Source organism: Streptomyces atratus (assembly GCF_900119365.1).
Classification (GTDB): Bacteria; Actinomycetota; Actinomycetes; order Streptomycetales; family Streptomycetaceae; genus Streptomyces; species Streptomyces atratus_B.
Map to the genome: position 1 here is coordinate 1 of NZ_FPJO01000015.1, position 57,164 is coordinate 57,164.

General features: G+C 70.3%; 50 protein-coding genes and 3 pseudogenes (1 of these 53 running past the window's edge). 11 read left to right on the top strand and 42 right to left on the bottom strand.

The features are described from left to right. The 7 genes from ispG to BT364_RS23330 all read right to left on the bottom strand — a co-directional run. On the bottom strand, positions 1 to 1,033 hold a 1,033-nt coding region (gene ispG / locus BT364_RS23300; RefSeq protein ID WP_072487186.1), incomplete at its 3' end, for a flavodoxin-dependent (E)-4-hydroxy-3-methylbut-2-enyl-diphosphate synthase. Between the two features lie 178 nt (positions 1,034 to 1,211). Further along, positions 1,212 to 2,522 carry a M50 family metallopeptidase gene (locus tag BT364_RS23305; protein ID WP_072487187.1) on the bottom strand — a complete coding sequence of 437 codons (1,311 nt, stop codon included), beginning with the start codon at positions 2,520 to 2,522 and terminating at the stop codon, positions 1,212 to 1,214. Continuing rightward, entirely contained in the window at positions 2,519 to 3,781 is a 1,263-nt protein-coding gene (gene dxr / locus BT364_RS23310; RefSeq protein WP_072487188.1) for a 1-deoxy-D-xylulose-5-phosphate reductoisomerase, read from the bottom strand. Before dxr ends, BT364_RS23305 begins: the two co-directional genes overlap by 4 nt. Before the next feature lie 153 nt (positions 3,782 to 3,934). Further along, positions 3,935 to 5,881: an acyl-CoA dehydrogenase family protein gene (locus BT364_RS23315; RefSeq protein WP_072487189.1), complete on the bottom strand. Its 1,947-nt coding sequence runs from the start codon at positions 5,879 to 5,881 to the stop codon at positions 3,935 to 3,937. A gap of 305 nt (positions 5,882 to 6,186) precedes the next feature. Beyond that, entirely contained in the window at positions 6,187 to 7,632 is a 1,446-nt protein-coding gene (locus BT364_RS23320) for an aldehyde dehydrogenase family protein (protein WP_072487190.1), read from the bottom strand. Positions 7,633 to 7,783: 151 nt separating this feature from the next. Further along, complete coding sequence (locus BT364_RS23325) at positions 7,784 to 9,361, bottom strand: PucR family transcriptional regulator (protein WP_072487191.1); 1,578 nt, start codon at positions 9,359 to 9,361, stop codon at positions 7,784 to 7,786. A 124-nt stretch (positions 9,362 to 9,485) separates the two neighbouring features. Further along, positions 9,486 to 11,840, bottom strand: a complete 2,355-nt coding sequence (locus tag BT364_RS23330) for a type IV secretory system conjugative DNA transfer family protein (protein ID WP_072487192.1) — start codon at positions 11,838 to 11,840, stop codon at positions 9,486 to 9,488. Between the two features lie 265 nt (positions 11,841 to 12,105). On the opposite strand from BT364_RS23330, the gene gabT reads away from it, so the two are divergent. Both gabT and BT364_RS23340 read left to right on the top strand, forming a co-directional pair. Then, entirely contained in the window at positions 12,106 to 13,446 is a 1,341-nt protein-coding gene (gene gabT / locus BT364_RS23335) for a 4-aminobutyrate--2-oxoglutarate transaminase (RefSeq protein WP_072487193.1), read from the top strand. Positions 13,447 to 13,594: 148 nt separating this feature from the next. Beyond that, positions 13,595 to 14,407 (top strand): phosphatase PAP2 family protein, encoded by an 813-nt coding sequence (locus BT364_RS23340; protein ID WP_072487194.1) that lies wholly within the window; start codon positions 13,595 to 13,597, stop codon positions 14,405 to 14,407. Here BT364_RS23340 and BT364_RS43205 read toward each other — a convergent pair. The 8 genes and pseudogenes from BT364_RS43205 to BT364_RS23380 form a co-directional block, all read right to left on the bottom strand. Further along, positions 14,361 to 14,540 (bottom strand): annotated as a pseudogene (locus BT364_RS43205) (hypothetical protein); the annotation flags it as partial. The gene BT364_RS23340 and the pseudogene BT364_RS43205 sit on opposite strands and share 47 nt — an antisense overlap. A gap of 255 nt (positions 14,541 to 14,795) precedes the next feature. After that, entirely contained in the window at positions 14,796 to 15,257 is a 462-nt protein-coding gene (locus tag BT364_RS23350; protein WP_072487195.1) for a bifunctional DNA primase/polymerase, read from the bottom strand. Between the two features lie 149 nt (positions 15,258 to 15,406). Then, a complete protein-coding gene (locus tag BT364_RS23355; RefSeq protein WP_072487196.1) occupies positions 15,407 to 16,822 on the bottom strand; it encodes an NAD(P)/FAD-dependent oxidoreductase in 1,416 nt (471 codons plus the stop codon). 24 nt (positions 16,823 to 16,846) lie between these two features. Next, positions 16,847 to 17,647 (bottom strand): ABC transporter permease, encoded by an 801-nt coding sequence (locus tag BT364_RS23360; protein WP_072487197.1) that lies wholly within the window; start codon positions 17,645 to 17,647, stop codon positions 16,847 to 16,849. After that, positions 17,647 to 18,576 (bottom strand): ABC transporter permease, encoded by a 930-nt coding sequence (locus BT364_RS23365; RefSeq protein ID WP_072487198.1) that lies wholly within the window; start codon positions 18,574 to 18,576, stop codon positions 17,647 to 17,649. The genes BT364_RS23360 and BT364_RS23365 overlap by 1 nt, the downstream gene beginning before the upstream one ends. After that, on the bottom strand, positions 18,573 to 19,721 hold the full coding sequence (locus BT364_RS23370) for an ABC transporter ATP-binding protein (RefSeq protein ID WP_072487199.1): 1,149 nt from the start codon (positions 19,719 to 19,721) through the stop codon (positions 18,573 to 18,575). The genes BT364_RS23365 and BT364_RS23370 overlap by 4 nt, the downstream gene beginning before the upstream one ends. Before the next feature lie 68 nt (positions 19,722 to 19,789). After that, positions 19,790 to 21,040: an ABC transporter substrate-binding protein gene (locus BT364_RS23375; RefSeq protein WP_072487200.1), complete on the bottom strand. Its 1,251-nt coding sequence runs from the start codon at positions 21,038 to 21,040 to the stop codon at positions 19,790 to 19,792. 42 nt (positions 21,041 to 21,082) lie between these two features. Then, on the bottom strand, positions 21,083 to 22,597 hold the full coding sequence (locus BT364_RS23380) for a gamma-aminobutyraldehyde dehydrogenase (protein WP_072487201.1): 1,515 nt from the start codon (positions 22,595 to 22,597) through the stop codon (positions 21,083 to 21,085). Positions 22,598 to 22,813: 216 nt separating this feature from the next. On the opposite strand from BT364_RS23380, the gene BT364_RS23385 reads away from it, so the two are divergent. After that, positions 22,814 to 23,353, top strand: coding sequence for an NADAR family protein (locus tag BT364_RS23385; protein WP_072487328.1), 540 nt, complete (start codon positions 22,814 to 22,816; stop codon positions 23,351 to 23,353). A 114-nt stretch (positions 23,354 to 23,467) separates the two neighbouring features. Here the strand turns inward: BT364_RS23385 and BT364_RS23390 are convergent, their stop codons facing one another. Next, positions 23,468 to 24,202 (bottom strand): DUF4190 domain-containing protein, encoded by a 735-nt coding sequence (locus BT364_RS23390; RefSeq protein WP_072487202.1) that lies wholly within the window; start codon positions 24,200 to 24,202, stop codon positions 23,468 to 23,470. Between the two features lie 49 nt (positions 24,203 to 24,251). Here BT364_RS23390 and BT364_RS23395 point away from each other — a divergent pair, with 49 nt between their 5' ends. The 3 genes and pseudogenes from BT364_RS23395 to BT364_RS23405 all read left to right on the top strand — a co-directional run. Then, the gene (locus BT364_RS23395; RefSeq protein WP_371268638.1) at positions 24,252 to 25,370 is read left to right on the top strand and encodes an adenosine deaminase; all 1,119 of its coding nucleotides are present in this window, start codon (positions 24,252 to 24,254) and stop codon (positions 25,368 to 25,370) included. A 22-nt stretch (positions 25,371 to 25,392) separates the two neighbouring features. Then, entirely contained in the window at positions 25,393 to 26,097 is a 705-nt protein-coding gene (locus BT364_RS23400) for a glycerophosphodiester phosphodiesterase (protein ID WP_072487204.1), read from the top strand. A 70-nt stretch (positions 26,098 to 26,167) separates the two neighbouring features. After that, positions 26,168 to 26,314, top strand: a pseudogene (locus BT364_RS23405) (SAM-dependent methyltransferase); the annotation flags it as partial. Between the two features lie 177 nt (positions 26,315 to 26,491). On the opposite strand, the gene BT364_RS23410 reads toward BT364_RS23405, so the two are convergent. The 3 genes from BT364_RS23410 to BT364_RS23420 all read right to left on the bottom strand — a co-directional run bounded on the left by BT364_RS23410 (position 26,492) and on the right by BT364_RS23420 (position 29,895). Next, positions 26,492 to 27,049, bottom strand: a complete 558-nt coding sequence (locus BT364_RS23410) for a hypothetical protein (RefSeq protein WP_177328210.1) — start codon at positions 27,047 to 27,049, stop codon at positions 26,492 to 26,494. Positions 27,050 to 27,102: 53 nt separating this feature from the next. Further along, a complete protein-coding gene (locus BT364_RS23415; protein WP_072487206.1) occupies positions 27,103 to 28,266 on the bottom strand; it encodes an ABC transporter substrate-binding protein in 1,164 nt (387 codons plus the stop codon). Between the two features lie 189 nt (positions 28,267 to 28,455). After that, entirely contained in the window at positions 28,456 to 29,895 is a 1,440-nt protein-coding gene (locus tag BT364_RS23420) for a gamma-aminobutyraldehyde dehydrogenase (RefSeq protein ID WP_072487207.1), read from the bottom strand. 178 nt (positions 29,896 to 30,073) lie between these two features. On the opposite strand from BT364_RS23420, the gene BT364_RS23425 reads away from it, so the two are divergent. The 4 genes from BT364_RS23425 (at position 30,074) to BT364_RS23440 (ending at position 34,112) form a co-directional block, all read left to right on the top strand. Beyond that, complete coding sequence (locus tag BT364_RS23425; RefSeq protein ID WP_176729251.1) at positions 30,074 to 30,565, top strand: Lrp/AsnC family transcriptional regulator; 492 nt, start codon at positions 30,074 to 30,076, stop codon at positions 30,563 to 30,565. Further along, positions 30,550 to 31,929, top strand: coding sequence for an aspartate aminotransferase family protein (locus BT364_RS23430; RefSeq protein ID WP_072487209.1), 1,380 nt, complete (start codon positions 30,550 to 30,552; stop codon positions 31,927 to 31,929). Before BT364_RS23425 ends, BT364_RS23430 begins: the two co-directional genes overlap by 16 nt. Before the next feature lie 279 nt (positions 31,930 to 32,208). Then, positions 32,209 to 32,946: an ABC transporter ATP-binding protein gene (locus BT364_RS23435; protein ID WP_072487210.1), complete on the top strand. Its 738-nt coding sequence runs from the start codon at positions 32,209 to 32,211 to the stop codon at positions 32,944 to 32,946. Continuing rightward, positions 32,928 to 34,112, top strand: coding sequence for a hypothetical protein (locus BT364_RS23440; protein WP_072487211.1), 1,185 nt, complete (start codon positions 32,928 to 32,930; stop codon positions 34,110 to 34,112). The genes BT364_RS23435 and BT364_RS23440 overlap by 19 nt, the downstream gene beginning before the upstream one ends. 299 nt (positions 34,113 to 34,411) lie before the next feature. Here the strand turns inward: BT364_RS23440 and BT364_RS23445 are convergent, their stop codons facing one another. The 10 genes from BT364_RS23445 to rpsB all read right to left on the bottom strand — a co-directional run bounded on the left by BT364_RS23445 (position 34,412) and on the right by rpsB (position 44,998). Beyond that, positions 34,412 to 34,864, bottom strand: coding sequence for an SRPBCC family protein (locus BT364_RS23445; protein WP_072487212.1), 453 nt, complete (start codon positions 34,862 to 34,864; stop codon positions 34,412 to 34,414). A 187-nt stretch (positions 34,865 to 35,051) separates the two neighbouring features. Further along, entirely contained in the window at positions 35,052 to 36,077 is a 1,026-nt protein-coding gene (locus BT364_RS23450) for an ABC transporter ATP-binding protein (RefSeq protein WP_072487213.1), read from the bottom strand. Between the two features lie 2 nt (positions 36,078 to 36,079). Beyond that, entirely contained in the window at positions 36,080 to 37,693 is a 1,614-nt protein-coding gene (locus tag BT364_RS23455; protein ID WP_072487329.1) for an ABC transporter permease, read from the bottom strand. Between the two features lie 125 nt (positions 37,694 to 37,818). Beyond that, on the bottom strand, positions 37,819 to 38,931 hold the full coding sequence (locus BT364_RS23460) for a thiamine ABC transporter substrate-binding protein (RefSeq protein ID WP_072487214.1): 1,113 nt from the start codon (positions 38,929 to 38,931) through the stop codon (positions 37,819 to 37,821). Between the two features lie 246 nt (positions 38,932 to 39,177). Beyond that, entirely contained in the window at positions 39,178 to 40,284 is a 1,107-nt protein-coding gene (rlmN, locus tag BT364_RS23465; protein WP_072487215.1) for a dual-specificity RNA methyltransferase RlmN, read from the bottom strand. Between the two features lie 93 nt (positions 40,285 to 40,377). After that, the gene (locus BT364_RS23470) at positions 40,378 to 41,463 is read right to left on the bottom strand and encodes a phosphatidate cytidylyltransferase (protein WP_072487216.1); all 1,086 of its coding nucleotides are present in this window, start codon (positions 41,461 to 41,463) and stop codon (positions 40,378 to 40,380) included. After that, on the bottom strand, positions 41,463 to 42,020 hold the full coding sequence (gene frr, locus BT364_RS23475; protein WP_072487217.1) for a ribosome recycling factor: 558 nt from the start codon (positions 42,018 to 42,020) through the stop codon (positions 41,463 to 41,465). Before frr ends, BT364_RS23470 begins: the two co-directional genes overlap by 1 nt. Positions 42,021 to 42,199: 179 nt before the next feature. After that, the gene (pyrH, locus tag BT364_RS23480) at positions 42,200 to 42,976 is read right to left on the bottom strand and encodes a UMP kinase (protein WP_072487218.1); all 777 of its coding nucleotides are present in this window, start codon (positions 42,974 to 42,976) and stop codon (positions 42,200 to 42,202) included. 159 nt (positions 42,977 to 43,135) lie between these two features. Further along, the gene (gene tsf / locus BT364_RS23485) at positions 43,136 to 43,972 is read right to left on the bottom strand and encodes a translation elongation factor Ts (protein WP_072487219.1); all 837 of its coding nucleotides are present in this window, start codon (positions 43,970 to 43,972) and stop codon (positions 43,136 to 43,138) included. Between the two features lie 99 nt (positions 43,973 to 44,071). After that, positions 44,072 to 44,998 carry a 30S ribosomal protein S2 gene (gene rpsB, locus BT364_RS23490; RefSeq protein ID WP_072487220.1) on the bottom strand — a complete coding sequence of 309 codons (927 nt, stop codon included), beginning with the start codon at positions 44,996 to 44,998 and terminating at the stop codon, positions 44,072 to 44,074. Positions 44,999 to 45,275: 277 nt separating this feature from the next. On the opposite strand from rpsB, the pseudogene BT364_RS23495 reads away from it, so the two are divergent. Further along, a pseudogene (locus BT364_RS23495) lies at positions 45,276 to 45,914 on the top strand (murein hydrolase activator EnvC family protein); the annotation flags it as partial. Between the two features lie 86 nt (positions 45,915 to 46,000). On the opposite strand, the gene BT364_RS23500 reads toward BT364_RS23495, so the two are convergent. From BT364_RS23500 to rplS, 13 genes are all read right to left on the bottom strand, one after another. Continuing rightward, complete coding sequence (locus BT364_RS23500; protein WP_072487221.1) at positions 46,001 to 46,567, bottom strand: TetR/AcrR family transcriptional regulator; 567 nt, start codon at positions 46,565 to 46,567, stop codon at positions 46,001 to 46,003. 118 nt (positions 46,568 to 46,685) lie between these two features. After that, entirely contained in the window at positions 46,686 to 47,522 is an 837-nt protein-coding gene (whiG, locus tag BT364_RS23505; RefSeq protein WP_072487222.1) for an RNA polymerase sigma factor WhiG, read from the bottom strand. Between the two features lie 240 nt (positions 47,523 to 47,762). Continuing rightward, entirely contained in the window at positions 47,763 to 48,923 is a 1,161-nt protein-coding gene (dprA, locus tag BT364_RS23510) for a DNA-processing protein DprA (RefSeq protein WP_072487223.1), read from the bottom strand. Beyond that, a complete protein-coding gene (locus BT364_RS23515) occupies positions 48,920 to 50,545 on the bottom strand; it encodes a YifB family Mg chelatase-like AAA ATPase (RefSeq protein WP_072487224.1) in 1,626 nt (541 codons plus the stop codon). Before BT364_RS23515 ends, dprA begins: the two co-directional genes overlap by 4 nt. Beyond that, a complete protein-coding gene (locus tag BT364_RS23520; RefSeq protein WP_072487225.1) occupies positions 50,545 to 50,904 on the bottom strand; it encodes a YraN family protein in 360 nt (119 codons plus the stop codon). The genes BT364_RS23515 and BT364_RS23520 overlap by 1 nt, the downstream gene beginning before the upstream one ends. A 127-nt stretch (positions 50,905 to 51,031) precedes the next feature. Continuing rightward, the gene (locus BT364_RS23525; protein WP_003965949.1) at positions 51,032 to 51,340 is read right to left on the bottom strand and encodes a DUF2469 domain-containing protein; all 309 of its coding nucleotides are present in this window, start codon (positions 51,338 to 51,340) and stop codon (positions 51,032 to 51,034) included. A gap of 63 nt (positions 51,341 to 51,403) precedes the next feature. After that, positions 51,404 to 51,892 (bottom strand): NUDIX hydrolase, encoded by a 489-nt coding sequence (locus tag BT364_RS23530; RefSeq protein ID WP_072487226.1) that lies wholly within the window; start codon positions 51,890 to 51,892, stop codon positions 51,404 to 51,406. Continuing rightward, positions 51,882 to 52,625, bottom strand: a complete 744-nt coding sequence (gene lepB / locus BT364_RS23535; protein ID WP_072487227.1) for a signal peptidase I — start codon at positions 52,623 to 52,625, stop codon at positions 51,882 to 51,884. Before lepB (BT364_RS23535) ends, BT364_RS23530 begins: the two co-directional genes overlap by 11 nt. Positions 52,626 to 52,677: 52 nt before the next feature. Beyond that, on the bottom strand, positions 52,678 to 53,574 hold the full coding sequence (lepB, locus tag BT364_RS23540; protein ID WP_107408295.1) for a signal peptidase I: 897 nt from the start codon (positions 53,572 to 53,574) through the stop codon (positions 52,678 to 52,680). A gap of 663 nt (positions 53,575 to 54,237) precedes the next feature. Next, positions 54,238 to 55,137: a signal peptidase I gene (gene lepB / locus BT364_RS23545; protein WP_072487229.1), complete on the bottom strand. Its 900-nt coding sequence runs from the start codon at positions 55,135 to 55,137 to the stop codon at positions 54,238 to 54,240. Continuing rightward, positions 55,037 to 56,113 (bottom strand): signal peptidase I, encoded by a 1,077-nt coding sequence (gene lepB / locus BT364_RS23550; RefSeq protein ID WP_072487330.1) that lies wholly within the window; start codon positions 56,111 to 56,113, stop codon positions 55,037 to 55,039. The genes lepB (BT364_RS23545) and lepB (BT364_RS23550) overlap by 101 nt, the downstream gene beginning before the upstream one ends. Next, a complete protein-coding gene (gene lepB / locus BT364_RS23555) occupies positions 56,106 to 56,876 on the bottom strand; it encodes a signal peptidase I (RefSeq protein WP_072487230.1) in 771 nt (256 codons plus the stop codon). The genes lepB (BT364_RS23550) and lepB (BT364_RS23555) overlap by 8 nt, the downstream gene beginning before the upstream one ends. 45 nt (positions 56,877 to 56,921) lie before the next feature. Next, on the bottom strand, positions 56,922 to 57,164 hold the 3' portion of the coding sequence (gene rplS / locus BT364_RS23560) for a 50S ribosomal protein L19 (RefSeq protein ID WP_072487231.1). The gene runs 108 nt beyond the window's last position; the window shows 243 of its 351 coding nt (coding positions 109-351); the start codon falls outside the window, past its right edge — the gene reads right to left on this strand; it ends in the stop codon at positions 56,922 to 56,924.

A 57,164-nucleotide genomic window follows, 5' to 3' on the forward strand; every position in this document is an offset into this window, starting at 1 on the left:
CCTCGCCCTTCACGAAGATCTGCCCCTTGCCGTTGCCGGACGCCACACCCAGGTCCGCCTCACGGGCCTCGCCCGGACCATTGACGACACAGCCCATCACGGCCACCCGCAGCGGAACCTCCATGCCCTCAAGACCCGCCGACACCTGGTCCGCCAGCTTGTACACATCCACCTGCGCCCGCCCGCACGACGGACACGACACGATCTCCAGCCGCCGCTGACGCAGATTCAGCGACTCCAGGATCTGGATCCCGACCTTGACCTCCTCGGCCGGCGGCGCCGACAACGACACCCGGATCGTGTCCCCGATCCCCTCCGACAGCAACGCACCGAACGCCACCGCCGACTTGATCGTCCCCTGGAACGCCGGACCCGCCTCCGTCACCCCCAGATGCAACGGATAGTCACAACGAGCCGCCAGCTGACGGTACGCATTCACCATCACCACCGGATCGTTGTGCTTCACCGAGATCTTGATGTCCCGGAAACCGTGCTCCTCGAAGAGCGACGCCTCCCACAACGCCGACTCCACCAACGCCTCGGGCGTCGCCTTCCCGTACTTCGCCAGCAAACGCGCATCCAGCGAACCCGCGTTCACACCGATCCGGATCGGCGTACCCGCGTCGTTCGCCGCCCGCGCGATCTCCTTCACCTTGTCGTCGAACTGCTTGATGTTCCCCGGATTCACCCGCACCGCCGCACAGCCCGCATCGATCGCCGCGAACACATACTTCGGCTGGAAATGAATATCCGCGATCACCGGGATCTGCGACTTCCTCGCGATCACCGCCAACGCGTCCGCATCGTCCTGCGTCGGACACGCCACCCGCACGATCTGACAGCCCGACGCCGTCAGCTCCGCGATCTGCTGCAACGTCGCACCCACGTCCGACGTACGCGTCGTCGTCATCGACTGCACCGACACCGGCGCATCCCCGCCCACCGCAACCGACCCGACCTGGATCTTGCGGCTGACCCTCCGGTCGGCGAGCTTGGTCGGAACGGACGGAATTCCGAGAGAAATCGCAGTCATGCGCTGAGCATCCCCAAGGTGTGGATCAAGGTCCCGAGATCGGCGGGCTCCGGCCTTCGAGGTTACGGCACCGGCGGCGGCCCCGAGCACACCGCATCCGGGAGCGCCACAGAAATGCGACGGCCCGGCACACACTGTGTGCCGGGCCGTCACTCGTGGTGCACGGGTGGCCGTCGGGTCAGGAGATCTTGACCGGATTCACGATGTCGGCGACCAGCACCAGCAGCGTGAAGCAGATGAAGACACCGGCGACGACATAGGCGACCGGCATCAGCTTGGCCACGTCGAAGGGGCCCGGGTCGGGGCGCCGGAAGACCCGTGCCAGATTGCGGCGCAGCGCCTCCCAGAGCGCTCCGGCGATGTGCCCGCCGTCGAGCGGCAGCAGCGGGAGCATGTTGAAGAGGAACAGCGACAGGTTGAAGCCGGCCAGCAGGAACAGCATCATCGCGATCTGGTTCGTCGCCGGGACATCGAGTGTCATCACCTCGCCGCCGATCCTGGCCGCGCCGACCACGCCGACCGGGGAGTCGGCCGCCCGCTCGCCGTCGCCGAAGGCGGCGTCCCACAGGCCCGGGATCTTGGACGGGAGGGCGATGATCGAGTCGACTCCGTTCTCGATCATGTCTCCCATGCGGACGACCGAGTCACCGAAGGAGAGCGGGACGATCTCGGTCTGGGCGGCGAAGCCGAGGTAGCCGGCCTTCACGAAATCGCCAGGGACCACCTCACCCTTGGAGTCCTTCTTCGCCACCAGGTTCTTCTGGAGCACGGCGTGGAGGGTCTTCTCCTGGCCGTCGCGCCGGACCGTGATGGTGGCGGGTCCGATGGTGTCGCGGATCTTGTCGGAGAGCGTGGCCCAGTCGTCGACCTTCTGGCCGTCGAAGGCCACGATCCGGTCGCCCTTCTTGAGCCCCGCCTCCTTGGCGGGCGAGACCGGGTCGGACTTCTTGCAGGTGTCGCGGTTCTCGCTCTGCTCGATCACGCACTTCTGGACGCCCGCCACCTCGGTGGTCTGGGTCTGGAAGCCGAAGGTCATCGCCACACCAAGGAAGATCGCGACGGCGAGGACCAGGTTCATGAACGGTCCGGCGAACATCACGATGACGCGCTTCCAGGGCTTGCGCGTGTAGAAGAGGCGCTTCTCGTCACCTGGTTCGAGCTCTTCGAAGGCGGCGGACCTGGCGTCCTCGATCATGCCGCGCCACGGGGAGGTGGACCGCGCCTCCAGGCGTCCGTCCTCTCCCGGCGGGAACATGCCGATCATGCGGATGTAGCCGCCGGCCGGGATGGCCTTGATCCCGTACTCGGTGTCGCCCTTCTTCCGCGACCAGACCGTCGGCCCGAATCCGACCATGTACTGGGGGACGCGGATGCCGAAGAGCTTGGCCGTCGACAGGTGCCCGAGCTCGTGCCAGGCGATCGAGAACAGCAGACCGATGGCGAAGACGACGATGCCCAGAATCGTCAACAGGACCGTCGTAATACTCATGCGCGCGCCTCCGCTGTCGCTTTCGCCGAGAGTTCACGGGCCCGGGCGCGTGCCCAGGTCTCCGCTTCCAGGACGTCTGCGACCGTGAGCGAAGTTCCCGTGGCGGGGGTGCCGTGTTCGGTCACCACCGCGGTGACCGTATCCATGATTCCGTTGAACGGCAGCCGTCCGGCGAGGAATGCGTCGACGCATTCCTCGTTGGCGGCGTTGAAGACGGCCGGTGCGGTGGCGCCGAGCGTGCCGACGTGCCTGGCCAGTCCGACGGACGGGAAGGCCTCGTTGTCGAGGGGGAAGAACTCCCAGCTGGACGCCTTCGACCAGTCGAAGGCGGGTGCGGCGTCCGGGATGCGGGCGGGCCAGCCGAGGCCGATGGCGATCGGGCCCCTCATGTCCGGGGGCGTGGCCTGGGCGAGGGTGGAGCCGTCGGTGAACTCCACCATGGAGTGAACGTACGACTGGGGGTGGACCACGACCTCGATCCGGTCGAACGGGATGTCGTAGAGGAGATGCGCCTCGATGACCTCCAGTCCCTTGTTGACCAGGGTGGCGGAGTTGATCGTGATGACCGGCCCCATGGCCCAGGTCGGGTGGGCGAGGGCCTGCTCGCGTGTGACATCCGCCAGCTCGCTCTTCGTCCGTCCCCGGAAGGGGCCGCCGGAGGCGGTGACGACGAGCTTGCGTACGTCGGCGCGGGTGCCGGCGCCCAGCGCCTGGAAGAGCGCGGCGTGTTCGGAGTCGACCGGAATGATCTGGCCGGGCTTCGCCAGCGCCTTGACCAGCGGTCCGCCGACGATCAGCGACTCCTTGTTGGCGAGGGCGAGCGTGCGGCCCGCCTCCAGCGCGGCGAGCGTGGGGGCGAGTCCGATCGAGCCGGTGATTCCGTTGAGCACGGTGTGGCAGTCGCTCGCCGCCAGTTGTGCGGCGGCGTCGGGCCCTGCCAGGATCTCGGGGAGCGGCTCCCCCGCCCCGTACTGCTCGCGCAGCGCCTCGCGCAGGGCCGGTACGGCGTCCGGTGCGGCGACGGCCACGGTGCGCACCCGCAGCCGGCGCGCCTGCTCGGCGAGGAGGCCGACCCGTCCGCCGGCGGCGGAGAGCGCGGTGACGCGGAAGCGGTCGGGGTTGCGCAGCACCAGGTCGATGGCCTGGGTGCCGATGGATCCGGTGGAGCCGAGGATGACGAGATCCCGGCGGCCTTCCGCTGCATCGAAGACGAGGTGCGGGTCGGCGAGGGGGGCAGGGCTGTCGCTCATGCCCCCCATTGTTGCCGCATCTCCTGTGGGCGTGGACAGTGCGTCCCGTACGCCGGAGCGGACGGGACGCTCGGGCCGGTGGCGGCGCGGGTCCGGTGCCGTACCGCGCGCGGCCGGGCGGGGCGCGTCCGGTGAGTGGACGCACCCCGCCCGGCCGGTGGTTCAGCGCACGGTCCGGCGGACGTTCTCCCGGGCGGACGGCCCCGGGGTCGCGTCGGCGATCCACGGCCCTTCGCCGCTCGGGTCGATGACGCCCTCCTCCAGCCAGGTGTACGCACCGGACAGGACGCCGTCGACCAGGCGCCGGTCCAGGTCGTCGGTGTTGGACCACAGGCGGGTGAAGAGCTCCTCGACCCGGACGCGGGACTGGTGGCAGAACACGTCGGCGAGCCGGTAGGCCTCGCGTCCGTGGTCGCCGGAGGAGCGCAGCAGTTCGGCGCGTACGCAGGCGGCGCTCATCGCGAAGAGTTCCGCGCCGATGTCGACGATCCGTCCGAGGAAGCCCTGCTTGGTCTCCATCCGGCCCTGCCAGCGCGACATGGCGTAGAAGGTGGAGCGTGCGAGCTTGCGGGAGGCGCGCTCGACGTAACGCAGATGGGCGGACAGGTCGGGGTGGCCGGACGGGTTGAACTCCCCGTACGTAAGCGGGAGTTGTCCCGGTCCCGCGACGAGCCTGGGCAGCCAGCGGGCGTAGAAGCCGGCGGCGTTCGCGCCCGCCTTCGCCTTGGCGGAGAGGGGTTTGTCGGGGTCGATGATGTCCCCGGCGACCTTCAGATGGGCGTCGACGGCCTCGCGGGCGATCAGCAGATGCATGATCTCGGTCGAGCCCTCGAAGATCCGGTTGATCCGCAGGTCGCGCAGGAGCTGTTCGGCGGGGACGGCCCGCTCGCCGCGGGCGGCGAGCGACTCGGCGGTCTCGAAGCCGCGTCCGCCCCGGATCTGGACGAGTTCGTCGGCCATCAGGCAGCCCATCTCGGAGCCGTACAGTTTGGCGAGGGCGGCCTCGATGCGGATGTCGTTGCGGTTCTCGTCCGCCATCTGCGAGGAGAGGTCGACCACCGCTTCGAGTGCGAAGGTGGTCGCGGCGATGAAGGAGATCTTGGCGCCGACGGCCTCGTGCCGGGCGACCGGCCTGCCCCACTGTTCACGTACCGCGGACCATTCTCGTGCGATCTTCAGGCACCACTTCCCGGCGCCGACGCACATGGCGGGCAGCGAGAGCCGTCCGGTGTTGAGTGTGGTGAGGGCGATCTTGAGCCCGGCGCCCTCGGGGCCGATGCGGTTCGCGGCCGGGACCCGGACCCGGTGGAAGCGGGTGACGCCGTTCTCCAGGCCGCGCAGGCCCATGAAGGCGTTGCGGTTCTCGACGGTGATGCCCGGGGAGTCCGCCTCGACGACGAAGGCGGTGATACCGCCCTTGTGGCCTTCCGACTTCGGTACCCGGGCCATCACGACGAGCAGATCGGCGACGACGCCGTTGGTCGTCCAGAGCTTCACCCCGTCGAGGACGTAGTCGGGCCCGTCCGGGACGGCCGAGGTGGCGAGCCGGGCCGGGTCGGAGCCGACGTCCGGTTCGGTGAGGAGGAACGCCGAGATGTCGGTACGGGCCAGCCGGGGCAGGAAGGTTTCCTTCTGCTCCTGACTGCCGAAGAGCTTCAGCGGCTGCGGCACGCCGATGGACTGGTGGGCGGAGAGCAGCGCGCCGATGGCCGGGCTCACGGAGCCGACCAGGGCGAGGGCCTTGTTGTAGTAGACCTGGGTCAGGCCGAGGCCGCCGTACTTGGGGTCGATCTTCATCCCGAGCGCGCCGAGCTCCTTGAGACCGCTGATCACCTCGTCGGGGATTCTCGCCTCACGCTCGATCAGGGCGCCGTCGATCCTCGTCTCGCAGAACCGGCGCAGCCGGGCGAGGAAGGCCTCGCCGCGCCGGACGTCGTCCGCGGGCGGCAGCGGATGCGGATGGATCAGGTCGAGCCGGAAGCGCCCGAGGAAGAGTTCCTTGGCGAAGCTCGGCTTGTGCCAGTCCTGTTCGCGTGCGGCCTCGGCCACTTGGCGCGCTTCACGCTCGGTGACCCTGGGCGTGTTCTTCGGTGCGGATGGTGCGGACATGAGGAGCTCACCTCGCCGCGTGTGAGTGGGTGGACGCGGCCGGTCCGCGTGGGGAGCGCCCACCGGTACCAACCGGCTCTACTCGTCCGTATGTACCCGAATCCCGACACGCCCACCATCCCCCGGACGCCGATCGGGTCGCGAGCCACTCCACTGACCCGCCTGCGGTGGCGGACTCGGCGGGAACGCGGAGACGGCCGGAGCCCCCGCACAGTGGGCTCCGGCCGTCTCGCTGTCACCTGCTGTCGTGCTGTCCAGGCGGAACACAGGCGACGTCGATGGATCGGTTCGATCCTGTTCGCGGACTACAGGGCGAGGCCGGTGAGGACCAGCACGCGCTCGTAGGTGTAGTCGTCCATGGCGTAGCGGACTCCCTCGCGGCCGACACCGGACTGCTTGGCGCCGCCGTACGGCATCTGGTCCGCGCGGTAGGAGGGGACGTCGCCGATGATCACGCCGCCGACCTCGAGTGCGCGGTGGGCGCGGAAGGCCGTCTGCAGGTCGTGCGTGAACACGCCTGCCTGCAGGCCGTACTTGGAGGAGTTGACGGCCGCGAACGCCTCGGCCTCGCCGTCCACCTTCTGCACGGACAGCACCGGTCCGAAGACCTCCTCGCAGGAGAGGGTGACGTTGTCCGGGAGCTCCGCGAGCACGGTCGGGGCGTAGGTGGCACCGTCCCGCTTGCCGCCGGTGAGCAGCTGGGCGCCGGCCTGCACGGCCTCGTCGACCCAGGACTCGACGCGCTTGGCGGCGTCCTCGTTGACCAGCGGGCCGACGTCGGTGGTGGCGTCCGACGGGTCGCCGGTGACCTGGGCCTCGACGGCGGCGACGATCTTCGGGACGAGCCGGTCGTAGACCGAGGCGTCCGCGATGACGCGCTGCACGGAGATGCAGGACTGGCCGCCCTGGTAGTTGGAGAAGGTCGCGATACGGGTCGCGGCCCAGTCCAGGTCCTTCTCGGAGGCGTAGTCGCCGAGGACGACCGCGGCACCGTTGCCGCCGAGCTCCAGGGTGCAGTGCTTGCGCGGCACCGACTCCATGATCGAGTAGCCGACGGGGCCGGAACCGGTGAAGGAGATCACGGGCAGGCGCTCGTCCTGGACCAGGGCGGGCATCCGGTCGTTGGGGACCGTCAGCACGGACCAGGAACCGGCCGGCAGGTCGGTCTCGGCCAGCAGCTCGCCCAGGATCAGCGAGGAGATCGGGGTGGCCGGGGCGGGCTTCAGGATGATCGGGGCACCGACGGCGATCGCCGGGGCCACCTTGTGGGCGCTCAGGTTCAGCGGGAAGTTGAACGGGGCGATGCCGAGGACCGCGCCGCGCGGGAAGCGGCGGGTCAGGCCGAGACGGCCGGTGCCGCCGGCGTCGGTGTCCAGGCGCTGGGCGTCGCCGCCGTTGAAGCGGCGGGCCTCCTCCGCGGCGAACCGGAACACCGAGACGGCGCGGCCGACCTCGCCGCGGGCCCACTTGATGGGCTTGCCGTTCTCGGCCGAGATCAGCTGGGCGATCTCCTCGGTGCGCTCCACCAGACGCCGTACGACGTGGTCGAGTGCGGCGGCCCGGACGTGCGCCGGAGTCGCGGCGAACTCCTCACGCACGGCGTGCGCGGCCGCGACGGCCTCCTCGATCTGGGCGTCGGTCGGCACGCTGACGGTGCCGACGAGACGGCCGTCCCAGGGGTTGGTGACGTCGAAGCTGTCCTCGCCGGTGGCCTGGCGGCCGGCGAGCCAGAAGGCGTGGGTGGAAGTCATGGAGGTTCCGGCCCTTCGGAGCGGTGGGGGTGTCTTGCCCCCACCGTAGGGCCGCGAGGCCGTCCTGGCGTTTGTCCGGGGTGGAGCAGTGCGCGCCGGGGACGCGCCGCTTTGTCGGATGCGGACGGAACACCCGGCTCCGGCCGGGTGGCTACGCCTCCGGCACCGGCGGGGTGCTCGTCGCCTTCAGCGCCAGCCACAGCTCCATCCGGACGTCCGGATCGTCCAGCGAGCGGCCCAGGATCTCCTCCACCCGGCGCATCCGGTAGCGCAGGGTGTGGCGGTGCACGCCCAGGTCCGCCGCGGCGGCGTCCCACTGGCCGTGGTGGGCGAGCCAGGCCCGCAGCGAGGCCACCAGGTCGCCGCGGCCCTTGGCGTCGTGCTCGCGCAGGGCGCGGAGCATCCCGTCGGCGAAGGCCCGTACCGCGTCGTCCGCGAGCAGCGGGAGCACCGAACCGGCCGCCAGCTCCTCGTGCTCGACCAGCGCCCTGCCCCGGCGGCGGGCCACCGAAAGGGCCTGTTCGGCCTGCTTGTACGCGGCGGAGACGGCGATCGGGCCCGCCGGTGCGGAGAGGCCCACGACCACCTGGCCCTCCTCCGCCTTCGCCCCTTCGGCGGGCGTCCGTGCCTCCTGGGCCTCCGCGTACGCCGTGCAGGCCGCGACCGCCGCTCCGCCGTCCGCGGCGAGGACGACGAGCCGGTCGCCCTCGGGGACGGTCAGCAGGGTCTCGCCGGTCCGCAGGGCCGCCGCCTCCATCGCCTCGCCGAGCGGCGCGGCGGTGGCGGGGTCGGACGCCTCCGCGATGAGCAGCCGGAACGGGGCGTCGAGCAGCCCTCCGTACAGGTCGCCGGCGACGGCCCTGGCGTGGTCCGGCTGGCCGGCGAGCAGCATGCGCAGCACCGCCGCGCCGAGGCGCTGCTCGGCGCCCTGGAGGGACCGGGAGCGTGCGGTGGTCAGGGTGAGCAGGGCGACGGCGGAGTGCACGGCGTACCGCTCGGCGGTGCCGAGTGCCGCGCCGGTGCCGACGGCCAGCGCTCCCCTGACTTGGCGGCCGGTGCCCAGGGACTGGAGCTCGACCCGGTCGTCGGTGTCGCCGACCACGATGCTGGCCGGGGCCTGGCGGTCCCGCAGCCGTTCCACGTCGGGGGTGAGGCGGGCTGCGCGGCGGGCGGCCCATTCGGGGGCCGCGGCGACGACCTGGCCGGCCGCGTCGTACAGCGCGGCCCAGCCGTCGAGGTGGACGGCGAGGCGGGTGAGGAGTTCGCCGGGGCCGTCGCCCGAGAGCGCGGCCCTGGTCAGTTCCCGCTGGACCTCGAACCCGGCCGTCACGGCCCGGTACTGGTCCCCGGCGATCGCGGAGGACACCGCCTTGGCGATGGCGATGAACGGGGTGCGGCGCGGTACTTCGAGGAGCGGCAGCCCCGCTTCCTCGGCCGCGTCGACCAGCGCCTTCGGCACCTCGTCGTAGTTGACGCCGACGGCGAAGCCCAGGCCGACGACTCCGGCCCCGGCCAGCCGCCGCACATACCGCCGCATCGCCTCGGGGTTCTCGGCGTCGAGGTTGGTGGCGGTGACGAGCAGGAACTCGCCGCCCTCCATGTACGGCACGGGGTCGGTCAGCTCGCTGGCGTGCGCCCAGCGCACGGGCGCGTCGAGCCGGTCCGCCCCCGCGCGCACGGTGAGTTTGAGCGCCGAACGCTGGACGAGCGAGGCGAGAGTGAGGGGCATGGGGACCGCGGGACCTCGGGGAGTCGGTTTTCGCCGTCCCGTATGAACGACTGCTGCCAATTCTGCCAGGCTGGCAGGGTCCGGCATGACCACGCCCGAAGACCCGGGCCGCATCCCGCGCTGCTCAGCCGTTCAGATCCACCAGCAGCGGCGGCGCGTGCTCGCCCCGCACGGTCGTCAGGGACAGTACCGCGTGTCCGGCGGGCACCCGGTGGGCCAGCTCGGAGGCCGACCAGCGCTCCCGCTCGACCTGGCGCACGGTCACCGCGTCCGTGGTGACCGCCTTGCCGGTGACGAGCTTGCGCAGGGCGTGGACGGCCCGGGTGAGCGGCTGGTCGGCGAAGACCGTGTGCTTGGCGACCTCGGTGGTCTCCACCCATTCGGTGCCCCACGCCTGCGCGAAGAGCCGCCCGTCCCAGGTCGTGACGCCGGAGAAGGTCATGTGGCAGCCGACCGAGCCGAGCAGGGCCGTGTGCAGGCTCTCCGGCACGTCGTCCAGCCCGCGCAGGGTGAGCAGGACTCCGGCGTTGCAGTTCCGCAGCCGCTGCACGGCCCGTACGGACTCGGCGGTGACGGTGTGCGTGGCGTCGTCCAGGGCGAGGAAGGCGAACAGCGAGCGGTCCGTGCGGGCAACCACCCCGGCGGTGAACTGGGCGAGCACCAGCCGGGCGATCAGGCGGGCGGCCTCGGGGTGGGCGCGTTCCGGCAGGTCGATGCGGACCCGCAGCGGGTGTTCGAGGGTGCGTACCGAGAAGGGCCGGGTCGTGCCGGTGGTGTCGAAGAAGCCCGCGAAGGCGGGCCGGTCCAGGGCGGCGAGCCGGTCGGCGAGCCGGACTGCCGGGTCGCCGGGGGTGCCCGCCTGCCGTGCCCGGGTGTCGAGTTCACGGAGGTAGGAGCGGTGCACCTCGCTGTCGAGCTGCGCGCGGAGCTCGGCGAGGGCGCCGGGAGAGCCGTCGAGCAGCTCGCGCAGCACCGGGACGGACGGGAAGCGGTCGTGGACCGCCCGGTACGGGCCGAGCAGCTGGGCGAGGGCGGTGGTGGCCCGCCGCGCGTCGATGTCGGACAGGTCGCCCGCGATCGCCTCGGCGAGCAGGGCGGCGGCCTCGTCGGCGTCGTCGGTCCCGCTGTACAGGTCGAGGTCGTGGGCGCAGGAAGGGTCGCCCGGCCTGATCACCACGTCGTAGCCCTCGTCGGGCCCGAGTGGGGTGCCCGTCGCGCAGACGGCCACGACGACGGCCTTCCCGGCGAGGGCCTGGAGGGCGAGCGACTCCACGACGGGCCGCACCAGGTGCCGGGTCTTGCCCGATCCGAAGGGCCCGACGGCCAGCAGCGAGGAGCCCAGGGACGCCGGGTCGACGGCGGCCCCCGCACCCCGCCGGGCCGCCGGGTTGCGCTCGGAGTCCGTGTACCGGCCGAGCCGCACCTGCGAGGTGAGCAGGTCGTGGGTGGCGGCACGGGCCGGCAGGTCCCGGTCGCCCGAAGGGTGCGGACAGGCCCCCGCGCCCTGGCCGAGCACGGCGTCGGTGAACGGGCCGATCCGCGCGGGGTCCGCCTCCACGGAGAGCCAGGCACGCCGGATCCGTACGCAGTCGACATCGTTCATCCGCCCGGCCCGCTCGTCCGCCACCAGCCGGTCGGCGGCCGTGTGCCGGCCCGCGGCACGCAGCTGCGGCCAGTCGGCGGGGCTCTCACCGGGTGCCTTCTCCGGTTCCGGCCCGGGCTTCGCACGGCCGCGCAGCTCCCGTACGAGGGTGAGCCAGCCGCCGGCCCGCGCGATCGGCAGGAGGATCGCGGCCGCGCCCACCAGGTGGTACACCGTCTTGAAGGTCTCCACGCGCCCCAGGGTCTCCTCGGCCGTGCCGCCGTACAGCCAGGAGTACGGGGTCAGGCCCAGCGCCAGGTCGTCGAAGGGCAGCAGCTCGTCGGCGTTGACGAAACACCAGACCAGGACGGCCCCGACCAGCGCGGTACCCAGCGTCCGGCGCGGCTGGGGGTGGTAGACGGCGTACCGGTGGAACACCTCGCGCCAGTTGCCCAGCCGCCCGAAGCCCCAGATCACCAGGGCGGCGACCAGGCTGTTGTAGACGGCGAGGGCGGTGAGGGCCGCCGCGGGGCGTTCGAGCCCCCACCAGTCGGACGGTGTGACCACTTCGAGGAGGATCCGGCTGTGCGGCACATATCCGTTGCGCCACAGCGACCACACCAGCATGGCGGCGAGCAGCGCCACCACCGCACCGCCGATCAGCGCCCGGTCGGGCACCCGGTCGGGGTCGGACTCGGGCCGGGGCCTGTGACCGAACCGCCACAGGCCGGGCTCGGCCGCAGCGCGCGGAGTGCGCAGCCAGACCCCCAGCGGAGGGCCGGCGGCGGGGGCGTATCCCGGCCTCGGCGGCAGTTCGGGTGGGGGCGGGCCCGCCGGGCGCGGCACCGGGCTACCGGAGCGGGTGTCGCGCGAGCCGTACGTGCCCTCGGTGTCCATCTGCTGTCCCTCGTCCCCTGACCAGCGCCGACCGGTAACTCCGGGCGCGGGCGCCCGAAGCCATCAATCTAGTGCCCCGTGTCACCCCGTCGGACGCGGTCCGGCGGGATGTCTTCGCCCGTCCCCCGGGGCCGCGCACCCTCTCGCTATGTCCGTGACGGACAACGGCGCGCGGGCACCACTCCCGAACGGAACATGCCGTACCCCGGGCCCCGCCCATAGCCTGCACGAAGAAGCGTCCGAAACATCCCCCCAGGAGCCCCTCATGACCGCAATCCCGCAGGAGCGCCGCGTCGTCACTGCCATTCCCGGCCCGAAGTCGGTGGAGCTGCAGGCCCGCCGTCTGGAGACGGTGGCCGCAGGTGTGGGCTCCACCCTGCCGGTGTTCACCGCCCGCGCCGGTGGCGGGATCATCGAGGACGTGGACGGCAACCGTCTGATCGACCTCGGCTCCGGTATCGCCGTGACGTCGGTCGGCGCCTCCGCCGAGGCCGTCGTGCGCCGCGCCTCCGCGCAGCTCGCCGACTTCACCCACACCTGTTTCATGGTCACGCCGTACGAGGGGTACGTCGAGGTCTGTGAGCAGCTCGCCGAGCTGACGCCGGGCGACCACCCGAAGAAGTCCGCGCTGTTCAACTCGGGCGCCGAGGCCGTCGAGAACGCGGTGAAGATCGCCCGCATCCACACCAAGCGCACCGCGGTCGTCGTCTTCGACCACGGCTACCACGGCCGCACCAACCTCACGATGGCGCTGACCGCCAAGAACATGCCGTACAAGCAGGGCTTCGGCCCGTTCGCGCCCGAGGTCTACCGGGTGCCGGTGGCGTACGGCTACCGCTGGCCGACCGGTGCCGAGAACGCCGGTGCCGAGGCGTCCGCGCAGGCCATCGACCAGATCAACAAGCAGATCGGCGCGGAGAACGTCGCCGCGATCATCATCGAGCCGGTGCTCGGCGAGGGCGGCTTCATCGAGCCGGCCAAGGGCTTCCTCCCGGCGATCGCCCAGTTCGCCAAGGACAACGGCATCGTCTTCGTCGCCGACGAGATCCAGTCCGGCTTCTGCCGCACCGGCCAGTGGTTCGCCTGCGAGGACGAGGGCATCGTCCCGGACCTGATCACCACCGCCAAGGGCATCGCGGGCGGCCTGCCGCTCTCCGCCGTGACCGGCCGCGCCGAGATCATGGACTCCGCACACTCCGGCGGCCTCGGCGGCACCTACGGCGGCAACCCGGTCGCCTGCGCGGGTGCGCTCGGCGCCATCGAGACGATGCGCGAGCTGGACCTGAACGGGAAGGCGAAGCGCATCGAGGAGGTCATGAAGGGCCGCCTCGGCGAGATGCAGTCGAAGCTCGACAACGGCGACATCATCGGTGACATCCGCGGTCGCGGCGCGATGATCGCGATCGAGCTGGTGAAGTCCGGCACGAAGGACCCGAACCCGGAGGCCGCCGCGAAGCTCGCCAAGGCCTGCCACGCGGAGGGCGTGCTGGTCCTCACCTGCGGCACCTACGGCAACGTCCTGCGCTTCCTCCCGCCGCTGGTGATCGGCGAGGACCTGCTGAACGAGGCGCTCGACGTCATCGAGCAGGCTTTCGGCCGGATCTGACCCGTGCGAACCCCGGCGGCTCCGGAACGCGTTTCCGCAGGGGTTACGAGGGGCCCGCGTGAGGGCCTGTGAAGAACGTGTGGGGGGCCGATGGCGGGATCTGTCTCCCGCTGTCGGTCCCCCGTCGGCTGCCGTACGGTTTCTGCAGATGAGAGAAACACCCCGCCCGCAGGGGACTGCGGGCGATGCCGGGCCGGAGCTTCCCCAGCGCCGTCCTGGCCGTGCCTTCGCGCACACCGCTGGAGCCTCCGGCTCCGGAACTCCTCACCGATCGGATGGCCGCTCGCCCCAGACCCCCCGGGGCGTGCGGCAAACCGGTCCGACCGGCCGCCCCGGAACCACCCCCCCTGTTCCCGGGCGGCCGGCCCTTTTCCTTTCTCTGCCCCTCCTGGCGCTGTTCGCGCTCGCCGGCCGCCAGGTCGCGGCCGACGGCCCCTTGCGCGCGTTCGACGAGCGGATCGGCCGGGCGGTCGTGGGAGACGGACCCGCCCGGCTGACCGAATTCCTCGCCGATCTGGGCAATATGCAGGTCGCGCTCCCGGTGCTGGGCTGCGCGATCGTCCTTGCACTGGTGCGCGGTGCGCGCCGTGAGGCGCTGTACGCGGCGCTCACCATGGGCGCGGTGCCCGCACTCGTCGTTCCGCTGAAGGCCTGGATCGCCCGTCCGGGTCCGCTGACGGACGCCACCGGCTACTTCCCGTCCGGCCATGCCGCGACCGCCGCGGTGGCGTACGGGGCGGCGGCGCTGCTGGTCGCGCCGCACCTGCGGCGGCCGTGGTCGTGGATGATGCCCGTCGCCGCTGTCCTGCTGACCACGGCGACGGGCATCGGTCTGGTGCTGCGCGGCTACCACTGGCCGCTGGATGTGCTGGGCAGCTGGTTCCTGTGCGGGATGCTGCTCCTGCCGCTGGGCCTCAGCCGCCGAAGTAGGCGTCGAAGTTCTTCGGGAACTCCCCGTTGATGAACCGGTCCCAGTTGATCGACCACGTCATCAGCCCGCCCAGCGCGGGCCAGATCCCGTGGGTGGCGTAGGAGCCGCAGTCGGTCTTCTTCGTCAGGCAGTTCAGCGCCTTGGTGACCTCGGCGGGCGAGGTGTCGGCAGCGGCGGCGGACGGGGCGAGGGGTCAGACCGCCGGCGGCGAGCAGGGCCGCCGAGAAGGCGGCCATGACTCCGGTAGATCGGGCGGGGGGTCCCGTGCGTTCCACAACGGCCTCCGTGCATGGGGGAATTGAGTGCGGCCGCCACAACATGGTCCAGACCAATCGGGTTGTCAAGACCTCTGACAGCCCCGGGCCGCCCGCCCGGTCGGCGGCGTACACCGTTCCCCCACCCAGCCGCCCGGCCGCCGTCAGTCCCTGCCGCTCTCGGCCCGCCCGGCCGCCGCCTCGTGCATCGCGAGCTCCAGAAGGGTCGCGTCGGTGAGGTTTCCCGAACCGTCGGGCGGGATCAGCCAGCGCACCCCGCCGTTGGACGCCCGGCCCGGGTGGGGCACGACGATCCAGGTTCCCTGGCCCACTCCCCGTACGCCGGTGCCGACCCAGCGGGCGACGGTGCCCGGCGCCACGAAGAAGCCCATGCGGGCGTCGCCGAAGTCGGAGAGAACGGGACCGGGCCTGTCGATGAGGCGGGTCAGTACGTCGAGGGTGGGATAGCCCAGCTCCCCCGGAAGAATCAGCACGTCCCAGCGCCGGCCGGCGGGCAGGAGCGCGACCCCGCGGGGATTGCGCTCCCATTCCCACCGGCAGGCGTCCGGATCCGGCGCCACCGATACGAGCCACTCGACCGCTGCTTTGACCCCCGCGCCAGCCATGACCGGCCTCCATTCCGTGTGCACCGGCCAGGCATTGCCGGTGTGTTCACACGGGAGAGAGCGGTGGTGCCGATCGATTACGCGGGTTCGGGCAACGAGTTGCCGAACGGAGAGGCCGGTCACCGCGAGGGTGACCGGCCCGTTCGGACTCAGCTGTCGAAACCCAGCCCCAGCCGGTCCATCGTCCGCAGCCAGAGATTGCGGTGCCCGCCATTGCTGTCCGCCCTGGCCAGGGACCTCTTGGTGAGTTCGATCCCGGCCCAGGCGAAGGGCTCCGGCGGGAACGGCATCGGCTTGCTGCGGACCATTTCCAGCGCGGTCCGTTCGTTCTGTTCGCCCGCCAGCAGATCGAGCATCACATCGGCCCCGAAACGGGTGGCGCCGACGCCGAGACCGGTGAATCCGGAGGCATAGGCGACCCGGCCCTGATGGGCCGTGCCGAAGAAAGCGGAAAAGCGTGAACAGGTGTCGATCGCCCCGCCCCAGGCATGACTGAAACGGACCCCCGCCAGCTGCGGGAAACAGTCGAAGAACTGGCCCGCGAGTTTGAGGAAGGTCTCCGGACGCTGATCGAGATCGGCGCTCATCCGCCCGCCGAACGGATAGATCGCGTCATAGCCGCCCCACAGGATCCGGTTGTCGGCCGACAGGCGGAAGTAGTGGAACTGATTGGCGCTGTCGCCCAGCCCCTGCCGGTTCTTCCAGCCGATGGAGGCCAGCTGGTCGGCGGTGAGCGGCTCGGTCATCAGCGCGTAGTCGTAGACCGGCACGGTGTACGGGCGCACCCGCTTGACCAGCGACGGGAAGATGTTCGTACCGAGTGCGACCCGGCGTGCGAAGACCCTTCCGTACGGGGTGCGGACCGCCATTCCCGTGGTGGACCTGGCCAGTTCGAGACCCCGGGTGTGCTCGTAGATCCGTACCCCGAGACCGAGGCAGGCCCGCTTCAGACCCCAGGCCAGCTTGGCGGGGTGCAGCATGGCGACGCCCCTGCGGTCCCAGAGACCGCCCAGGAACGTCGGCGAGTCGACTTCGGCGCGCACTGCGTCCCGGTCCAGGAATTCCGTTCCGGTGAAACCGAGTTTCTCGGTCTCCTGGTGCCATTCCCGGAGCTCTTCGAGCTGGTGCGGTTCGGTGGCGACATCGATTTCGCCGGTGCGCTCGAATTCGCAGTCGATCGCATAGCGGGCGACGGCGGCCTCGATGGCGTCGAGGTTGCGCTCCCCGAGCTCCTCCAGCTTGTGGATCTCCTCCGGCCAGCGCTCCAGGCCGTTGGGCAGGCCGTGGGTGAGGGAGGCGGCGCAGAATCCGCCGTTGCGGCCCGAGGCGGCCCAGCCCACCTCGTGCCCCTCGATCAGTACGACGTCGCGTTCCGGGTCGCGTTCCTTGGCGATCAGCGCGGTCCACAGTCCGCTGTAGCCGCCGCCGACGACGAGCAGATCGCAGTGCTCGTCGCCGGTGAGCGCGGGCAGCGCCTCGGGCCTGCCCGGGTCGTCCAGCCAGAACGAGACGGGCCTCGCGTCGGAGAGTGATTGTGCAGCAGTACGCATGGCAGCTGGGGCCATGGTTTCCAACTCCTTCAGGGCTTTCTATCGTGCGCTGTTCTTGCGCCGGTTCGCGATGAGCTGGCCGACGACGACCACCATGACGGCAATGATGAACATCGCCGTACCGATGACGTTGATCTGCACGGGCGTGCCGCGCTGTGCCGATCCCCAGACGAACATGGGGAAGGTCACGGTGGAGCCCGCGTTGAAATTGGTGATGATGAAATCGTCGAAGGAGAGCGCGAAGGCCAGCAGCGCTCCCGCCGCGATTCCGGGGGCGGCGATCGGCAGCGTCACCCGCAGGAAGGTCTGCACGGGGCCGGCGTACAGATCGCGGGCCGCCTCCTCCAGCCTCGGGTCCATCGACATCACACGCGCCTTCACGGCCGTCACGACGAAGCTCAGGCAGAACATGATGTGGGCGATCAGGACCGTCCAGAAGCCCAGCTGTGCGCCCATGTTGAGGAAGAGCGTGAGCAGCGAGGCGGCCATGACGACCTCGGGCATCGCCATCGGCAGGAAGATCAGCGAGTTGATCGCGCCGCGCGCCCGGAAGCGGTAGCGGACCAGCGCGAAGGAGATCATCGTGCCGAGTACGGTCGCGCCGACGGTGGCCCAGACGGCGATCTGCAGGGACAGCGAGAGCGAGCCGCACATGTCGGCGACGCCGCAGGGGTCCTTCCAGGCGTCCAGGGAGAAGCGCTGCCAGGCGTAGTTGAAGCGCCCGTTCGGCTTGTTGAACGAGAACACCATGACGACGACGTTCGGCAGGATCATGTACGCGAGGGTCAGCAGACCCGCGATGACGATCAGATTCCGGCGAATCCAGCGCAGTACGGGCATCAGACCAGGTCCTCCGTCCCGGAGCGGCGGATGTAGACGGTGACCATGATCAGGACGACCGCCATGAGGATGAAGGAGAGCGCGGCCGCCGTCGGATAGTCCAGGACCCTCAGGAACTGGGTCTGGATGACGCTGCCGACCATCTTGGTGTCGGTGGAGCCCAGCAGTTCGGCGTTGACGTAGTCGCCGCTGGCCGGGATGAAGGTGAGCAGCGTTCCGGAGACGACACCCGGCATGGAGAGCGGGAAGGTCACCTTGCGGAAGGTGGTGGCGGGGGTGGCGTACAGATCGCCGGCCGCCTCGTGCAGCCTGCCGTCGATCCGCTCCAGCGAGGTGTAGAGCGGCAGGATCATGAACGGCAGGAAGTTGTACGTGAGACCGCAGACCACCGCCATCGGTGTGGCCAGCACCCGGTTGGACTCGGTCCAGCCGAGCCAGCTGGTGACGTCCAGTACGTGCAGGGTGTTCAGTACGTCGACGACCGCGCCGCCGTCCGCGAGGATCGTCTTCCAGGCGAGCGTACGGATCAGGAAGCTGGTGAAGAACGGCGCGATGACCAGCACCAGGACGACGTTGCGCCAGCGCCCGGCCTTGAACGCGATGAGGTAGGCGAGCGGGTAGCCGAGCAGCAGGCACAGGAGGGTGGCGGTGCCCGCGTACAGCAGTGACCGGATGAACTGCGGGTAGTAGTCGGTCAGCGCGTCCCAGTAGGTCTGGAAGTGCCAGGTGACCTCGAATCCCTTCTCCAGGGATCCGGTCTGCACGGAGGTCGAGGCCTGGTAGACCAGCGGCAGCGCGAAGAAGACCAGCAGCCACAGGATGCCGGGGAGCAGCAGCCAGTACGGGACGAGACGCTTGCGGGTGGAGGGCTTGCGTACCTTGAGCTCCGCCGTGACGGGCGCCGGTGGCGCCTCCTTGGTGACGGTCACGCCGCGTCCTCCACCGTCTCCACACCGGCGTCGATGTCCTGGGCGGCGTCCAGGCCGAAGGTGTGCGCCGGGTTCCAGTGCAGCACGACCTCGGCGCCGGGGGTGAGCCGGGCGTCGCGCTCGATGTTCTGCTCATAGACCTGGAGCGCCTTGCCGGCCGGGCTCTCCACCACGTACTGCGTGGACACCCCGATGAAGCTGGAGTCGACGATCCGGCCGGTGACCCGGTTGCGGCCGTCCGCGATCACGTCCGCGTCGTCGGCGTGCGCGAGCGAGATCTTCTCCGGGCGGACGCCGAGAAGCAGCTTGCCGCCGTTCACGGTCGGGGCGGTACATCGGTCGGTGGGCAGCCGCAGCTTCCCGCCGCCCGCGGCCACGACGATGTCCGTGTCCGCGGAGACGACCTCGCCCTCGATGAGGTTGGAGGTGCCGAGGAAGTTGGCGACGAAGGTCGTCCTGGGGTTTTCGTACAGATCGGCGGGGGCACCGAGCTGCTCGACACGGCCCCCGTTCATCACCGCGACGGTGTCGGCCATGGTCATGGCCTCCTCCTGGTCGTGGGTGACATGGATGAAGGTGATGCCGACCTCGGTCTGGATGCGCTTGAGCTCCAGCTGCATCTGGCGGCGCAGTTTGAGGTCGAGGGCGCCGAGCGGCTCGTCGAGCAGCAGCACCTGCGGGTGGTTGATCAGGGCGCGGGCGACGGCGACGCGCTGCTGCTGGCCGCCGGAGAGCTGGTGCGGCTTGCGCTTGGCGAAGTCGCCGAGCTGGACGAGCTCCAGCATCTCGTCGACCTGCTTCTTCACCGATCTGATGCCGCGCCGGCGCAGACCGAAGGCGACGTTCTCCGAGATGTCGAGGTGCGGGAAGAGCGCGTAGCTCTGGAAGACCGTGTTGACGGGCCGCTTGTACGGGGGAAGCCCGGTGATGTCCTGACCGCCGAGCGAGACCGTGCCGGTGGTCGCCTCCTCCAGGCCGGCGATCATCCGCAGGGTGGTGGTCTTGCCGCAGCCGGACGCGCCGAGCAGCGCGAAGAAGGAGCCCTGCGGGACGGTCAGATCGAGCGGCTTGACGGCTGCGAAGGAGCCGTACGTCTTGCTGATCCCGGTGAGGCGGACGTCGCCGCCGGTCTGCTGCTGTGTCATGGATCGCGGTCCCAGTGGTGTCAGAGGGAGATCAGGGGAGATCGGGTGGGGCGGGGAAGGCGCGGCGGTCAGGCGCCGATGAGCTTGGCGAACTTCTCTTCGTACGCCGTCTCTTCCTTGCTGGTCAGGGAGCGGAAGGCGTGCGACCGGGACGCCATCTCCTTGTCCGGGAGGATCAGGACGTTGTCGGCCATCGCCCGATCGATCTTCGCCAGTTCGTCGCGGACGCCGTCGACCGGGCAGACGAAGTTGATGTACGCGGCGAGCTTCGCGGCGACCGACGGCTCGTAGTAGTAGTCGATGAGCTTCTCGGCGTTGGTCTTGTGCCGGGCCTTCACCGGGACCAGCAGGTTGTCGCTGGATATGACATAACCCGCGCCCGGAATCGCGTACTTGATGTCCGGGTTCCCGGCCTGGAGCTGGATGACGTCGCCGGCCCAGCCGACGCAGGCGGCGATGTCGCCCTTGTCGAGGTCCGCGGTGTAGTCGTTGCCGGTGAAACGGCGGATCTGGTTCTTGTCGACGCCCTTCTGGAGCCGGCCGATCGCGGCGTCGTAGTCGGCGTCGGTGAAGTTGCCGGGGTCCTTGCCCATGTCGAGCAGGGTCATGCCGACGGAGTCGCGCATCTCCGAGAGGAAACTGACCCGGCCCTTGAGCTTCGGGTCGTCGAGCAGCTGACTGACGGAGTCGACCTTGCGGCCGCCGGTCGCCTTGGAGTTGTAGGCGATGATGGCGGGAATGCCCGCCCAGGGGTAGGAGTAGGCACGGCCCGGGTCCCAGTCCGGGGAGCGGAACTGGGCCGAGAGGTTGGCGTAGGCGTGCGGCAGGTGCGAAGCGTCGAGCTTCTGCGCCCAGCCGAGGCGGACGACGCGGGCGGCCAGCCAGTCGGTGACGCAGATGATGTCGCGGCCGGTGTCCTGGCCGGCCGCGAGCTGCGGCTTGATCTTGCCGAAGAACTCGACGTTGTCGTTGATGTCCTCGGTGTACTTGACCTTGATCCCGGTGCGCTCGGTGAACGCCTCCAGGGTGAGCCGGTGCTTGCCGTCGTCGGTGACGTCCATGTACTCGGTCCAGTTGGAGAAGTTGATCTGCTTCTCCTCGGCCGAGTGGTCGTCGGAGGCCGCGGCGGCGTCCCCCTCCCGCTTGGCGGGCGGGATGCCGCACGCGCTCAGCGTGCCCAGCCCGCCGATCGCCAGCGCCCCCATGCCGGAGGCGCGGATCAGCGATCGGCGGGTCAGAGCGCCCCGGCCGCTGGTGAGACTGCGTCGCATCGCGGCGATCTGGGCCGCGGAGAGACTCTCCGGCTCGTACTGCTCCATGCGCGTTGCCCTTCCGGGTGTGTGTGGCCGGGGTCGGCCGGGTTATCGGTCCCCGAAGATCGTGCGGTGCCAGTCCTTCCGGGCGACCGCGGTGTTGTCGTACATGACGTGCTTGACCTGCGTGTACTCCTCGAAGGAGTACGAGGACATGTCCTTGCCGAAGCCGCTGGCCTTGTATCCGCCGTGCGGCATCTCGCTGATGATCGGGATGTGGTCGTTGACCCAGACGCAGCCCGCCTTGATCTCGCGGGTGGCGCGGTTGGCGCGGTACAGGTCGCGGCTCCAGGCGGAGGCGGCGAGGCCGTACGGGGTGTCGTTGGCGAGGCGGATGCCCTCGTCGTCGGTGTCGAAGGGCAGCACGACCAGGACCGGGCCGAAGATCTCCGACTGGACGATCTCGCTGTCCTGGGCGGCTCCGGCGACCAGCGTCGGCCGGTAGTAGGCGCCGGCTTCCAGTTCGCCGCCGGGGGCCTCGCCGCCGGTGACGACGGTGGCGTAGCCGCGGGCCCGCTCGACGAATCCCGCGACCCGGTCCCGCTGGGCGTGGCTGATCAGCGGGCCGAGGTCGGTCGACGGGTCGAAGGGGTCGCCGAGCCGGACGGTCTCCATGAGCGCGGCGACGCCCTGGACGAAGGCGTCGTACAGGGGGCGCTGGACGTAGGCGCGGGTGGCGGCGGTGCAGTCCTGGCCGGTGTTGATGAGTGATCCGGCGACCGCGCCGTTGACCGCGGCTTCGAGGTCGGCGTCGTCGAAGACGACGAAGGGGGCCTTGCCGCCGAGTTCGAGGTGGAGGCGCTTGACGGTGGAGGTGGCGATCTCCGCGACCCGCCTGCCGACGGCGGTGGAGCCGGTGAAGGAGGTCATGACCACGTCCGGGTGGCCGACCAGATGCTCCCCGGCGTCCTTGCCCGCGCCGGTGACGATGTTGATCACACCGTCGGGGATGCCCGCCTCGGTGGCCGCCTGGGCGAACATCAGCGAGGTCAGCGGGGTGATCTCGGCGGGCTTGAGGACGATGGTGTTACCGGCGGCGACGGCCGGGAGGATCTTCCAGGCGGCCATCTGGAGCGGGTAGTTCCAGGGCGCGATGGAGCCGACGACACCGATCGCCTCACGGCGTACGTACGAGGTGTGGTCGCCGTCGTACTCGGCGGCCGACTTGCCCTCCAGGTGGCGGGCGGCACCGGCGAAGAAGGAGGTGTTGTCCACGGTGCCGGGCACGTCGAACTCGGTGGAGAGCTTGATCGGCTTGCCGCACTGGAGGGACTCCACGTACGCGAAGTCCTCGGCCTGCTCGGCGAGTACGGCGGCGAAGCGGTGCATCGCCTCGGACCGCTCGGCGGGCGTCGTGCCCGACCAGCCGGGGAACGCCTCGCGTGCGGCTGCCACGGCGGCGTCCACGTCGGCGGTGCCCGCCAGCTCGTAGCTGTAGACGGTCTCGCCCGTCGCCGGGTTCACCACGTCGTGGTGACGTCCCGATGTTCCGGACCGCAGCTTTCCGCCGATGTACTGTGCGCCGTCCGCGAAGCGGTCCCGCACCTGGATGCCGTTGCCCATGACGATCTCCTCCGCCGAGTGCCCCGGAGTGCGGGGCCGGCGTAGCCTTTGCTCGATTTGAGTGCCGATCCTGGCAGAGGGGATCAACCCCAACAAGTGATTCCGTTGTTGCCTTTTGGTTACGCGACGGAATCTGTCGACCATGTGTCGCGTCGGTGCGGAATTCCCCGTACGGAGTGTCAGTGGCGAATGCCAGAATCGCATGCCATGGAACACATGGACGATCTCCTGGCGCGGGCCGCGCGCGGCGAGAAGGTGAAGTACCTGCACTTCTGGGGGCACCGTCCCCGGCCCGACGGCCGCATCGGCACGAGCTGTCTCAGTCAGTGGTGGCCGTCGCCCTTCACGGTCGACGGCGTGCGGTACGCCTCGGCCGAGCACTGGATGATGGCCGCCAAGGCCCGGCTGTTCGGCGATGCGGAGTCGGAGGCCGCGGCGGTGGCGGCGAAGAGCCCCGCGGCGGCGAAGGAGGTGGGCCGGCTGGTCCGCGGTTTCGACGACGCGACATGGGAGCGCGAGCGGTTCGCGCTGGTGGTGGCCGGCAGCGTGCACAAGTTCGGCGGCGATCCACAGCTGCGGGAGTTCCTGCTGAACACCGGAAACCGGGTGCTGGTCGAGGCGAGCCCGATGGACCGGATCTGGGGCATCGGCCTGGCGGCGGACGACCCGCGGGCGACGGATCCGGCGAGCTGGCGGGGGCTGAATCTGCTGGGGTTCGCGCTGATGGACGCGCGGGCGGAGCTGCGCGCGTCATGAGGCGCCCCGGACGCGAGATGGCCCGGCGGGGCCGGGACACGGCCCCGCCGGGCCATCGGCGGATATCGCGCGGCACCGGTACCGCGGGGGTCCGGCACCGGCACCCGGACGCTGCTACCGGCTGACGTCGACGACCAGGGACGTGGAGTACGGGTCGTCGTTGTAGCCGCTGTCCTCGAATTCCTCGGCGTGGGTGGCGAACAGCCAGATGAAGAAGCTGATGATCGCCACACCGAAGGCGATGCCGATGGATCCCATGATGATCCCGGCGAGCGCCTGACCGCTGTTGTTCGCCTCACCGCGCTGCACCCGCTTGCGGCCGAGGATGCCGAAGATCAGGGCCAGTGCGCCCAGGATCAGGCTGGGTATCCCGTAGACGCAGAACAGGCAGACGGCCAGGATGCCGAGCACCATGGCCGCGGTCCCCATGCCGTTGGCGGGCGGCGGACCGCCCCAGGGCGCCTGGTTGTAACCGGGGTACCCCGGGTAGCCGCCGTACTGCGCAGGGGGTGCGGCCGGGTAGCCGTACTGTCCGGCCGGCGGGACCTGCCGGCCCGGTCCGTTCGGTCCGACCGGCGGCGGCGGTACCTCCCCGGGACCGGGGCCGGGGCCGAATCCGGCTCCGGGCACCGGCCCGGTCTGCGCCGGCGAACCGAACGCCGACGGCGGTGCGTCGGCCGGTGCGGGGCCGTCCCCGACGCCCGGCATCGAGGTGACCGTGGGCTGATTGTGCACAGCGGGCGGGCGAGGGTCGCCGGCCGGCTTCTCCAGCGGCACCCTGCTCTCCGGCGGAGCCCACGGATCGCGCGACGCGGCCCCGCCCTCGGGCTGCTCTGTGTTGTCTGACATGGGCCTCCCCCATCGTGGTCCCGTCATGCTACGGCCCCACTGCCCGCGGGTGGCCCCGGCCTACGATGATCCCCGTCCCCTGCCCGGCCGACCGTGCCCGGCACCCGAACCGTCCCACGCCCCGGAGAGTCCGATGACCGATCTGCACCCCTTCATCGCGGGGCTGCCCAAGGCCGAACTGCATGTCCACCATGTCGGCTCCGCCTCGCCCCGCATCGTCGCCGAGCTGGCCGCGCACCACCCCGACTCCAAGGTCCCCACCGCCCCCGAGGCGCTCGCCGACTACTTCACCTTCACGGACTTCGCGCACTTCATCGACGTGTATCTCTCCGTCGTGGACCTGATCCGCACCCCGGAGGACGTCCGCCTGCTGACCTTCGAGGTCGCCCGCGACATGGCGCGGCAGAACATCCGCTACGCGGAGCTGACCGTGACCCCGTTCTCCTCGACCCGGCGCGGTATCCCCGATCAGGCGTTCATGGAGGCCATAGAGGACGCCCGCAAGGCCGCCGAGGCCGAGCTGGGTGTCGTGCTGCGCTGGTGCTTCGACATTCCGGGCGAGGCCGGGCTCGAAGCCGCCGAGGAGACCACCCGGCTCGCCGTGGACCTGCGGCCCGAGGGGCTCGTCTCGTTCGGTCTCGGCGGTCCGGAGATCGGTGTGGAGCGCCCGCAGTTCAAGCCCTACTTCGACCGGGCGATCGCCGCGGGCCTGCACTCCGTGCCGCACGCCGGGGAGACCACCGGGCCGCAGACCGTCTGGGACGCCCTGACCCATCTGCGCGCCGAGCGCATCGGTCACGGCACCAGCTCCGTCCAGGACCCGAAGCTGCTGGCCCATCTCGCCGAGCACCGCATCGCGCTGGAGGTCTGCCCGACCTCGAACATCGCGACCCGCGCGGTGACGGACATCGAGCAGCACCCGGTCAAGAAGATGGTGGACGCGGGCGTCCTGGTCACCATCAACAGCGACGACCCGCCGATGTTCGGCACGGACCTCAACAACGAGTACGGGGTGGCCGCCCGGCTGCTCGGTCTGGACGAGCGGGGTCTCGCGTCGCTGGCGAAGAACGCGGTCGAGGCCTCGTACCTCGACGCGGCCGGCAAGCGGAGGCTGGCCACCGAGATCGACACGTACACGGCCAACTGGCTGGAGCGCGCGGGCCGGTGACCCCGGTGGTCACAATGACCCCATGGTCACCTCCGTCACCGCCGTGGCCCACCGCGGCGATCCCTACCGTGTCCGCGAGAACACACTCCTCTCGATCCGCTCCGCCCTCGGACGGGGGGCGGACGCGGTCGAGATCGATGTACGGGTCACCCGCGACGGCGTACCGGTCCTGCTGCACGACTCCACGCTGAAGCGGCTGTGGGGCCACGACGTGCGGCTCGACCGGCTGACCCACGAGGAGCTCACGGAGCTGACCCGGGGCGGTGTGCCCACGCTGCGCGAGGCGCTGCTCGCCGCCGGGGCGCACCGGATCATGGTCGATCTGCCGGGCTCCACCGACGGCTCCGTGCCGAGGATCGTCGGCACGGTGCGCGAGTGCGGGGCCGGCGAGCGGGTGTACTACTGCGCCGGCCCCGACGCCATGCTCCGGGTGCGGGCCGCCGACCCGGACGCCGAGATCGCCATGACCTGGACGACCCTCGCGCCGCCGCGCGCCACGCTGCTCGACGCGGTGCGGCCGCGCTGGCTGAACTACCGGTTCGGGCTGGTGGACCGGGAACTGACGGACCGTCTGCACCGGGACGGGCTGCTGGTCTCCGCGTGGACGGCCGACACCAGGCGGACCATGCGCCGCCTGGTGCGGCACGGCGTCGACTCGATCACCACCAACCGGGTCGACGTCCTGCACGGCCTCCTCGCCAACTCCCCGGCCCGTGGCTCCTCCTGACCGGTCCGGCATCATGGGCCTGCCCCATCGTGCGTGATGCCGGGCCCGGAGCAGGAGGAGGAGCAGCGCCGTGACCGATCCCCGCACCACCCCCGTTCCCGACGACCGCGTCCGTTCCGACGTCGCCCACAACGCGCGGGTCTGGAACCACTGGCTCGGCGGCACGGACAACTACCCCGTGGACCGTGCGGTCGGCGACCGGGTCACCGTCCTGTACACGTTCACCGTCGACGGGCCGGGGCAGCCGCTCCCGTACACCGGTCTCGTGGCGTTCTACACGGTGGCCGAGCTCTCCTCGCCACCGAAGCGGATCGGGATCGCGGTGCTCACGGCATGAACCCCACGGCGATGAACATAGTGGTGGCCGCCTTCGGCGCCCCGTCGGCCGGGTGATTCAGGTCGCCGGCTCGGTCGCCGGAGCGGTCGTCGGCGCGGGCTCCGGGCGCGGTGTCCGCTGCGAGGCCTCCAGCTGCTTGATCATGCGGCGCACCACGAGCAGCGGGATCACCCCGAAGACGCCGAACGACATGTCGATGACGGACCACCAGAAGGGGATGGAGCGGATGGGCCCGCAGATCAGCGCGAGCGGGATGATCCCGGCGCAGGCGATCATGCCGAATTCGATGACCCAGATATTGCGGACCGGGTCGCGGTAGGGGCCGTAGAAGGCGACCGCGATGACCAGATGGGCGAAGGCCAGCCAGTCGGTGCCGTACAACACGAAGGGGTACTTCGCGTCGGCCTCGTCGAGACCGGTGCGGACCTTGGTGATCCACTCCATCAGTGCCGGGAAGTGCTCCGGCACGGGAGAGGCCGAGGACCTCAACAGATCCTCGGCCCAGTGGAGTTCATGGACGAGCGGAAAGGCGGTCAGCCCGCTCAGGACCAGACAGACGATAAAGACGGCCAACCACACGCGTATGCGCCTCAGCAGGGCTCTTCGCTCGCTCATGTCCGCAGCGTACGCCCGTGTTTTCCGGCCCTTTACGCCACCCCGGATACGGCTCAGAGCCCGACGATGGCGTTCCATTTCTTCGCGAATCCGGTGCGCTCCTCGGAGGTGATGTCGCGGGCGATGGCGAGCCGCTTGCGCATCGCGTCGTCGGGGAAGATCAGCGGGTCCTCGGCGAGTGCGGCGGTCTCCTCGTCCTTGGCGGAGGCCAGCACGTCACGGGCGGCCGGCACGGGGCAGACGTAGTTGACCCAGGTCGCCAGCTCGGCGGCGACCTCCGGCTCGTAGTAGTAGTCGATGAGCCTCTCCGCGTTGCGTTTGTGGCGCGCGAGGTTGGGGATCATGAGTGATTCCGACCAGAGCTCGGCCCCCTCCTCGGGGACGACGAACTCGATCTCCGGGTTGTCGGCCTGGAGCTGGATGACATCTCCGGAGTAGGCCTGGCAGGCGAGCACATCGCCGGTCGACAGGTCCTTGATGTAGTCGTTGCCGGTGAAGCGGCGGATGTGCCGCTTCCTCACCAGCTTCTCGACCTGGTCGCACACCAGGTAGAAGTCGTCCGGCTGCCAGCGGGTGACGTCGACGCCGTTGCCCTGCATCAGCAGGGCCATGGACTCGTCGAGGCCGGACATCAGCGTCACCTTGCCGCGCAGGTCGTCCGCCCACAGGTCGCTCAGGTGCTTGATCTCGCGGCCGAGCTTCTTGCGGTTGTAGGCGATGCCGGTGATCCCGGACTGCCAGGGGACGCTGTGCATCCGGCCCTTGTCGAAGGCGGGCGAACGCAACTGCGGGTCCAGGTACTTGGCGACGTTCGGCTGCTTCGCCCGGTCCATCTCCTGCACCCAGCCCAGCCGCACGAACCGGGCGGACATCCAGTCGCTGATGACGATCAGGTCCCGGCCGGTCTCCTGGTGGTTCATCAGCGCCGGGCTGATCTTCCCGAAGAACTCGTCGTTGTCGTTGATCTCCTCGGTGTACGTGACGGAGATCCCGGTCCGCTTCGTGAACGCGTCGAGGGTGGGCCGCTTCGACTCGTTCTCGTCGTCGGTGTCGATGTAGAGCGGCCAGTTCGCGAAGTGCAGGGTGTGGTCGCTCGCCGAGGTGTCGCGTCCGGCGCGGTCGCCGGGTTCCACATAGGCGGCGGGCACTCCGCAGCCGGCCAGCGTGACACCGGCGGCCGTGGCTCCGAAGGCACGCAGCACGGACCGGCGGGACATGGGGTTCTTCGGGGTTGCTCGCACCTGCGCAGGATGCCGGTCGGCCGGCGGTGCGGGCAATGGACCAACCGTCCAGCGCCACCCGCTCCGTCCGCACACCCTGTCGATGCGAGCGGAACGGGACGGCCCGGGGAACGGGGACGGCCCCGGGCGGGTGCCCGGGGACGTGACCTGCCTGCTGACGGGGTATCAGCCGTCGAGCGAGGTCATGACGTGCTTGATGCGGGTGTAGTCCTCGAAACCGTACGCGGAGAGGTCCTTGCCGTAGCCGGACTTCTTGAAGCCGCCGTGCGGCATCTCGGCGACGAGCGGGATGTGGGTGTTGATCCACACGCAGCCGAAGTCGAGGTTCTTGGACATCCGCATGGCGCGGGCGTGGTCCTTGGTCCACACCGAGGAGGCCAGGGCGTACTCGACGCCGTTGGCGTACTCCACGGCCTGGGCCTCGTCGGTGAACTTCTGGACGGTGATGACCGGGCCGAAGACCTCGTTCTGGATGATCTCGTCGTCCTGCTTGAGGCCGGAGACGACGGTCGGGGCGTAGAAGTAGCCCTTGTCGCCGACCCGGTGGCCGCCCGCCTCGACCTTGGCGTGGGCGGGGAGCCGCTCGATGAAGCCGCTGACCTGCTTCAGCTGGTTGGCGTTGTTGAGCGGGCCGTAGAGCACGTCCTCGTCGTCCGGCTGCCCCGTCTTGGTGTCGGCGGCGGCCTTGGCGAGCGCGGTGACGAACTCGTCGTGGATGGACTCGTGGACCAGGACGCGGGTCGCGGCCGTGCAGTCCTGACCGGCGTTGAAGTAACCCGCGACGGAGATGCCCTCGACGGCCTTGGCGATGTCGGTGTCCTCGAACACGACGACCGGGGCCTTGCCGCCGAGCTCCAGGTGGACCCGCTTGACGTCCTTGGAGGCGGACTCGGCGACCTGCATGCCGGCCCGTACCGAGCCGGTGATGGAGGCCATCGCCGGGGTCGGGTGCTCGACCATCGCGCGGCCGGTGTCCCGGTCGCCGCAGATGACGTTGAAGACACCCTTGGGCAGGATCTGGCCGATGATCTCGGCGATCAGCACGGTCGACGCCGGGGTGGTGTCGGACGGCTTGATGACGACGGTGTTGCCCGCGGCGAGCGCCGGGGCGAACTTCCAGACGGCCATCATCATCGGGTAGTTCCACGGCGCGACCTGCGCGCAGACGCCGACCGGCTCACGCCGGATGATGGAGGTCAGACCCTCCATGTACTCGCCGGCCGAGCGGCCTTCGAGCAGCCGGGCCGCACCCGCGAAGAAGCGGATCTGGTCCACCATCGGCGGGACCTCTTCGGTACGGGTCAGTTCGAGCGGCTTGCCCGTGTTCTCCGACTCGGCGGCGATGAGGTCCTCGGCGCGCTCCTCGAAGGCGTCCGCGATCTTCAGCAGGGCCTTCTGGCGCTCGGCGGGCGTGGCGTCGCGCCAGGCGGGGAAAGCGGCCGCGGCGGCGTCCATCGCGGCATCGACATCGGCCTGCCCGGAGAGCGGCGAGGTCGCGTAGACCTCTTCCGTCACCGGGTTGATCACATCGATGGTCCGCCCGTCAGCGGCGTCCCGGAATTCTCCGTTGATGTAGTTGCGCAGACGGCGCACCTCGGTGGTCACAACCACCCCTCCTGTCGACACGGCCAATGGGTGAGATGCCCAGGGTAGTCGCTCGGGTGTCGCTTTCGACATGCCCAACCGCCGTGAACTTCGGATTCAGTTAGATCTGGACCCTCAAACAACGAATTTCATCGATCTGGGCTTGCCAGACCGACGAGTCCCGGTGCACAGTGGATGCGTGGCCAGTCGCAGCGCAGACTCCAGGACCGGGAACGGATCGTCACCAGCGGTCGATGCCGTGTCCCTCGCAATCATCGAGCAGCTCCAGGAGGACGGACGCCGTCCGTACGCCGCTATAGGCAAGGCCGTCGGCCTCTCCGAGGCGGCCGTGCGGCAGCGCGTCCAGAAGCTGCTCGATCAGGGCGTGATGCAGATCGTCGCCGTCACCGATCCCCTCACCGTGGGGTTCCGGCGGCAGGCGATGGTCGGCATCAATGTCGAGGGAGACCTCGATCCCGTCGCCGAAGCACTGTCGGCCATGGCCGAATGCGAGTACGTGGTGATGACCGCGGGCTCCTTCGACCTGATGGTGGAGATCGTCTGCGAGGACGACGACCACCTGCTGGAAACGATCAACAAACGCATCCGGGCCCTCCCCGGTGTGCGCTCCACCGAGAGCTTCGTGTACCTGAAGCTCAAGAAGCAGACCTATATGTGGGGAACCCGATAGCCGTGAGCAAGGACCTCAGCCGAACCGCGTACGACCACCTGTGGATGCATTTCACCCGCATGTCGGACTACGAGAACGCGCCCGTTCCCACCATCGTGCGTGGCGAGGGCACCTACATCTTCGACGACCAGGGCAAGCGTTACCTGGACGGCCTCTCCGGCCTGTTCGTGGTCAACGCCGGTCACGGCCGTCACGAGCTCGCCGAGGCGGCGTACAAGCAGGGCCAGGAGCTGGGCTTCTTCCCGGTGTGGTCCTACGCCCACCCGAAGGCCGTCGAGCTGGCCGAGCGCCTCGCCGACTACGCCCCGGGCGACCTCAACAAGGTCTTCTTCACCACCGGTGGCGGCGAGGCCGTCGAGACCGCCTGGAAGCTGGCCAAGCAGTACTTCAAGCTCCAGGGCAAGCCGACCAAGTACAAGGTCATCTCGCGTGCGGTCGCCTACCACGGCACCCCGCAGGGCGCCCTGTCCATCACCGGCCTGCCGGCCCTGAAGGCCCCCTTCGAGCCGCTGGTCCCCGGCGCGCACAAGGTGCCGAACACCAACATCTACCGCGCCCCGATCCACGGCGACGACCCCGAGGCCTTCGGCCGCTGGGCCGCCGACCAGATCGAGCAGGAGATCCTCTTCGAGGGCCCGGAGACCGTCGCCGCGGTCTTCCTGGAGCCGGTGCAGAACGCCGGTGGCTGCTTCCCGCCGCCGCCCGGATACTTCCAGCGCGTCCGCGAGATCTGCGACAAGTACGACGTGCTGCTCGTCTCCGACGAGGTCATCTGCGCCTTCGGCCGCCTCGGCACGATGTTCGCCTGCGACAAGTTCGGCTACGTGCCGGACATGATCACCTGCGCCAAGGGCATGACCTCGGGCTACTCCCCGATCGGTGCCTGCATCGTCTCGGACCGCATCGCCGCGCCGTTCTACGAGGGTGACAACACCTTCCTGCACGGCTACACCTTCGGTGGCCACCCGGTCTCCGCTGCGGTCGGCCTCGCCAACCTCGACATCTTCGAGCGCGAGGGCCTCAACCAGCACGTCCTGGACAACGAGAACGCCTTCTTCACGACGCTGCAGAAGCTGCTCGACCTGCCGATCGTCGGCGACGTCCGCGGCAACGGCTTCTTCTACGGCATCGAGCTGGTGAAGGACAAGGCCACCAAGGAGACCTTCACCGACGAGGAGACCGAGCGCGTACTGTACGGCTTCCTCTCCAAGGCGCTGTACGACAACGGCCTGTACTGCCGGGCCGACGACCGCGGCGACCCGGTCGTCCAGCTCGCGCCGCCGCTGGTCTCCGACCAGTCGACGTTCGACGAGATCGAGGGCATCCTGCGCACCGTCCTCACGGAGGCATGGACCAAGCTCTGACCGGCACGACGACCGGCCGTCCGACCACGGATCGGCCGTCGGCCGGACGGCCTTTCGGCTTGACCATCGCTTGACCACTGCTTGACCGGCTTCCAGCCGTCATCCTCATACGGTCCACACGGCCCGGATGCGCCCATTCGAGTGGGAAGGGGCGCACCCGGGCCGTGTGCTGTGCGCTCACCGCGGTTCGAATCCTTACGGTGCCGAGTGACCGATCGGCCTTCTCTTCGTTCCCCCGTACGGGGGACGGGAATTACGATCTGAACCGAGGTGTACGCCATGGTGGCCCCGCCGGACAACGACGTGATCTGGGCGCGTTCCCTGCACCATTCCCACAACGGCTCACCCGCGCTCGGCGGTGTCTCCCTGGGCGTCCGTGACGCCGAGATCCTCGCCGTGACGGGCCCCCGGGGCTGCGGCAAGACGACCCTGCTGCACTGCCTGTCCGGTCAGCTGGTGCCCGAGCAGGGCGAGGTGTGGTTCAACAGCGTCCCCGTCCACACCATGGGGCCCCGGCTGCGCGAACGGCTGCGCCGCGACAGGTTCGGCTGGATCGCCCCCGAGCCCCAGCTGGTGCCCGAGCTGAACACCTGGGAGAACACGGCCCTTCCGCTGCTGCTGCGCGGCGCCCCGCGCCGGGAGGCGAAGAAGGCCGCCCTGGAGTGGCTGGAGCGGCTCGACATCGGCGCCTGTGCCAAGCAGCGGCCGCACACCCTGCTCCAGGGACAGCGCCAGCGGATCGCCGTGGCCCGCGCCCTGGCCGCCGCCCCCACGGTGATCTTCGCCGACGAGCCGACCGCGACCCTGCACCGCAGCGACCGGACACATGTACTGCGCACCCTCACCAGCGCGGCCCGTTCGCACGGCATCACGATCGTGCTCGCCACCCATGACCCGGAGATCGCCGCCCTCGCCGACCGCACGGTCCCGCTGCTGGACGGCCGCCGCGTCGCCACCGTCGCCCTGCCCGCCGTATCCGATACGGAGGGCCGCGCGGCGTGCTCGCTCTCCGTCTAGCCCGGGGTTCCCATCCGCTGGTCCTGCTGCGGCGGCTGCTGGTCGCCGCCGCCTCCGCCGGAGTCGGCTTCCTCCTGCTGTGCACCCTGAGCTACGCGTCAGGGCACCCGGCGCACTCCACCGCGGCCGTGCTGCGCCTGCTGTGGTGCTTCGTGCCGCTCGCCACCACCGTGCAGTTCGCGGTCGCGGTGGCCCGTACGGACCCGAGCACCCGGCCACGTTCCGGGCTGTCCGCCGTGGGCCTGGGCCCGGTCCGGCTCGCCGTGCTCGCCGCGGTCTCCACCGCCGTCTCCTGCGCCCTCGGGTCGATGGTGGCGCTGCTGTTCTTCCTGCATCTGCGCGGTGACCTGACCGGGCTGCCGTTCGACGGCGCTGCGGCCGGGCTGCTCGACGCCGAGGCCCCGCTGCCGCTCGCCGCCGTGCTCGTGCTGCTGGCCCTGGTCCCGGTGGCCGCGGCGAGCGCGAGCGCGCTCGCGCTGCGCGCCGGGCCGGTCTCGACGGCTGCCCCGGACGACACCTCCTCGGACGTACTGACGGAGCCGGAGGCACCCGATCCGGCGGCGCCCCCGACGGGACTGCCGTGGGGCGTGGCGCTGACCGCGACCGGTCTCGCCGTCGAGGCGTACATGAGCCGGAGCGACGGTCACAGCCTGCTCCCGCTGCCCGGCAGGCTCGAAGCCACCCCGGCCGGGGTGCTGGTGGGGTGGACGCTGACGGCGGTCGGACTGGCCGTGGCGGGTCCGGGGCTGGCCCATCTGTGCGGGCGGCTGCTGCAGGCGGTGCGCCCCGGCGCCGTACGTCTGCTGGCGGGCCGGGTGCTGATGGACGAGTCGCGCCGGATCGGGCGGCCGCTCGGCATGGTCTGCGCCGTGCTCGCCGCAGCCGTCGCCGGCTACGCGCTGTACGGGACGGACGCACGCCCCCTCGGCCCGCTCACGGCGCTGGGCGCGGTACTCGTTCTCGGCTGCACGACGGCGACGCTGCTGACCTCGGCCCTGGAGGCGAGGCAGGCGCGCGCGCAGACCTTGCGGGCGCTGCTGCGGCTCGGCGCCCCGGCGTCGGCCCTGCGCGCCGCGACAGCCCTGCGCGCCGTCGCGCTGCTGCTCGTCTTCGCCCCGCTGACCTGGCTGATCGCGGAGCTGGCCGCGCTGCCGCTGACGGCCTGAGGACGCCGCCGGACCGGGGCCGGTCCGGCGGCCACATAGCACGACAAGGTGGACAACCCGGACGACACCAGTCCGTCGGCCTGACCGTCTTCCCGCCGGTGCCCGGGCTCCCCTTCGATCCGTACCGCGGCCTGCTCTACTCCCCCGACGCGCTCTACGCGGGGCTGCCGGACGGCGGCTACGCGGCGACGCCCGCGCTGGCCGCCGGCCGGGCGACGGAGTCCCGGATCGCGCTCGTGGACACGGCGAACGAGCCCCTGAGGCACTCGCCCGGTTGTCGGCGGCGTAGGGCGGCCGGTTCAGGAGGACGCGAGCCGGGCCACCAGCGCGTCGAAGAAGGCTTCCCAGCCGTCCTCGGCCGCCGCGTACTGCTCGGGCGTGAGGTTGCCGCCGCGCTGCCGGAAGACCAGCTCGGTGGTCCTGTCGCCGCGGTCGGCGAAGGTGGCGGTGACGATCTCGCCGTCGGTGCCGGCGGGCGCGGAGGCGTCCTTCATCGTGAGCACCAGTCGCTCGGGGGCCACCACCTCCCGGTAGACCCCGTGGAACGGCATCTCGGTGCCCGGCACCACCATGACCAGGCTCCAGTCGCCGCCCGGCCTGACGTCCATCGACACCCGGTCGAGCGGCACCTCGGCGTCACCGCCGAACCAGGCCGCGAAGTGCTCGGGCGTCGTCCAGGCCTCGAAGACCCGTTCCCGCGGGGCATCGAGGATGCGGGTGATGTCGATGCCCTCGCGTGCTGACTCGGTCATTGTCCCTGTCCTTCCCGGAGTCGTTCCGGATCTGCCGCACGGCCCCGGGGCTGCCCCCGAAGACGTGCCTCAGGACCCCGGGGGCGGCCGGAGCCGCACTCCGGGGCATCAGGCAATCGTCCGGCCGGCGGCCGGATCCCGCGACCGGGACCGGTCACGGCTGGTCCGGTGCGGTGAACGCGCCCGGTCAGAAGCGGGCGGGCAGGACGACGGTCTCCGCCGCGTCGAAGCCCGCCCCGACCGCCGCGCCCTCCTCGGGCGCGTCCCGCAGCGCGCACTCCGCCTCCAGGACCGGACCGCGCTCCGGCATCAGCCGTACGGCGACGTGGTTGCCCCGGAACGTACGCGTCCCGACCACGCAGCGCAGACCCTCGTCCGGGGCGCCGATCCGGACCCCGGCCGGACGCACCAGCAGATCGCACGCCCCCTGCGGCGAGTCCTCGGGCACCGGCACCCTGCCCCACACCGTGTCGGCGACGGCACCGGTCACCGTCGCCTCGACCACGTTGTCGAAGCCGAGGAACCGGGCGACGAAGGCGGAGGCCGGCCGCTGCCAGACCTCCAGCGGGGTGCCCGCCTGGGCGATCCGTCCGTCGCACATCACCACCACCCGGTCGGCCAGGGCGAACGCCTCGCCCTGGTCGTGCGTGACGGCGAGCACCGTCGTACCCAACTGCCCGAAGAGCGTGCGCAGTTCGACGACGAGCCGTTCACGCAGACCGCGGTCGAGCTGGCCGAGCGGCTCGTCCAGCATCAGCAGCTTGGGGCGCGGGGCGAGGGCCCGCGCGAGGGCGACGCGCTGCTGCTCGCCGCCGGACAGTGCGGCGACGGCACGCCGTTCGGCGCCGGGCAGGCCCACCATGTCGAGGAGTTCGCCGACCCTGCGCTCCTGGTCGCGGCGCGACACCCCGTGCATCCGCAGCCCGAACGCGACATTGGCGCCGACGTCCCGGTGCGGGAAGAGCTGGTGGTCCTGGAACATCAGGCCGAGACCGCGCCGGTGCACCGGCACCCCGGCCTGGTCGGCGCCGTCCAGCAGCACCCGGCCGCCGTCCGGCGGGTGCAGTCCGGCGACCACCCGCAGCAGGGTGGACTTGCCGCTTCCGCTCGGCCCGAGCACACACACGATCTCGTGCTCGGCGACCTCCAGGTCCACCGCGTCGAGCGCCGCCCGCTCGCCGAAGCGGACCGTGGCCGATTCCAGTGTCAGCATCTCTAGAACTCCCCGGACCGGTCCGTGCGGATACGTTCGAGCAGCAGCAGCGAGACGGCGCAGACCACCATCAGGATGGTGCTGAGGGCCATCGCCTGGCCGTAGTTGAGCTCCCCGGCCCGCCCCAGCAGCCGGGCCACGGCGACCGGCAGCGTCGGGCGGTCGGGCCGCGCGATGAACACCGTCGCACCGAACTCGCCGAGCGAGACGGCGAACGCGAAACCGGCCGCGACCAGCAACGCCCGTCGCACCAGCGGCAGATCGACCTCCCGCCAGGCCCGCAGCGGCGACGCCCCGAGCACCGCCGCCGCCTCCCTCAGCCTCCCGTCCACCGCGCGCAGCACGGGCAGCATGGTCCGTACGACGAAGGGCACACCGACCAGCGCCTGGGCGAGCGGCACCAGGATCCAGGAAGTCCGCAGATCCAGCGGCGGCTTGTCCAGCGTGATCAGGAAGCCGAAGCCGACGGTGACCGCGGACACCCCGAGCGGCAGCATCAGCAGCGCGTCGAAGCCGCGCACGAGGCGCCCGGCGCGCCGGGTCAGCGCCGCGGCGGCCAGCCCGCCGACGACGAGCGCGATGACCGTCGCGACCAGCGCGTACTGCAAGGAGTTCCAGATCGCTTCGAGCGGCGCGACCAGGAACGTACCGCCGCCCGCGTCCACGGACGCCAGGGCACGGTAGAAGTCGAAACCATGCCCGCCGGTGGTGTTCACGGAGCGCTCGACCAGCACCCCGAGCGGCAGCAGGATCAGCAGCAGTACGGTCAGCAGCACCCCGCAGAGCAGCGCCCACTGCCCGGCGCCGCGCGGCCTGCGGGCGGTCTGCGCCGCGTCGACCAGCTTCAGCGCGGTCTCCCGGCGCCGTACGGTCCACGCGTGCACGGCGAGGATCGCGCCGACCGCGGCGAACTGCACCAGCGTCAGCACGGCGGCCGTCGGCAGGGCGAGCAACTGCGCGGTCTGCCGGTAGATCTCCACCTCCAGCGTGGAGAACCCGGGACCGCCGAGGATCTGCACGACACCGAAGGAGGTGAAGGTGAAGAGGAAGACCATCAGCGCGGCCGCGGCCACGGCGGGTGCGAGGGCCGGCAGGGTGACCCGCCGCCAGGCGGCGAACCGTCCCGCGCCCAGCACCCTGGCGGCCTCCTCCTGCCGGGGGTCGAGCTGGGCCCACAGCCCGCCGACCGTCCGTACGACCACCGCGTAGTTGAAGAAGACATGGGCGAGCAGAATCGCCCAGACGGTGGTGTCGAGTCGTACGCCCCAGAGTTCGTCGAGGAATCCGCCGCGCCCCAGCAGCGCCAGGAAGGCCGTCCCGACGACCACGGTCGGCAGGACGAACGGCACCGTGACGACCGCCCGCAGCAGTTGTTTGCCGGGGAAGTCGAAACGGGCGAAGACATAGGCGCCGGGCAGCGCGATCAGCAGGGTCAGCGCGGTCGAGGCGAGCGCCTGCCAGCTGGTGAACCAGAGGACCTCGCGGATGTCCGGCCGGGTCAGCACCTCTCCGATCCGGCCGAACTGCCAGACGCCGTCCACCTTCAGGCCGCGGCCGACGATCGCGGCGACCGGGTAGGCGAAGAACAGCGCGAAGAACGCGACGGGCACGGCCATCAGGCCGAGCCGCACCGCGCTCCCGCGCCGGGCCTTCGCACGAGCGCCCTGCGCGTGCGAAGGCCGGACCGACCGGCCGCGGGGAGCCTTCCCGCCCGCGTCCGGTCCGCGTACGGGGGTCTTCGTTACTTCACTACGAGCGAGGACCACGACTGGACCCACTGCTCACGGTTCTTGGCGATGAGGTCCGGGGCCACGGTCGTCGGCCTGTCCACCGTCGCGCCGAACTTCGTGAAGAGCTCCGGCAGTTCCGCGTCCTTGGTGACCGGGTTCACGAACATGTTGAGAGGCATGTCCTCCTGGAACTTCTTGCTGATCAGGAAGTCCAGCAGGGCCTTGCCGCCCGCCTCGTTCTTCGCGCCGTTCAGCAGCCCGGCGAACTCGATCTGGCGGAAGCAGGTCCCGGTGGCGACACCGGTCGGGGCCTCGGCCGGCTGCGGCTTCGCGTACAGCACCTCGACGGGCGGGCTGGAGGCGTACGAGACGACGAGCGGCCGGTCGGCCTCGGCCTTCTTGCCGCCCGCGGAGCCGGAGAACTCCTCGTTGTACGCCTGTTCCCAGCCGTCGACGACCTTGACGCCGTTGCTCTTCAGCTTCTTCCAGTAATCCTGGTAACCCTTCTCGCCGTAGGTGGCCACGGTGCCGAGGAGGAAGCCGAGGCCGGGCGAGGAGGTTCCCGCGTTCTCGGTGACGAGGAGGTTCTTGTACGCGGGCTTCGCCAGGTCGTCGAAGGACTGCGGCGGCGCGAGCTTCTTGTCGGCGAAGTACTTCTTGTCGTAGTTGACGCAGATGTCGCCGGTGTCGATCGGGGTGACCCGGTGCTTGTCCGCGTCGAGCCGGGTGTCTGCCGCGACCCGGTCGATGCCCTTCGCCTCGTACGGCGTGAAGAGCCCGCTGTCGAGGGCCCGGGAGAGCAGCGTGTTGTCGACGCCGAAGAACACGTCGCCGCGCGGGGAGCCCTTGGTCAGGATCTCCTGGTTGAGCGCGACACCCGCGTCGCCGCTCTTCAGCACCTTGACGGTGTAGCCGGTCTCCTCGGTGAACTCCTTCAGTACGTCCTCGGAGGCGTTGAAGGAGTCGTGGCTGACGAGGGTCACGGTCTTGGAGCCCGAGCCCTTCGTGCCGCCGGAACCGGCGGACTGATCGTCAAAACCGCCGCACCCGGCGAGTGCGGTGACGCCGAGCGCGGCGGCGGCGGCCGATGCCGCGAGCTGCCTGGTCCTGCGCGTGGTGCTCATTGTGGATTCCTCCTGGGTTTTGGCCAGGAAGAGACGCGGCCCCGCCCGCGAAGAAGCGGGCAGGGCGCAACAGCATGAGTTGATGACCGAACTTCCTACCCGGAATGACCCGGGCGAGGTTCAGAGGGTCTGCGGCCGACCTGTCCTCGGTGCCGCACTCTCAGCGCTGTGGCGCTCCCCTGTCGGAATATGAAGTTGATTTCGGGCCCAGGCTACACGGGGCCCGGGGCCCGTCCGGGAGTGGCCTCAGCGCTCGGCCGCCGCCAGCTGCCCGCAGGCTCCGTCGATCTCCTGGCCGCGGGTGTCCCGCACGGTCACCGGCACCCCGTGGGCCGCGATCGCCTCGACGAATGCCTTCTCGTCCTCGGGCCGCGAGGCGGTCCACTTGGAACCGGGCGTGGGGTTCAGCGGGATCAGGTTGACGTGCACCCGCTTGCCCTTGAGGAGCCGGCCGAGCCGGTCACCGCGCCACGCCTGGTCGTTGATGTCACGGATCAGCGCGTACTCGATGGAGATGCGGCGGCCGGACTTCTCCGCGTACTCCCACGCGGCGTCCAGCACCTCGCCCACCTTCCAGCGCGTGTTCACGGGAACGAGGGTGTCGCGCAGCTCGTCGTCCGGCGCGTGCAGCGAAACGGCGAGGCGGCACTTGAAGCCCTCGTCGGCGAAGCGGAGCATCGCGGGCACCAGGCCCACCGTGGAGACGGTGATCCCGCGCTGCGAGAGCCCCAGCCCGTCCGGCTCGGGGTCGGTCAGCCGGCGGATCGCGCCGACCACCCGGTTGTAGTTGGCGAGCGGCTCGCCCATGCCCATGAAGACGATGTTGGAGAGCCGCGCCGGGCCGCCGGGGACCTCGCCGTCGCGCAGCGCCCGCATCCCGTCCACGATCTGGTGGACGATCTCGGCGGTCGACAGATTGCGGTCGAGACCGGCCTGCCCCGTCGCGCAGAACGGGCAGTTCATCCCGCATCCCGCCTGGGAGGAGATGCACATCGTCACCCGCTCCGGGTAGCGCATCAGGACGGACTCGACGAGCGTCCCGTCGTGCAGCTTCCAGAGCGTCTTGCGGGTGGTGTCGTCGTCGCAGCTGATGTGGCGGACCACGGACATCAGATCGGGGAACATCGCCTCGGCGAGCTTGTCCCGCGACGCGGCCGGGATGTTGGTCCACTCGGCCGGGTCGTGCGCGTACCGCGCGAAGTAGTGCTGCGAGAGCTGCTGGGCGCGGAACGGCTTCTCGCCGATCGCGGCGACGGCTTCCTTGCGCTCGGCGGGCGTGAGGTCGGCGAGGTGCCGCGGCGGCTTCTTGGCTCCGCGGGGCGCGACGAAAGTGAGTTCTCCGGGCTTAGGCATGGTCCATCCAGTGTCGCAGACGGAACAGTGAGGGCCCGCCGTCCTGTGGACAGCGGGCCCTCACTCGAATAATCCCAGGTCAGCGGCGCGATCTCAGCCGGAGCCGACGAACAGCACCAGCAGCAGCCAGACCACCGGGGCGGTCGGCAGCAGCGAGTCGAGCCGGTCCATGATGCCGCCGTGCCCCGGCAGCAGCGTGCCCATGTCCTTGATCCCGAGATCCCGCTTGATCATCGACTCGCCGAGGTCGCCGAGCGTGGCACTGGCCGCGACGGCGAGCCCGAGCAGCAGCCCCTGCCACCAGGAACCGCCGTCGATCAGGAACTGCATGCACAGCGCACCGGCCACCATCGCGAAGGCGACGGCCCCGAACAGACCCTCCCGGGTCTTTCCGGGGCTGATGCGCGGCGCGAGCTTGTGCTTCCCGAAGCGCCAGCCGACGGCGTACGCACCCGTGTCGCTGACCACGGTCAGCAGCAGGAAGGTGAGCACCCGCTGCGGCCCGTCGTCGGCGGTCAGGAGCATGGCGACGAACGTGGCGAGGAACGGTACGTAGAACGCCGCGAACACACCGGCCGTGACATCCTTGAGGTAGCCCTCGGGCGGCTCGGTCATCCGCCAGACGAGCACCGCCAGCGCGGTCAGCGCCATCGCCACCCAGGCGCCTTCGGCGCCCTTCGCGTAGCCGGCGACCACCATCGCCGCGCCGCCCACCGCCAGCGGGACGAGCGGCGCCTTGATGCCCTTGCGCTCCTGGAGCCGGGAGGTCAGCTCCCACAGGCCCACGACGACGGCGACGGCGATCACACCGACGAAGACGGCCTTGACGATGAACAGCGAGGCGACGATGACGGCGCCGAGCCCCACACCGACCCCTATGGCGGCTCGCAGATCACGGCCCGCACGTTTCTTCTGCGGGGGCGGCGGCGCGGTGGACATGGGCTCCTGCGGCTTCTCGTCACGGAACAGGGGGCCGCCGCTCAGGCGTCCGGCCCCCTGGTCCCGGTCATCACGGTCGTCAGCGTCTCTACCTGCGTCGGGAACGTCCGGCACGATGGGCATGGGCCGAGTCTGCTGGGCGTCATGCACATCGTAAGCAGGACCCGCCGGGGCAGCCCGCATCTCGGGCGCACCCCAGTGGCCGGCTCCCTGCGGGGCGCCCCAGGAAGAGTCGTTCATCAGACTTCGAGCAGCTCGGCTTCCTTGTGCTTGAGCAGCTCGTCGACCTGCGCGACGTACTTCGCGGTGGTGTCGTCGAGCTCCTTCTCGGCGCGACGCACCTCGTCCTCGCCCGACTCCTTGTCCTTGACCAGCTTGTCGAGGGTCTCCTTGGCCTTGCGGCGCACGGCGCGGATGGAGATCTTGGAGTCCTCGGCCTTGCCCTTGGCGACCTTGATGTAGTCGCGGCGGCGCTCCTCGGTGAGCTCCGGGAAGGTCACCCGGATGATATTGCCGTCGTTGCTCGGGTTGACGCCGAGGTCCGAGTCGCGGATCGCCTGCTCGATGTTGCGCAGCGCAGTCTTGTCGAACGGCGTCACGACGGCCATGCGCGGCTCGGGCACCGAGAACGAGGCGAGCTGGTTGATCGGGGTCAGCGCGCCGTAGTAGTCGGCGACGATCTTGTTGAACATCGCGGGGTGCGCACGGCCGGTGCGGATCGCGGCGAAGTCCTCTTTCGCGACGACGACGGCCTTCTCCATCTTCTCCTCGGCCTCGAGGAGGGTTTCTTCGATCACCACGTGCTCCTGCGTGTCTTGAGTGGGCCCGTCGTGCCCGGGCCCGGCGGATCCTGCGTCGCGTCCTCACCTGCACGGTGTCCGACCGGCAGGCCGTTGTCCATCCTTCGGGGCCGGTCCCGGGGGTGACCCCGGGGGCCCGGACCTTCCCGTGGTACTCCGGGAAGGTCCCCCGGTCCTCAGACCCGGGTGCTCCGGTCACTCACGAGCGTGCCGATCTTCTCACCCTTGACCGCGCGGGCGATATTGCCGGTGGCGGTGAGCTCGAAGACGAGGATCGGCAGGTCGTTGTCGCGGCAGAGCGTGATGGCGGTGGCGTCGGCGACCTTGAGATCGCGGGCGAGAACCTCGCTGTACTCGAGCGCGTCGAACTTCACCGCGTCGGGGTTGCTCTTCGGGTCGGAGTCGTAGACGCCGTCCACCCCGTTCTTGCCCATCAGAAGGGCCTCTGCGTCGATCTCCAGGGCGCGCTGGGCGGCAGTGGTGTCGGTGGAGAAGTACGGCATCCCCATGCCGGCGCCGAAGATGACGACGCGGCCCTTCTCCAGGTGGCGCACGGCGCGCAGCGGAATGTACGGCTCCGCGACCTGCCCCATGGTGATGGCGGTCTGGACGCGGGAGTCGATGCCTTCCTTCTCCAGGAAGTCCTGGAGCGCCAGGCAGTTCATGACCGTGCCGAGCATGCCCATGTAGTCGGACCGGGCCCGGTCCATGCCGCGCTGCTGGAGCTCGGCGCCGCGGAAGAAGTTGCCGCCGCCGATGACGACCGCGATTTCCGCGCCGTCGCGGACGACAGCCGCGATTTCCCGGGCGATGGCGTGTACGACGTCGGGGTCGACACCGAGACCCCCGCCGCCGGCGAACGCCTCTCCGGACAGCTTCAGCATGAAGCGTCCGGCCACCTTGCCGTCGTCGCGCTTGTGGTCACCTTGTGCGGCGTCCGCGCCCTTGTTCATGGAGATTCTCCTCGTGCACATACGAAGAAGGCCATTGCCGGTGGGTCTGGTGTCCCTCAGCGGCAATGGCCTCCTCGTCAGATCTGCGGTCGTACGGCGTGAGTGCGGCCGACGACTGCACTAGACCCTATCGGGGTCCACCGTTGTTCGCGGACGGACTCAGATGCCGACCTTGATGCGCGAGAAGCGCTTCAGGGTGACACCGGCCTCGTCCAGGACCTTCTGGACGGACTTCTTGTTGTCCAGCGCGTACGGCTGGCCGAGGAGGGTGGCCTCCTTGAAGAAGCCGTTGACGCGACCCTCGACGATCTTCGGGAGCGCGGCCTCGGGCTTGCCCTCGGCGCGCGTCGTCTCCTCGGCGACGCGGCGCTCGGCCTCGACGACCTCGGCCGGGACGTCCTCGCGGGACAGGTACTTCGGGGCGAACGCGGCGATGTGCTGCGCGATGCCCTTGGCCAGCTCGGCGTCGGCCTTGTCCAGCTCGACCAGAACACCGATCTGCGGCGGCAGGTCGGGCATGGTGCGGTGCATGTACGCGGAGACGTACGCGCCGGAGAACTGCGCGAAGCGGTCCAGGACGATCTTCTCGCCGAGGTTGGCGTTGGCCTCGTCGACGTACGCCTGGACGGTCTTGCCGGCCTCGATCTCGGAGGCGAGCAGCGCCTGGATGTCGGCCGGCGAGGTGGCGGCGACGTGAGCGGCGAGGGTGCTCGCGACGTTCTGGAACTTCTCGCCCTTGGCGACGAAGTCCGTCTCGCACTTCAGCTCCAGCAGAACACCGGACGTCTGGTCCTCGGAGATGAGGGAGACGACGGCACCGTTCTCGGCAGAGCGGCCCTCGCGCTTGGCGACGCCCTTCTGGCCCTTGATACGGAGCGCCTCGACGGCCTTGTCGACGTTGCCGTCGGCCTCGTCGAGCGCCTTCTTGCAGTCCATCATGCCGGCGCCGGTCAGCTCGCGGAGCTTCTTGACGTCAGCGGCGGTGTAGTTCGCCATGAGTCTGTGTTTCTCTCTCGAAGTCTGAAAGATCTACGGGTGAACGGCGGGGGCGGTGCTTGTGGCACCGGCCCCCGCCGTCTTCAGCCGTGACGGGTGTCAGGCCTGCTCGGCGTCCGCGGCCGGAGCCTCGGCCGGAGCCTCGGCCGGAGCCTCGGCAGCAGCCTCGGCGGCGGGGGCCGCGGCGGCCTCGGCGTCCGCGACCTTCTCGGTCTCGGCGGAGGTCTGCACCTCGGCGTCGGCCTTCTTGTCGCCCTCGAGCAGGTCGCGCTCCCACTCGGCGAGCGGCTCGCCGGCGGCCTTCTCGCCCGGCTTCGAGTCACCGGTGGCGGCACCGGAACGGGCGATGAGGCCCTCGGCGACGGCGTCGGCGATCACGCGGGTGAGCAGGGTGACGGAGCGGATCGCGTCGTCGTTGCCCGGAATCTTGTAGTCGACCTCGTCGGGGTCGCAGTTGGTGTCGAGGATCGCGACGACCGGGATGTGGAGCTTGCGCGCCTCACCGACGGCGATGTGCTCCTTCTTGGTGTCGACGATCCAGACGGCGCTCGGCACCTTCTGCATCTCGCGGATACCACCGAGGGTCTTCTCCAGCTTGGCCTTCTCGCGGGAGAGGACCAGGAGCTCCTTCTTGGTGAGGCCGGAGGCGGCCACGTCCTCGAAGTCGATGAGCTCGAGCTCCTTCAGACGCTGAAGGCGCTTGTAGACGGTGGAGAAGTTGGTGAGCATGCCACCGAGCCAACGCTGGTTGACGTACGGCATGCCGACGCGCGTCGCCTGCTCGGCGATGGCCTCCTGGGCCTGCTTCTTCGTACCCACGAACATGATGGAGCCGCCGTGGGCGACGGTCTCCTTGACGAACTCGTAGGCGCGGTCGATGTACGACAGCGACTGGAGCAGGTCGATGATGTAGATGCCGTTGCGCTCGGTGAAGATGAAGCGCTTCATCTTCGGGTTCCAGCGACGGGTCTGGTGACCGAAGTGGACGCCGCTTTCCAGCAGCTCCCGCATCGTGACGACGGCCATGGCCGTACTCCTTGAGGTGCTCGGTTGTCGCGACCGCAGGATTGCTGTCGCGCCTGACGCCCCGACGCGCCGTGCCACGAGGGACCGAGGAGCGCGGCCACCGTCCGCAGAGAGGGAGGTGGCGGGGCGTGCGAAGTCGACCCGGTGACCCGGATCGCCATAGGAAGTGTACGGGACGGCCCGGGTGCCGGGTGACGGCGCTGTCCACAACCGGCTGGTTGTCCACAGATCCGGTTCATGATCCCCGCGGATCGTGGGGCTGCGGGACGGTTCCGCCATGCGATCCACAACCGATCCGAGCACAACTGGTCCGACCGCTCCCCCGGAGCCCGCTTCCCTTCGTCTGCGGGAGGTGCTCGTGGTGGCGGTGGTGGCCCTGCTGGCGGTGGTGTGCGGCCCGTCGGCCGCCACCGCACGGGCACCGGCACCCGCACCCGTTCCCACGCCGTCCCCCGCACCGGCTCCGGACGGCGACCGGGCCTGGCCGTTGGCGGGGCGGCCTCCGGTCGTACGGGGCTGGGAGCCCCCAGCCGGCCCCTACGGGCGGGGGCACCGCGGCGTCGACCTCGCCGCGGAGCCGGGGGCGGCGGTGCTCGCCGCCGCCCCGGGACAGGTCTCGTTCGCAGGGCGTGTGGCAGGGCGCGCAGTGCTGGCGATCGAGGTGGCCGGCAGCGGAGATCCGCCGTTGCGGACCACGTACGAACCGGTGCGCGCGCTCGTCGCGAAGGGCGAGAAGGTGACGGCGGGACAGGTGGTGGCGGTCGTGGAGACGGGGCCTTTCCACTGCGCGTCGGGCTGTCTGCACTGGGGGCTGCGGCGCGGTGACACCTATCTGGATCCGCTGTCGCTGCTGCCGCCGTCGCTGCTGCGACGGAGCCCGTCCCGGCTGCTTCCAGTGTTCGGCGTGCCCGAGCCCGAGTCCGGGCAATCGGCGACGGGGACCGGGGACGGGCTCGCCGCCCCCGGCGTTCTGCTCGCGGTCGCCGCGTCGCGGCGGCCGCGTCAGCCCTGCGCGCCCTGCACGCCTCGGAGAATCATGGCGACGGCGGTGTCCGCGATCACGGACGGCTCCTCGGCCACGGCCAGTTCGATACGTCGCACCGCGGCGTCCACCGAACCCTGGAGCAGCATCGCCGCCAGCCTCGGCTGGGCGTGGCCGAGGTCGCCGAGCGCCTCGACGATCATGGCGATCAGCCCGCCGTGCGCAGCCCTGATCTTCTCGCGCGCCCCGGCGTCGAGTTCGCTCGCCGAGATGGCGACGACCGCCCGGTGGCGGCGGTCCCCGACGAGGTCGAGCTGCCGGCGCACATAGGCCTCGATCTTGCCCTCGGGCGTGGTGGCCTGCTCCATCGCATGCTCGACCTCGGCCGCCCAGACGGGGAAGTCGACGGCACAGAGCTCTTCGACCACGGCCGCGCGGGAGCGGAAGTACTCATACACGGAGGACCGGGCGAGGCCCGTGCGTTCGGCGAGTGCGGGGAAGGTCAACGCCTCCGTACCACCCTCGGACAGCAGGGAGCGTGCGGCGTCCAGGAGGGCGCCGCGCTGCATGGTCCGGTGCTCGGCCACCGAGGCCGCTCGAATCCTGGGCACGTGTCCACTCTACGGCGGCCGGTGTTCGAGAGGACGGGTACGGCCCTGATCCGTGGCCGAAGCGGCCATGACCGGCACCGGCCGCGGGTGGCTCTCAGCGTCCGGCGTCGGCCAGTTTCGCGCGCAGCTGGAGCACCGATTTGGTGTGGATCTGACTGACCCGGCTCTCGGTGACGCCGAGTACATTGCCGATCTCGGCGAGGGTGAGGCCCTCGTAGTAGTAGAGCGTCACGACCGTCTTCTCGCGCTCCGGGAGCGTGTTGATGGCCCGGGCGAGCAGCCGTCTGAGCTCGCGGTCCTCGGCGACCTCCACCGGATCGTCGGCGGTGGTGTCCTCCAGCGTGTCCATCAGGCTGAGCCGGTCGCCGCCCTCGCCGCCGACATGCAGCAGCTCCTCCAGCGCGACCACGTTCGCCAGTGACAACTGGCTGAAAACCGCGTGCAGTTCCTCCAGCGCGATACCCATCTCCGCGGCGACCTCCGCCTCGGAAGGGGTACGCCGCAACTGCGCCTCCAGCGTGGCGTAGGCGCGTTCCACGGCCCGCGCCTTCTGGCGCACCGAGCGCGGGATCCAGTCCAGCGCCCGCAGTTCGTCGATCATCGCGCCGCGGATGCGGGTGATCGCGTACGTCTCGAACTTGATCGCGCGCTCGATGTCGAACTTCTCGATCGCGTCGATCAGTCCGAAGACCCCCGAGGAGACGAAGTCCGCCTGCTCGACGTTGGAAGGCAGGCCCACGCTCACCCGGCCCGCGACGTACTTCACCAGCGGTGAGTAGTGCAGGATCAGCTGCTCCCGCAGCCGCTCGTCGCCCGTGGCCTTGTACGAACGCCACAACTCGTCGAGCGAGGAGGGGGCAGGGGGGCGCACAGTGCCACGCGCAGCCGGTGGTACTGCCGCGCGGTCAGACCCGGAGGTGTGCTGGGGCATGTGGTGCCTTGAGCCGTTCTGCTGTGAAGTGCTGGGACGTATGTCTGAGCCGGAATCCTTGTGAGCGTAGCGTGACTGTGATGTCGCGGTCCGCGCAGGATAAGGGATCGGCGCCGTGCGATTCCGGCCGATCCGACATGACTGAGGTCCGGGGCCGTCGCCGCGTGCGCCGGCCCCGGAGGCGTCGCTGAAGGATCCGCCGAGGTCATCTGCATCACCTTTTCACCCGAATGCTCCAGGTCAAGTACCGCCTCGCCGCGCGTCGCCATTGCAAGTCGACCGCGGCGTCAACTGCCATCCATCGCCATCCCGTTCGACGAACCCCAGTGAGTGCAGTTCGTACAGCCTGCCGAGCGCCTCGTCGGTGCTGGTTCCGGCGGTACGGGCCACATCCCGCCCGCTGACGGAGCCCCGGTACGGCAGTGCGTCGAGGACTCTGGCGGAGACCGCGTCCAGCAGGTCCCGGGGGTGCACGGGGCCTCGTCTGGCCGGAGCGAGTTCGCCGATGTCCCCCACCAGTTCGGCGACTTCCGAGGCGTCGGTCACCAGGACGCCCTCTCCGCGCAGGAGTTCATGGACCCCTGCCGACAGCCCACTGGTGGCGGGGCCCGGCACGCCCATGGTGAAGCGGCCGAGCCGCTGTGCACAGCGTGCGGTGACCAGTGAACCGCTGCGGTATTCGGCCTCGACCACGACCGTCCCGCGCGTCAACGCAGCGATGACCCGGTTCCGGAGGATGAATCTGCTGCGGGTGGGATGATCGGACGGCGGCAATTCGCCGATGACGAGCCCCTGTTCCGCGATCCGTCCGATCAGCTCGGCGTGTCCCCGGGGATAGGGGACGTCCACCCCGCAGGCCAGTACCGCCGTCGTCGCCCCGCCGACGGCGAGCGCGCCCCGGTGCGCCGCCCCGTCGACCCCGAACGCGGCTCCCGACACGACCACCCACCCCAGTTCCGCGAGTCCCGCGCCGAGGCCGGCCGCCATGTGCGATCCGTAGGGCGTGCAGGCTCGGGCGCCGACCACGGCGACCGAGCGCAGCGCCCAGAGCCTCAGATCGCGGGGCCCCCGCACCCACAGCCCGGTCGGCCTGGCGTCCGCGAGGTCGTCGAGCTGGCTGGGCCATTCCCGGTCCCCGGGGCAGATGAACCGCCCGCCGAGCGCGTTGACCGTCGAGAGGTCCTGTCCGGGGTCGGCGCCTTCGGCCCGCAGCCGGTATCCGGCGAGCCGTTTCGGGGTCATTCCGCTCAGCTGCTCCGCCGTGCCGTCCCGGGTGGTGATCCGCCGCACCAGCTCGACGGCACCGCACTCGCGCAGCCAGCGGCCACCGTGCTCGTCCCCCGGCTCGATGATGCGGGTCAGGGCGGCCCGCGCCAGCCGCTCCTGACCGCTCACCGTCATGACGCCCCCGCGTTCGTCAGGGCGCCCCGCGAGATCCCGGTCCGCAGCTCCAGCGCCACCGCGACGTCGGACGCGTCCGGGCGGTCGGCGCCGCGCAGATCGGCGACCGTCCACGCCACCCTGAGCACCCGGTCCAGGCCCCGCGCGGTGAGCAGGCCCCGCTCCATGTCCCGTTCGGCTTCCATGAGCGCGCCCGGTGCCGCGACCAGTCTGGTCCGCAGCTCATGGCCGGGCACCTCGCTGTTGGAGGACCACGCGGTGCCGGCCAGCCGGTCCGCGGCCCGGGCCCTGGCCTCCTGGACCCGGGCCGCGACGGAGGCGGTCGGCTCACCCCGGCTGCCCGGCCCCATCAGGTCCTGACGCCTGACCGGGTCGACGACCACCCGCAGATCCACCCGGTCGAGCAGTGGCCCGGAGAGTCGCGCCTGGTAGCGCCTGACCGCCGACGGCGGGCATTCGCAGCCCGCCCCGCTGAGGCTGTGCCGCCCGCACGGGCAGGGGTTGGCGGCCAGCACCATCAGGAATCTGGCGGGCAGCCGCACCACCCCGGCGCTGCGTGCCACCACCACGTGCCCCGATTCCAGCGGCTGGCGCAGCGCGTCCAGTGCCCGCATGGAGAATTCGGGCGCTTCGTCCAGAAAGAGAATCCCCCGGTGGGCCAGCGAGACCGCGCCGGGCCGCGGCAGTCCGTTGCCCCCGCCGACCAGCGACTGCATCGTCGCCGAGTGGTGGGGCGCGCAGTAGGGCGGCCTGGCGACCAGCGGCTCCCCCGGCGGCAGGATGCCCGCCACCGAGTGCACCGCGGTCACCTCCAGGGACTCCTTCCTGGTCAGCGCCGGAAGGATCGCCGGCAACCGCTCGGCCAGCATGGTCTTGCCGGCGCCCGGCGGCCCCGAGAGCAGCAGATGGTGACCGCCGGCCGCGGCGACCTCCAGAGCCTTGCGGGGCCGCTCCTGCCCCGCCACATCCGCCAGATCGGGTGGATTCCCCTCGCCCTGCCCGGTCCCGCGGGCGAGCCCGGTACCGATGCCCGCGCCGGGCACCATCAGCCCGGCCAGCATGGTGCCGGGGCGCCCCTCGTCGTGCGCCTCCCGCTCGTCGGGCACCGGCTCCTCGCAGAGCACGGCGATCAACTGCCGCAGGCTCCGTACCCCGAGGACGGAGACGCCGGGGACCAGCGCCGCCTCCCCCGCGGTCTGTTCGGGCACGACCACCTGCCGGTATCCGGCCTCCGCCGCGGCGAGCACGGCCGGCAGCACGCCGCGCACCGGCCGCACCCGGCCGTCGAGCCCGAGCTCACCGATCATCACCACATCGGCGATGGACGCCGGATCGATCCGCTCGGCCGCCCCCAGCACCGCGCAGGCGACGGCCAGGTCGAACCCGGAGCCACCCTTCGGCACGGAGGCCGGTGACAGGCCCACCGTGAGCTTCTTCTGCGGCCACTCGGCCCCCGAGTTCACCACCGCGGCCCTGACCCGGTCCCGGCTCTCCACCAGGCTCTTGTCCGGCAGCCCCACCAGGGTGAACGCGGCCACCCCCGCCTCCAGGTCCGCCTGGACCTCCACCACCACGCCCTCGACGCCGACGAGCGCCACCGAGCACGCCCGCGCGAACCCCATCAGGCCACCCCCCGCGCATGCTCGGCAACGGGCGCTCCGCGCCTGGGCAGCACCACTCCGACCAGGTCGATCCGGACCCCGCCGGGCGGCGGGCCGCCGTGCCGGTCCAGCCAGATGCCGGCCAGCCTCCGCAGCCGCTCCGCCTTGACCGGCGTGACGGCCGCCATCGGGTGCTCGAACGCACCCGCCCTGCGGGTCTTCACCTCGCAGACCACGAGTGCGTCGCCGTCCATCGCGACGATGTCGATCTCACCGGCGCGACAGCGCCAGTTCCGCTCCAGTACGGACATGCCGGACTCGGCCAGCAGCCGCACCGCCAGATCCTCGCCGTACCGCCCGAGTGCCCCCCGTGCGTTCATTTCGGCACCACCTCCGGGACCGACTCTGGCGCGTCCGGTCCCGGCTTGTGGATCTTGGTGGACAACTCCGGGATTGTGGATATCCCGGCCACCCGGAAGTGGGAATCACTCCCCTCTCAAAGTGGGCTCAGCCACCCGGAAGTTCGAGATCGCTCTTGTTGAGCTCCTCGATGTTGACGTCCTTGAACGTCAACACGCGTACCTGCTTGACGAACCGCGCGGGCCGGTACATGTCCCAGACCCAGGCGTCCGCCATCGATACTTCGAAGAACACCTCGCCCTGGACCGAGTGCACCTGCATCTCGTAGTCGTTGGTGAGGTAGAAGCGCCGTTCGGTCTCGATCACATATTTGAACAGACCGACGACATCTCGGTACTCCCGGTAGAGCTTCAGCTCCATCTCGGTCTCGTACTTTTCGAGGTCCTCGGCGCTCATTGGCATGTTCCCCTTCAGCCGTGCGTCCCCCCATTGTGCGCCAGGCCCCGGGCCCCCGGGCGCTTAGGCGATTTCGGGGTCCAGAACCAGTGGCGTACGCGGAGGACCCTCGTCGAGCAGCGTGCGCAGCAACTCGGCGAGCCTGGTCGGGTACACCGTCTCACGCGCTGCCGACAGTTCGGCGGAGGTCCACCACCTCAGACCCGCGACACTGCGCTGCTCCAGCCCGGTCAGCCCACCGGTGTCGGTGACGGTCTGCGTCGTACGTGCCAGGAAATACCACTCGTCCTGGTCCCAGCGGCGCCCGTCGAACGGGAACGAGCACATCCGCTGCCACAGCAGCGGGCCCAGTTCGACATCGGTGATGCCGGTCTCCTCCATCAACTCACGCAGCGCGGCCTCCTCCCGGGTCTCGTCGCCCTCCAGACCGCCACCGGGCGTGAACCACCAGGTGCTCTGCGGATCCCCGGGCTCGAACCCGTGGATCAGAAGGATCCGGTCGTCGGGGTCCAGGAGCACCACACGGGCGACCTTCCGCTTCTCAACGCGCACCGGCGGGCACCTTTCCGCTCCTCTTCCGGGCGGACCGTGCCGCGATCGGGCCGTATGCCGCACCGCCCAGGATGAGTACCACGCCCACGAGCACGGCGCCGAGCTGAAGCCGCAGCGGTCCCGGCGACGACACCCCGCCGGGGAGGGAGGCGAAGGCCCGCGGACGCTCGACCATGCCGTTCATCGGCCAGGCGACGGCATCCACCCGGGCCTGAACCGCGTCGCGGGGGACGGAGCCATGTCCCGCGTCGTCCAGGTGGACCCGGGAGTCCAGTGAGGCGGTGCGTTCGTCACCCAGCAGGAAGAGCTTCCCCTTGGGCACCTCCGCCGTGAAGTTCTCGGCCGAGGCCGGGTCCTTCGTGTGCAGATACGGTTCATCAATGGGCTTGCCGTTGACGGTGAGCCGGCCGTCCTTCCCGCAGCAGGCGATCTTGTCGCCGCCGATCCCGACGACCCGCTTCACCATCGGCAGGTTGGCGTCCCACGCGGGATCGGTGAAGACGACCACGTCGCCGCGGTGCACCTCGCTGCCGTCGATCCGCTGCGCGAGTATCCGGTCACCGGCGTGCACCGTCGGGGTCATCGACTCGGTCGGCACCGTGTACGGCTTGTACACCACCGCCCCCCAGGCGAACCCGCCGAGGAAGAGCACACAGCCGACGGCCACGGCCAGCCCCGACAGCATGCTGCCGAGCCGGCCGTGGCCGTCACCCGTACGTCCTTTACCGCTCATCCCAGCGTCCCCCCACCTCGGAGATCGACAATCGCTGATCCGAGTCGGCACCCTACCCGGCGGTACGCCTGCTGGTCAGCCTCCTGCGGCGCAGCAGTACGAGGGGCAGCGCACCCGCCATACCGAGTGCCCCCGGGGCCAGGCCCGCCGCCGCGGCGATCCCCGGCTGGTCGAAGGTGTCCGGGACCGGCAGGGTCGACCAGCGGTTGATCGGCCATGCCACCACCACGGCCCGCCCCACCACGTCGTCGACGGGCACGAAGCCCTTGGTCGACTCGTCGGTGTGATAGCGCGAGTCCAAGGAGTTCTGCCGGTGGTCGCCCATCACCCAGATCTTGCCCTCGGGCACCTTGAACGGCCCGAAGGGCTTGTCGTCGCAGGCCGAGTTGCCCGGGAAGATGTACGGCTCGTCGAGCGCCTTCCCGTTGACCTCGACCGGGCCGCCCTTCGCACACTGAACGGTGTCGCCGCCGACCGCGATGACCCGCTTGATCAGGTCCTTCTCCTTGGACGACGGCATCAGGCCGATGAAGCTCAGGAAGTCCTGCACCACGTTCGTCTCGGGGGTCGGCTCCCCGGCCAGCCAGTTGTCCGGATCGTGGAAAACGACCACCTCGCCGCGCTCGGGCTCCCCGCCGAACCAGGGGGTCAGCTTGTCCACCAGCACCCGGTCGCCCCGCTGGAGCGTGTTCTGCATCGAGTCCGAGGGGATCGAGAACGCCTGCACCAGGAACGTCTTGATCAGCAGCGCGAGAACCAGTGCGACGACGATGAGCAGCGGCAGCTCCTTCCAGAAGGGACGCTGCTTCCTGACCTTCGCGCCGTCCTCGTCCCTGTCTCCGTCCCCGTCCGGGCCCGGCGCCTCCACCGGCGGACCGGAGACAGGCCCAGCGGACCGGTCGGGCCCCTTCGCGGGCTCTTCGTGTCCAGGTCGTGCACCGGCAGCCACGTCACTCACATCCAGTCCTCACTCTGCGCCCACGCCTGCTCCAGGGCCCTGTCCGTTCAAAGGCCCATTGCCCCGAACAACGAGCGGGAGTTCCGCAGCGCTCCTGCGTCCCCGACCGCTTTGCCGACCGCGGGCCGCTGGGCATCCCCAGCCTCCCACCACCGACAACCGCCCTCCGGTTGCTCAGCGTGCTCGCCGAGAAACCGGAGGGCGGTTCATCCGTACCGTCCGGCTGGAGCCGAACCTGCCGATCCCACCGTGACGGGTGGTGGCCGGGGCCCACCCGGACGGAGATCTTCACACTCTGCGCAGCTGTACTGATCGGCCGTCAAGATCCTATGAAGAACACCCGGCGGGAATCCTTGCATTTAGACCGACCGGCAATTGGGGGGCGGCGTCGCGGGGCTGGGCACGCACATCTGCCGCGTTGTCGTCAATCAACAACTTCCCCAAGCTCTCGGCTTCGCTCGAGCAGGGGAGACCCCATTGCGTTGCCTCAATCCTCCGCCTTGCAGCTGCACGCACCCAGCCCCGCTCCTTCACCCACCCCCCAATTGCCGGTCGGTCCTACTCGATCTTGCCGATGCCTTGGTCGCAACGACATCAACGACATCACGCACCCTGCCGGTCGGCATGATTCAACGGATCATGCCAGGCCATCGGTCACCGCTGCCGACCGGAATCCAGGCCGGCCCGCCTGCGCCGCCAGAGCACGATCGGCACGGCTCCGGCGATGCCGATCGCGCCGGGCGCCACGGCCATCGCCGCGTTCAGGCCCGGCTGGTCGAAGGTCTTCGGGACGGGCAGGGTCGCCCAGCGGTTGATCGGCCACGCCACGACGATGGCCCGGCCGACCACCTCGTCGTTGGAGACCGTGCCGTCGCCCGGCAGCTCCTGGTGGTAGCGGGAGTCGCGGGAGTCCTGTCGGTGGTCGCCCATCACCCAGATCCGGCCCTCGGGCACCTTGATCGGGCCGAAGGGCGCGTCGTTGCAGGGGGTGTTGCCCGGGAAGATGAACGACTGCTCGTCCAAGGCCGTGCCGTTGACCACGACCGGGCCGTTCTCCTTGCACTCCACCGTGTCGCCGCCGATGGCGATGACCCGCTTGATCAGGTCCTTCTCCTCGGTGGACGGCATCAGCCCGATGAAGCTGAGAACCTTCTGGACCACATTCGGATGGACCTCCGGGGTCTCGTCCAGCCAGCCGCCCGGGTCGTGGAAGACCACGACCTCGCCACGCTCGGGCTCCGCGCCGAACCAGGGGGTCAGCTTGTCCACCAGCACCCGGTCGCCCCGCTGGAGCGTGTTCTGCATCGAGTCCGAGGGGATCGAGAACGCCTGCACCAGGAACGTCTTGATCAGCAGCGCGAGAACGAGTGCGATGACGATGAGCAGCGGCAGCTCCTTCCAGAAGGAGCGTGGCTTCTTCGCCGGCCTGCCACCGCCGTCCGGGGTGTCGCCGTCACTCCCCGCGTGGCCCGTCGCCCCGGCAGACCCGGCATTGCCCGAATGATCCGGCCGGTCCTCGGGTTCTTCGTGTCCGGATCGTGCACCGACGGCCAAATCCCCCACATCCACTCCTTATTCCGTGCCACCGCCTGCGCCCTAGCCGGTGCAGGCCCACCATTCCCATAACGAGCGGAAGTTCCGCAGGGGTCGGGAGAGGACTCATTCCGTTCGGATCCCGGGACGACACACTATTCGACGGGCCCGGCGCGGCAGCTGTCCCGGCGCGCGCGTCCGGGACCTGGCCGAAGGTTGTCGGCTCCTCCAGTTTTCGCCAGTGGCCGAAGGGCCAGGCGATCACGACGGCCCGTCCCACGACCTGGTCCTCGGAGACCGTGCCGTGTTCCGGCTCGTCCAGGTGATAGCGGGAATCGGCGGAGTCGGACCGGTGGTCGCCCATCACGAAGATCCGGCCCTGCGGAACCTTTACCTCGAATTTGATGAGGGAGGGAGGGTTCCCCGGATACAGATAGGGCTCGTCGAGCGGTACACCGTTGACGTTGATCCGGCCGTCCTTGCCGCAGCACTCCACCGTGTCGCCGCCGACCGCGATCACCCGCTTGATCAGATCCTGTTCGTCGTCGGAGGGCAGCAGCCCGATGAAGGTCAGCACCTCCTTCGCCTGCTTGACGACGACGGGCGACTCCTTCTTGCCGACGTTCTCCTGGTTCAGCCAGCGCCCCGGGTCCTTGAAGACGACGACGTCGCCGCGCTCGGGCCTGGATCCGAACCAGGGCGTCAGTTTGTCCACGAGCACCCGGTCACCGATCCGGATGGTCTGCTCCATCGATCCCGAAGGGATCACGAAGGCCTGCACCAGGAAGGTCTTGAGCACGAGCGCGATCAGCAGCGCCACGAGGACGAGCAGCGGGATCTCCCCCACGGCGGCCCCGCGCCGCCGTCGCCGGACCTTGCGGGCCAGCTTCCGCCGCTCCGCCCTGGTGGGCAGCGAACGCGCGGCCGTCGGCCCGGTACCGGGCGGCGGTATTCCCGGGCCGGACGACCCGCGCCGTCCGCGGCCGCGGTTACCCACGACCCCCACCCGGCGCCCGTACGGCGGAGAAGGCGGCGCTGTCCGGCAGCGAGCCCACCCGGCTGGGCGGCCAGCCGATCCAGTCCACCCTGCCGATCACCATGTCGACGGGGACCATGCCGCCGCCCGGCTCGCCCAGGTGGTCACGCGAGTCGCGGGAGTTGCTCCGGTGGTCGCCCATCATCCACAGCGTGCCGTCGGGGACGACGATGTCGAAGCGGACCTCGGAGGCCGCGTCCCCCGGATACAGGTAGCCCTCGGCGACCGGCCGGCCGTTCACCTCGACCCGGCCCCGCTTGTCGCAGCAGACCACCCGGTCACCGCCCACGCCCACCACCCGCTTCACGTAGTCGGTCTCGACGGGCTCCACGAGGCCCAGGGACGCGGCCACCGAGTGCACCAGACCGGTGACGGGGTTCTGCTGCGGGGGCTCCTGCACAAAGGATCCGGTGCCGTCAAAGACCACCACGTCGCCGCGTTGCGGCACGGAGCCGGAACGGTAGGCCAGTTTGTTCACCAGCACCCGGTCCCCCACCCGCAGCGTGGGCTCCATCGAGCCGCTGGGGATCAGGAAGGGCTGCACCACGTAGTTGCTCAGGAGCAGTACGAAGACCGCGCAGACGGCGCCGAGCGCCGCGGTCCGGCGCCAGGTCATCGGGGCGGCCGGCCGGTCCGGGATACGCGAGGAGCGCGACCCCTCCTCCGGCGCCGTTGCGGGTGCGGAGGAGCGGTCGCGCTCCGAGGGCTTTGCTTCCGTGTCCATCGGGGCCAGAGCCTATCCGGCCGTCCTGTGGACCTGGGAGTCAGCTCAGTTGTCGCGCTTCTCCTTGATCTTCGCGGCCTTGCCGCGCAGCTCACGGAGGTAGTACAGCTTGGCGCGACGGACGTCACCGCGGGTGACGAGCTCGATCTTCTCGAAGATCGGGCTGTGCACCGGGAAGGTGCGCTCGACGCCGACGCTGAAGGAGACCTTGCGGACCGTGAAGGTCTCGCTGACGCCCGCACCCTGGCGACGGATGACTACGCCCTTGAACTGCTGGATACGGGAGCG

Coding starts and splice junctions, on each gene's coding strand:
- tsf (WP_072487219.1), bottom strand. CDS start 43,972: ATGGCGAACTACACCGCCGCTGACGTCAAGAAGCTCCGCGAGCTGACC.
- BT364_RS23470 (WP_072487216.1), bottom strand. CDS start 41,463: ATGAACGACTCTTCCTGGGGCGCCCCGCAGGGAGCCGGCCACTGGGGT.
- BT364_RS23455 (WP_072487329.1), bottom strand. CDS start 37,693: ATGGCCGTGCCCGTCGCGTTCTTCGCGCTGTTCTTCGCCTACCCGGTC.
- BT364_RS23330 (WP_072487192.1), bottom strand. CDS start 11,840: ATGGACACCGAGGGCACGTACGGCTCGCGCGACACCCGCTCCGGTAGC.
- dprA (WP_072487223.1), bottom strand. CDS start 48,923: ATGACGGTGAGCGGTCAGGAGCGGCTGGCGCGGGCCGCCCTGACCCGC.
- BT364_RS23460 (WP_072487214.1), bottom strand. CDS start 38,931: ATGAGCACCACGCGCAGGACCAGGCAGCTCGCGGCATCGGCCGCCGCC.
- BT364_RS23315 (WP_072487189.1), bottom strand. CDS start 5,881: ATGTCCGCACCATCCGCACCGAAGAACACGCCCAGGGTCACCGAGCGT.
- BT364_RS23385 (WP_072487328.1), top strand. CDS start 22,814: ATGGACGATCTCCTGGCGCGGGCCGCGCGCGGCGAGAAGGTGAAGTAC.
- BT364_RS23370 (WP_072487199.1), bottom strand. CDS start 19,721: ATGACACAGCAGCAGACCGGCGGCGACGTCCGCCTCACCGGGATCAGC.
- BT364_RS23320 (WP_072487190.1), bottom strand. CDS start 7,632: ATGACTTCCACCCACGCCTTCTGGCTCGCCGGCCGCCAGGCCACCGGC.
- gabT (WP_072487193.1), top strand. CDS start 12,106: ATGACCGCAATCCCGCAGGAGCGCCGCGTCGTCACTGCCATTCCCGGC.
- lepB (WP_072487230.1), bottom strand. CDS start 56,876: ATGGACACGGAAGCAAAGCCCTCGGAGCGCGACCGCTCCTCCGCACCC.
- BT364_RS23375 (WP_072487200.1), bottom strand. CDS start 21,040: ATGGAGCAGTACGAGCCGGAGAGTCTCTCCGCGGCCCAGATCGCCGCG.
- BT364_RS23360 (WP_072487197.1), bottom strand. CDS start 17,647: ATGCCCGTACTGCGCTGGATTCGCCGGAATCTGATCGTCATCGCGGGT.
- BT364_RS23380 (WP_072487201.1), bottom strand. CDS start 22,597: ATGGGCAACGGCATCCAGGTGCGGGACCGCTTCGCGGACGGCGCACAG.
- BT364_RS23355 (WP_072487196.1), bottom strand. CDS start 16,822: ATGGCCCCAGCTGCCATGCGTACTGCTGCACAATCACTCTCCGACGCG.
- pyrH (WP_072487218.1), bottom strand. CDS start 42,976: ATGAACAAGGGCGCGGACGCCGCACAAGGTGACCACAAGCGCGACGAC.
- BT364_RS23450 (WP_072487213.1), bottom strand. CDS start 36,077: ATGCTGACACTGGAATCGGCCACGGTCCGCTTCGGCGAGCGGGCGGCG.
- whiG (WP_072487222.1), bottom strand. CDS start 47,522: ATGCCCCAGCACACCTCCGGGTCTGACCGCGCGGCAGTACCACCGGCT.
- BT364_RS23525 (WP_003965949.1), bottom strand. CDS start 51,340: ATGAGCGCCGAGGACCTCGAAAAGTACGAGACCGAGATGGAGCTGAAG.
- BT364_RS23445 (WP_072487212.1), bottom strand. CDS start 34,864: ATGACCGAGTCAGCACGCGAGGGCATCGACATCACCCGCATCCTCGAT.
- BT364_RS23515 (WP_072487224.1), bottom strand. CDS start 50,545: ATGGGGTTCGCGCGGGCGTGCTCGGTGGCGCTCGTCGGCGTCGAGGGC.
- BT364_RS23350 (WP_072487195.1), bottom strand. CDS start 15,257: ATGGCTGGCGCGGGGGTCAAAGCAGCGGTCGAGTGGCTCGTATCGGTG.
- dxr (WP_072487188.1), bottom strand. CDS start 3,781: ATGGGGGGCATGAGCGACAGCCCTGCCCCCCTCGCCGACCCGCACCTC.
- BT364_RS23340 (WP_072487194.1), top strand. CDS start 13,595: ATGAGAGAAACACCCCGCCCGCAGGGGACTGCGGGCGATGCCGGGCCG.
- BT364_RS23410 (WP_177328210.1), bottom strand. CDS start 27,049: ATGAGCGAGCGAAGAGCCCTGCTGAGGCGCATACGCGTGTGGTTGGCC.
- BT364_RS23415 (WP_072487206.1), bottom strand. CDS start 28,266: ATGTCCCGCCGGTCCGTGCTGCGTGCCTTCGGAGCCACGGCCGCCGGT.
- BT364_RS23325 (WP_072487191.1), bottom strand. CDS start 9,361: ATGCCCCTCACTCTCGCCTCGCTCGTCCAGCGTTCGGCGCTCAAACTC.
- BT364_RS23435 (WP_072487210.1), top strand. CDS start 32,209: ATGGTGGCCCCGCCGGACAACGACGTGATCTGGGCGCGTTCCCTGCAC.
- BT364_RS23400 (WP_072487204.1), top strand. CDS start 25,393: ATGGTCACCTCCGTCACCGCCGTGGCCCACCGCGGCGATCCCTACCGT.
- BT364_RS23520 (WP_072487225.1), bottom strand. CDS start 50,904: ATGAACGCACGGGGGGCACTCGGGCGGTACGGCGAGGATCTGGCGGTG.
- rpsB (WP_072487220.1), bottom strand. CDS start 44,998: ATGGCCGTCGTCACGATGCGGGAGCTGCTGGAAAGCGGCGTCCACTTC.
- lepB (WP_072487227.1), bottom strand. CDS start 52,625: ATGAGCGGTAAAGGACGTACGGGTGACGGCCACGGCCGGCTCGGCAGC.
- BT364_RS23390 (WP_072487202.1), bottom strand. CDS start 24,202: ATGTCAGACAACACAGAGCAGCCCGAGGGCGGGGCCGCGTCGCGCGAT.
- rlmN (WP_072487215.1), bottom strand. CDS start 40,284: ATGCCTAAGCCCGGAGAACTCACTTTCGTCGCGCCCCGCGGAGCCAAG.
- BT364_RS23305 (WP_072487187.1), bottom strand. CDS start 2,522: ATGAGTATTACGACGGTCCTGTTGACGATTCTGGGCATCGTCGTCTTC.